Genomic DNA, 55,224 nt, shown 5'->3' with positions numbered 1-55,224 from the left:
CTGCGGGTTCGGGCTGGAAGAGAGCTGGAGAACGATCGCCGCGGGGCGAGCGATCACGGCGAGAACGTCGTCGGCCGCTTCGATCGAAGCGGTCACGCTCGCGTAACCGAGCCCGGCAAGGTCGGCAGCAAGAGAGCGGTCGACGGCCCGGCGGCCATCGTCTACGACGAGCACTTGTTGCAGCGCACCCATAAGCTTCAGCGTTACCCCATGTCGCGCCTCGTGTGAAGAGGCACCCCGGATAACCCGCACGGTCACGATTGGTTCGCCGGCCATGCAGATCAATTCAACATGGAACCGCTCGGCTGAAGGTCTGATGAACTGCACTGCACAGGCCCTGATGAAGGGCGCCGCGGCGCGTGGCTCGCGCGATTACCCGTTGATTTCTCTGATCTTTTCTCCGCCGCAATAAAGGCGGGGATTCCGCCTGCGCTGCGGCAGACGGACCGGATTACGCGGGCGCAAAATTTTCCGGGGACGCAGTGGAGTCGGGCGTCTCGACCGTCTCGATCGCGGTGGCGAGGCCCGCGAACAGCACCGGCGCGTAGGAGGTCTCCCGCCAAGCGCTGTCCGGCGCGTCGGGCCGGCTTCCGCGTTGCAGCGCCCGCACGGAGCACGCTTGGCCGCGGAAGGCGAGACGCCCGTCCGGCCCGTGTCGCAGCGCCATCAGCGTGGCGGGGAGGGAGAGGCGTTCCGGCTTGCCGAGCACGAGAGACAGATCGCCCGAGGTTCCGCGTCGGCCGGAAAGCAGTGCCGTCTCATCGAAGACGATCGTATCGACCACCGTGTCGAGCCGCAGGCTCTGCGGCAGGCCCACGGCGCGGCTGCGGCCGGGGAGACGGGTTGGTGCCCGGTGAACCAGGGCAACCGAGCGCAGATCCGCCGGCATGTCGCGGCCGGCGAGGTTCTTCTCGAGGAAGGCGGGAGCGACGAGATGGGTCGGCCCTGGTCGGCGCAGGGCCGCCGCGAAGGCCGCGCCGTCGAAAAGCGGAAGCGTTTCCAGGCTCGCGCCCGCCACGAGGGCGGCGGCGAGCCCGGTGGCGAGGCCGCGCAGGTCATGCGGGGCGATCAGGCTGAGGATGCGCTCGGCGGGTGCGACCCGCATCGCTACGAGATGCGCGGCGGCCGCCGCCACCACCGATTCACCGCTGCGGTAGACCGGCCGCTCGGGATCGCCGCCGACGAAGCTGATGAGGCCGGCGGATTCGGGCGCCGGTCCGGTGAGCTCTCCGGCGGGGCCGTCGAGAACGAACCGGTCGAGGTTGATCACCCCGTCCGGCACGTCGGGACCGAAGGCGGCGAGGTAGCGCAGGCCGAAATAGCGCGCGGCGACATTGCAGAGACGTTGCGCGGGTGCGGCGGAGCCGAGCCGGGCCTGGGTCAGAACCGCGCTCAGCGCCACGTTCTGCGCCGCGGTGAGCAGATGCTCCTCGTCCCAGGAGACCGGCAGGAGACAGGCGACGTGGCCGGCGGCCTCGACGGCGAGGATCGCCAGCGCGCTCTCGGCCGAGCCCGGCAGGCACAGGCCGATGCGGCTTCCCGGCGGCAGGCGCCAACTGCGCAGGCCGCGGGCGAGGCGCTCGACGATCTCGGCGGCGGCGGCATAGGTCCAGGTGATGGCGGGCCGGTCGCTCCAATCCGGCTTGTCGGCGGGATCGACGACCGCGATCCGGTCGGGATGGCGCCGGGCCGTGGCGTTCAGCAGGCTGGCGAGGCTGACACGCCTCTGCGGGGCGGCGACCTGTGCCCGAGGCGGAGCCTCATCGGGGACCGCGTCCGTCGCCGAGCCCGCGGGCTTGTCGGATGCATCCTTCGAAGCCTGCTGCGAGGCCTCTTGTGAAGCCCCTTGTGCGGCCTCTTGCAACGCGCCCTGCAAGGCGCGTTGCAGGGCCCCTTGCAGAGCGTCCTGCAAGGCCCTCGGCGACGCCTCAGCTTGCGTGATAGCCCGTTGCGCCGACACTCGCGCCCGCCCTCGAAAACCACCCCGTTTGATGAGCGAATAGGGTTAAGCAAAGCTTAACGTTTGGGGGCCGAGGGCGTCTCGCGTAGAGAATCGCAGGCAGGGGAGGCGGCCTTGGCGGGAGGACCCAATTCCTGTTGAGCATGTGACCGCGCGGTCTGTAGGATCGCGCCCAGGTGGGCCGGGGCCGAAGCGATGCTCGAACTTCTGCGGCGGCTGTGGGAGGTCGAGAATCTTTCGCCCCACGGCATCTGTCTGCTCTGGCGCCCGGAGCTGATCTGGACGCACGTCGTCTCCGATAGCCTGATCGCCTTCGCCTATTTCTCGATTCCCGTCGGTTTGGCCTACTTCGTGTCCCACCGCCGGGACGTGGTGTTCGGCTGGATCTTCTGGTCGTTCGCCGTCTTCATCACCGCCTGCGGCGCGACGCATCTCATGGCGATCTGGACGCTCTGGGTGCCGGATTACGGGCTTGAGGCTGCCGTCAAGCTCCTCACGGGCATGGCCTCCATCGGCACGGCGGTGGCGCTCTGGGTCCTGATGCCGAAGGCGCTGACGCTGCCCTCGCCCACCCAGCTCCGTCAGGCCAACGAGGCGCTGGAGGCGCGCATCCGGGAGCGCGACGCGGCGCTCGCCGCCCTGGAAGCCGCCAATGCCGAGCGCCAGCGCGCCGAGGAAGCGCTGCGCCAGAGCCAGAAGATGGAGGCGATCGGCCAGCTCACCGGAGGCGTGGCCCACGACTTCAACAATCTGCTCAACGTGGTGCTGCTCAACCTCGACCGGGTCGAGCGCGGCCTGCCCGCGGAGAGTCCTCTGCGCAAGCGCCTGGGCGATGCGATGAAGGGTGCCGAGCGGGCGGCGACGATGACGCACAAGCTGCTGGCCTTCGCCCGCTGCCAGCCGCTCTCGCCGGTGAGCACCGACGTCAACGCCCAGATCGCCTCCTTCGCCGAATTCCTGCGCGGCACGATCGGCTCGCGGATCCGGATCGAGACCGATCTCGCTCCGGACCTGCCGCGGGTGAACATCGATCCCAACCAGCTCGAGAACGCGATCCTCAACCTCGCGGTCAACGCCCGCGACGCGATGCCGGAGGGTGGGACCCTGACGCTGGCCACCCGGCTGCTGCCGGGGGGCGAGGGGCTCACTGTCGAGGTGTCGGACACCGGATCCGGCATGACGCCGGAGGTCGAGGCTCGGGCCTTCGAGCCGTTCTTCACCACCAAGCCGCTGGGGGAGGGGACCGGCCTGGGGCTCAGCCAGGTGTTCGGCTTCGCGCAGCAATCGGGCGGCAACGCCACCTTCGTGCGCGGCGACCGGCCCGGCACGACGGTGCACCTGTCCTTCCCGGCACAGGGGTCGGCCGCGAACCGCCCGGCACCGACGCGGCCGGTTCCGGTCGTTGAACCCGGCGTCCCGCCGCCGCTGCTGCCGCCGGTGGTGGTCGCGGGCTAGAGCGCTTTCCGACGAAGTGGGTGCCGGTTCGTCGAAAGAAAGCGCGACAGGGCACGGCGCTAGGGCATCGTCCTGAGACGGGTCGCCGTCTTTCGGAAAAGACGATGCAGAAAAATAACATAGAGCATCGTCCTCAATCCGATATCCGGGACGATGCTCTAAGGATTTCTTCGCGGTCTTCGCTACCTTCTGCAGGTTCGAGGCGCGGTGGCCTTCAAGGCAACGAGAGGGAGGGAGAGGCGAGGGATGATCGACAAGCGGACGGTGCTCGTCGTCGAGGACGAAGAGATGCTGCTCAACGCCGTGACCATGGAGTTCGAGGATGCCGGCTTTGCCGTGCTCAGCGCGGGCACCGCGGAGGAGGCCTATGGCCTGCTCCAAGGGGCCGCGCGGGTCGATCTCCTCTTCACCGACATCCGCCTTCCGGGCCAGCTCGACGGCTGGGACCTCGCCGAGCGCGCCCGCCTGCTCCATCCGGCCCTGCCGGTGATCTACGTGACCGGCTACAGCAGCGAGCAGCCCCGGCAGGTGAGCGAGAGCGTGCTGGTGATGAAACCCTATCGCATGACGGCGATCATGAGCGCCGCGCAGCAATTGGGCGTGGGGTGAGCCGGCCGGCTCCTATGGATCCCGGATTCCGCTGCGCGGCCCCGGGATGACGGAAAGCGGCATCGAAGCGATCAAGCGGACGCCGGATCATACCAAATCCGATTGATCCCTTCGGGATGGCGGATTTAGCCGTCGCTCAAGCGCCGCGCGGGCTTACTGATACGATCCCCGCTCTGATCAAGCGGAGATCGTATCACTCCTCCCGCGCCTTCTCTCTCAAGACGAACTTCTGCACCTTGCCCGTTGAGGTCTTCGGCAACTCGCCGAACACGATGTGGCGCGGCAGCTTGTAGGGCGCGAGCCGCTCGCGGCACCACGCGACCAGCTCCTCGGAGGTCGCCTCCCGGCCCTCCTTCAGCTCGATGAAGGCGCACGGGGTCTCGCCCCATTTCGCGTCGGGCTTGGCCACCACGGCGGCGGCGGCGACCGAGGGGTGCTTGAACAGGGCGTCCTCGACCTCGATCGAGGAGATGTTCTCGCCGCCGGAGATGATGATGTCCTTCGAGCGGTCCTTCAATTGAATGTAGCCGTCGGGGTGCTTCACCCCGAGATCGCCGGAGCGGAACCAGCCGCCCTTGAAGGCGGCCTGCGTCGAGGCCGGGTTTTTCAGGTAGCCGCGCATCACCACGTTGCCGCGGAACATCACCTCGCCGAGGCTCGTCCCGTCGGCGGGCAGCGATTCCATCGTCTCGGGGTCGCGCACGTCGAGCCCTTCCAGAACGGGGTAGCGCACGCCCTGGCGCGCCTTCTTCTTCGCGCGCTCATCGGGGGCGAGCGCGTCCCAATCCTCGTGCCACGCATTCACGACCGCCGGGCCGTAGGTCTCGGTCAGGCCGTAGAGATGGGTGACGTCGAAGCCGGCCTCGCCCATGGCGGCGAGCACCGCTTCGGGCGGCGGCGCGGCGGCGGTGAGGAAGTGGACGCGCTGGGGGAGGGGACGCTTCTGCGCATCGGGGGCGTTGAGCAGCGTCGACATCACGATCGGCGCGCCCGACAGGTGGGTGACGCCGTGCTCGGCCAGCGCCGCGTACATCGCGGGCGCCCGCACCTGGCGCAGGCAGACATGGGTGCCGGCCACGATCGAGAGCGTCCAGGGGAAGCACCAGCCGTTGCAGTGGAACATCGGCAGGGTCCAGAGATAGACCGCGTGCTGCGGCAACCCGGCAGTGATGACGTTGCCGAGCGAGAGCAGGGCCGCGCCGCGGTGGTGATAGACCACGCCCTTCGGGTCGCCCGTGGTGCCGGAGGTGTAGTTCAGCGAGATCGCGTCCCACTCGTCGCCCGGCATCGCCCAGTCGTAATCGGGATCGCCCTCCGCCAGGAGCGCTTCGTAGCCGGTCTCGCCGAGGGGCGTGCCCTCGCCGGTGAATTCCGGATCGTCGTAGTCGATGACCAGCGGCGAAACCCCGGCCCGGTCGAGCGCCTCGCGGCCGATCCGCGCGAATTCGCGGTCGACGATGAACACCTTGGCCTCGCCGTGGTCGAGGCAGAAGGCGAGCGCCGCCGCGTCGAGGCGCGTGTTGAGGGTGTTGAGCACGGCCCCCGTCATCGGCACGCCGTAGTGGCACTCGATCATCGCCGGGGTGTTGGCCAGCAGCACGGCGACGGTGTCGCCGCGGCCGATGCCGCGGGCCGCCAGGGCCCCGGCGAGGCGGCGACAGCGGGCGTAGAGCTCGGCGTAAGGACGGCGCAGGGACCCATGGATCACCGCGACCTGGTCCGGGAAGGTGCGGGCGGCGCGATCGAGATAGGTCAGCGGCGTGAGCGGCTGATAATTGGCGGGGTTTCGATCGAGATCCCGATCGTAGATCGTCGCACGCGTCATCGGCCTCGCCTCCCTGTTCGGGGGAGATTATCCGAGCTGCGCAGGCGAAACGACAGTGATCAGGCGAAACCACAGAGAAAAGGCCCCACGGGCAGATGCCCGGGAGCCTTGTCGGATCAGGTTCGAGAGGGGGAGGGCGAGAGCGGCCGAAAAGGGCCGATCAACGCTCCCGGCCGCTGAGGAGCTTCTCCAGGGCGGCGAGCCCGCTGCGCTCGGCAGCCTCTTCCGTGGTCTGCACCCGATCGGCGCGCTGAAACAGCTTGCCGTTCCGGCGGATGGCCCAGGTGAAGTGCCCGGCGGGGCGCTCGCAGGCTTCGATTTCGAGGGTGTAGGGATTTGCGCTGTTGTTTGCCATGAGTGGGATATAGGGACGCCCTCCCGGTCCGGCTACCCACCCGGTGCATGGTTGCGTTGCTTTTCGCGGGCGAGCCCGCCGCCGCGGCGCGTCAGGCCCTCGCATTTGACAATCCGAAGCGGATCATCGACACGGCGCCCGGCCGGGGCGCGGGCCGTCCTCCGGCCCTTTTCATCCGCGCCCGAGCCGCCGATGCCCGTTCCTCCCCACCAGAGCCGGACCGCACCGAGATGGGGCGCGAGATGGGGCGGATGCCGCCCATGATCGATCTCGGCGTCGCGCCGGCCGCGTCGGCGCAGGCGGAGGGGATCCCGCCGCTGGCCGCCTTGCTGGCCAGCCTCCTGAACCGTGTGGATCGGGCGCTGTCCTTCGGGGCGGCGAGCCATGTCCGGGCCTGCCTCCTGCTTCTGCTCATCGGGCTCGCGAGCTTCCTGCCGGGCTTCGCCTCGCTCCAGCCGATGGACCGGGACGAGCCGCGTTTCGCCCAGGCTTCCAAGCAGATGCTGGAGACGGGCGACCTCGTCGATATCCGCTTCCAGGCCGAGGCGCGCCACAAGAAGCCGGTCGGGATCTACTGGGCCCAGGCCGCCACTGTAGCCGCCGGCGAGGCGCTCGGCATCCCGCGGGCGCGCACGCAGATCGGCCTCTACCGCATTCCCTCCCTCCTCGGCGCGCTGGCGGCGATCCTGCTGACCTACTGGGCTGCTCTGGCCCTGCTCGACCGGCGCCGGGCGCTGCTGGCGGCGGCGCTGTTTTCCGCCTGCATCATGCTCTCGGCCGAAGCGCGGCTGGCCAAGACCGACGCGCTGCTCACCGCCTGCTCGGTCGCCGCCTTCGGCGCGCTCGCCCGCGCCTGGCTCGGCCGCGCTCGGCTGGAGCGCCGCCGCGGCCCGGCCTCGCTCGGCACGGCGCTCGTCTTCTGGCTCGGGATCGCCCTCGGCGTGCTCGTGAAGGGGCCGATGGTGCCGCTGTTTGCCGGGCTCGCCGCTCTCGTCCTTTCCCTGCGCGAGGGCTCCGCCCGCTGGCTCCTCGATCTCCGGCCGCGGCTGGGTCTCCTCATCACACTAGTCGTGGTGGCGCCCTGGTTCCTGGCGATCGCCTGGAAGAGCGGCGGCGCCTTCTTCGGCGAGGCGGTGGGGCGCGACATGCTCGGCAAGGTCGGCTCCGGTGCCGAGAAGCATTGGGGACCACCCGGCGCCTACGCGCTCGCCTTCTTCGCCACCTTCTGGCCCGGCGCGGCCTTCGCCGCCCTCGCCATCCCCTTCGCCTGGGCGCGGCGGGGCGAGGAGGCGGTGGCGCTGCTCCTGGCCTGGATCGTGCCGATGTGGCTGGTCTTCGAGGCGGTGCCGACCAAGCTGCCGCACTACGTCCTGCCGCTGATGCCGGCGGTGGCGATCCTCACCGTGCTGGCGCTGTCGCGCGGCGCGCTCGACCCGCGCCGTCCGGGCGCGCGCTGGGTGGCGGGTCTCGTCGTGCTGATCCCGGTCGGGCTGACGCTGGGTCTGAGCCTCGCCGCATGGCGCCTCGATCACGTGCTGCCGCTAGCTGCCCTGCCGCTTCTGCTCGCCGCCTGCGTCCTGGTGGCGCTCGCCTGGGCCGCCTTCGCGCAAGGCGGCCGGCAAGTGGCCGAACAACAGGCGGGGCAGCGGGCCGGGGAGGGCGCTCTGGCCCTCGGCATCGCCGCTTCGGTGGTGCTGTCGGCCGCCGTGTTCGGCCTGACCCAACCGGTGCTGCAGAGTCTCAAGGTTTCGCCGCGTCTCGCCGCGATCCGTGACGCCCTGCCCTGCGAGGCTCCGCGCGTGGCGAGCCTGGGGCTCCGCGAGCCGAGCCTCGTCTTCACCATCGGCACGGATCTGGCCATGCTGAATTCCGGCGCGGAGGCCGCCGCCTTCCTGCGTGAGGGCGGCTGCCGCCTCGTGCTGGTTGAGGATCGGTTCGCAGCGGAATTCGCCGCCGCGGAAGGCGGGCAGCCGCCGAGCCCCGCCGGCCGGGTCACGGGCTTCAACATCAACGGCGGCAAGCCGGTCGGAATCTCCGCCTACGCCGCGCTGCCGGGCGCCAGACCATGAGCATGACGAGCGAGTCCGCCGATCCTGATGTTCGGCCGCCGCGCCTCAGCGTGGTGGTGCCGGTGAAGAACGAGGCCGGCAATATCGAGGCGCTGGTGGCCGAGATCGGCCATGCCTGCCACAACCTCGCGCCGTTCGAGGTCATCTACGTCGATGACGGCTCGACCGACGAGACCCTCGCCACCCTCCAGGGATTGCGGGGCAAGCATCCCTGGCTCCGGGTGGTGCGCCACGACCGCAGCGGCGGCCAGAGCGGGGCGGTGCGCAGCGGCGTGCTGCGCGCCCGTGCGCCCGTCATCGCCACCCTCGACGGCGACGGCCAGAACGATCCGTCCTTCATCCCCGTGCTCTTCGCCGCCCTCGACCAGGGCGGCGCGGGTGTCGGCCTCGCCCAGGGCCAGCGGATCGGCCGCAAGGGTGCCTGGAAGCAGTTCCAGTCGAAGATCGCCAACGGCGTGCGCGGAACGATCCTGAAGGACGCCACCCGCGACACCGGCTGCGGCCTCAAGGTGTTCCGCCGCGAGGTCTACCTCGCGCTGCCCTATTTCGATGCGCTCCATCGCTTCATGCCGGCGCTCGTCACCCGCGAGGGGTTCGGGGTGGTCCACCGCGACGTGGTGGACCGGCCGCGCTTCACCGGCCGCTCGAATTACGGGATGTTCGACCGGCTCTGGGTCGGCATCCTCGATCTGGCCGGCGTGTGGTGGCTGATCCGGCGGCGGCGCCCGGCCCCGCGGGCCGAGGATGTGCCCGAGGACGTGCCGCACAGCGAGACCCGGTGACCCCATGCTGATCCAGCTCGCCGAGGACCTCCCGGCCTATTTCTACGACGTCTTCGTCACCCGCTTCGATTTCTGGCTGGTGTTCGGCATCGGGGCGCAGCTCGTGTTCGGCTCGCGCTTCATCCTGCAATGGATCGCCAGCGAGCGCGCGGGCAAGAGCGTGATGCCGCTCTCGTTCTGGTTCCTGTCGATCCTCGGCGGGCTGATGACCCTGGTCTACGGCTTCGTGCGCCGGGAGCCGGTGATCATCATCGGCCAGGGCCTCTCGACCGTCATCTACCTGCGCAACCTCGCCCTGATCTTCCGCGAGCGGCGCCGCGCCGGCCGGGCCTGAGACGAGCCCGGCGGCATGTTCCAGAGCGCGACGGGCGATCCCGAGAGCATCGCCCACATCATCCAGGTGGCGCTCGCCCCGGCCTTCCTGCTCTCGGCGCTGGCGACCCTGCTCAACGTGTTCTCGACCCGGCTGGGCCGCGTCGCCGACAAGGTCGATGCGCTCTCGGCCAGCCTGCCCGGCGCGGACGCCGAGGCGCGGGCGACGCTGGCCCTGCGCCTCGCCTACCTGCGCCGCCGCTCGCTCCTGCTCGACGGCGCCGTGGTGCTGGCGAGCCTCGGCGGTGTGATGACGGGGGCGGCCGTGCTGACGCTGTTCGTCGGCGCGCTGCGCGACGCCTCCGCGGCCTCCGTGCTGTTCGCCTGCTTCGGCCTCGCGCTCGTCTGCACCATCCTGGCGATCCTGGCCTTCCTCGCCGAGATTCTCCTGGCCGGCCGGGGCATACGCCTGGAGGTCGAGCGCAAGCAGGACGTGCCGAGATAATCAGGGTTTCGAAAGGGCGAGCCCTTTCGCGGGTCCGGGACAGAGCCCCGGAGAGTCGGTGAGGCTGTAATCCTCCGCCCGCATCCGCTCGGTGCCGCGCACGTAATCACCCACGGTGCCGGGCCAGAGCGTGCGGTTGCGCCCCGACCGGTCGAGATACCAGCTGCCGCAGCCGCCTTCGGTCCAGATGCTGCCCTCCATCCGGGCATCGACCTCGGCGCGGAAGCGCGCTTGCGCCTCGGGCCGCACCTCCATTACGCCGCCGGGGTGCTCACGCAGCCGCTGCAGCGCGTCGAGGACGTGGGCGACCTGCGCCTCGACCATCAGCAGGACCGAGTTGTGGCCGAGTCCGGTATTGGGGCCGAGCAGCAGAAAGAAATTCGGAAAGCCCGCGACCGAGACGCCCCGGAATGCGTCGGCGCCGTCCTTCCACGCCTGCAGCAGGCTCACGCCGTCGCGCCCGATCACTTCGGTGCGCAGGAGGCTGCCGCCGGGAGAGAAGCCGGTGGCGAAGATCAGCACGTCGAGCGGATGCTCGGTCCCGTCCGCGGTGACGACGCCGTGGGGCAGCACCGCGCGGATCGGGGCGGTGACAAGGCTCGCATGGGGCCGGGCCAGGGCCGGGTAATAGTCGTCGGAGAGGAGCACACGCTTGCAGCCGAGGCGGTAATCGGGCGTGAGCCGCTCGCGCAGGTCCGGGTCGGCGATCGAAGCGGCGAGGTGCCGGCGTGCTCCCGCTTCGGCGAGTGCGGTGATGGTCGAGACGCGGGTGAAGCCGAGAAGCGCCGCGGCCTCCCGGCGCCAGAACAGCGAGGCGCGGTAGAGCCGGCGCAGGGGCGCGAACCGCATCAGGCGACGGCGCCCGCCTCCGACCGGGCGATCGCCGCGGGACAGGATCCAGGGGGCCGAGCGCTGGAACTGGGTGAGGTGGGCGACCTGGTCGACGATCTCCGGCACGAACTGCACCGCGCTCGCCCCCGTGCCGATGACGCCGACGCGCTTCCCCCGCAGGTCGCAGGCATGGTCCCAGCTCGCGGAATGGAAGGCGGTGCCGGCGAAACTGTCCAGGCCGGGCAGGCGGGGCAGGGCCGGGTGGTGCAGGGCGCCCATCGCGCCCACCAGCACGCGGGCGCAGAAGTCGCCCCTGTCGGTCTCGACCCGCCACAGGCCCGCGGCCGCATCGAAGACGGCACGCTCGACGCGGGTCTCCAGGCGCAGGAACGGCGCGAGGCCGTGCGCGGCGACGAGCCCCTCCAGATAGCTCTGAATCTCGGGCTGGGGCGCGAACAGGCGGCTCCAGTCGGATTTCGGGGCGAAGGAAAGGGAGTAGAGTTGCGAGGGCACGTCGCAGGCCGCGCCTGGATAGGTGTTCTCCCGCCACGTCCCGCCGACGCCCGCGGCCTTCTCCAGCACGACGAGGCGGTCGAACCCGGCCTGCCGCGCGCGGATCGCCATGGCGAGCCCGGAGAAGCCGGCGCCGACGATGACGAGGTCGAGAGGGGCCTCGCTCACGCGGCGGACCCCGTCTCGGACTGGGCGTCCGCCCGGAGGGCACGGTGCAGGAATGCTGCCGCCCCGTCGAGGGAGCGGCGCGCCTCGGGCAGGAAGCTCTCGGCGAGCTGCCAGGCATGCGCCACCACGGGGAAGACGGTGAGTTCGACCGGTACGCCGGCGGCCCTAGCCTTCTCGGTCAGCCGCACGGAATCATCGCGCAGGATCTCGCGGGCGCCGACATGGATCAGGAGCGGCGGGAAGCCGGAAAAGTCGGCCTGGATCGGTGAGGCGCGCGGGTCGGCGGGATCGGCTCCGGCGAGGTAGGCCGGCACGAGCCGCATCAGCGATTCCGGGCGGAACATCGCGTCGCGCCGCCCATTCGTGCGGAACGAGGCGCTGCGGCCGATCAGGTCGGTGGCCGGCGAGAACAGGGCGGCGGCCGAGGGCGGGGTCAGGCCGAGGCGGCGCGCCTCGATGATCGTCGTGAGTGCCAGGGTGCCGCCCGCGGAATCTCCGGCCACGACTGCCGGCCCAGCCGGCGCGAGCGCGGCCCAGACGGCCGCGCAATCCTCGACGGCGGCGGGGAAGGGGTGCTCCGGCGCCAACCGGTAATCCGGCGTGAACACCCGGAAGCCGGCCCTGGCGAAATGCCCGGTGACCGGACGGTAGACTTGCGCCGAGCAGGCGATGAAGCCGCCGCCGTGGAGATAGAGCAGGGTGGGGCGCTCGCCGCTGGTTCCTTCCACCTGCGCCCACTCGCCGGGCACGCCGCCGACCGTGCCGGGGGTGAAGGCGACGCCGGCAGGCGTCGGGAATCGGGCGCCCTCGAAGGCGCGGCGGATCGCGTAGATGTCGAGGGTCCGGCCGAGCCGCCGCTTCACCGCGAGGCGGATGGCGAGATCGTAGAGGTGGGCGCGCAGGCTCGCCATGGTCGTTCGTCTCGCAATCACGTGTCTCGGAGGGCGCGGCGGATCAGCGACCAGTAGCGCACCGGCATCAGGCGCTGGATCAGGACGGCGCGGCGGGCATCGGAACCGATCACCACGCGGGGCGCCCGCGTCTCGATCCCGCGCAGGATCGCCGCCGCCGCCGTCTCCGGGCGCAGGGTCAGCAGGCGCTCGAAGGCGGCCAGTCCGGCGGCGGCCTCGCCCGGATCCAGGGCGCGGGGCCTGCGGGCGTTGCGGGCGATGGCGGTGGCGACGCCGCCCGGATGCACCAGGGTGACGCCGAGCCCGGTCCCCTCGCATTCGTGGCGCAGGGCCTCGGTGAAGCCGCGCACGGCGAACTTGCTCGCCGCGTAGGCCGCCTGCCCCGCCGGCGCGATGATGCCGAACAGGCTCGACAGGTTGACGATCTGCGCCTGGGGTGCGGCCCGCAGCAGCGGCAGGCAGGCATGGGTCAGCCGCATCACCGCGTGCAGGTTCACCTCCATCAGCCAGTCGATATCGGCCGGGTCGGTCTCCTCGAACCGCCCGCCCAGCGCCACCCCGGCATTGTTGATGAGAAGCTGCAGCCCGCCGTGACGGGCCCGGACCGCCTCCGGCAGGGCCAGCAGCGCCGCGCGGTCGGTCAGGTCGAGCACGTGTTCACTGACCGCGACACCGGCGGCGCGGGCGGACTGCGCCGTCCGGGCCAAACCCTCCGCGTCCCGGTCGGCGAGCGCCAGGGCGCAGCCGCGCTCGGCCAGCGCGAGGCTCAGAGCCGCGCCGATCCCACTCGCCGCCCCCGTGACGAGGGCGGTGCGGCCCCGCAGAACGAAGCGCTGTCCCATCGCGTCTCAAGCCTCCGGGGGGAGGGGGCGCGTGCCGGTGGCCTCGGCCATGGTCTCGATCGCGGCCAGCTTGGCGTGGAACGCCGACCAGTCGTCGGCCTCCGCGATCGGCGCCCAGAGCGCCTCGACCTCGTCGATCAGCATCGTGCAGGGTTTTTCGCGGGCGAAGTAGGGGTGCTCGAGGTTGGCCCCGGCGGCGGGGCGCATCGCCTGGAACGCGGCATGGACCGGGCGGAAGGCGTCGCCGGCATAGTGCTCGCCCGCCGGGCTTCGGGCGGCGCGGGGCTCGCTCGCCAAGCCGCCGCGCCAGTCGAAGAAGACCTGCTCGAACGGGGCGCGGCTGGTCTCGAGAAAGGCCCAGAACGCGCCGACCAGCCGGTGGACCGCCCCCTCGCCCTCTCCCTGCGCGGGCGTCACCCCGAGCCGGGCCAGGATCGCCTCGGCGAACGCATCCTGAAGCGCTGGGCCGAAGCTCTTGAGGCCCGCCTCCAGCCGCTCCTTCGGCACGAGGCCGAGCAGGCAATCGGCCAGCCGGCTCAGGTTCCAGAACAGGGCCTCGGGCTGGCGACCGAAGCTGTAGAGGCCCCACTCGTCGAAATAGGCGGCGGTAAAAGCCGGATCGTGCGCGGGCGCGAAGCGCCAGGGGCCGTAATCGAAGCTCTCGCCGGTGACGTTGATGTTGTCGGTGTTGAGCACCCCGTGGACGAAGCCCGCGGCCATCCACTGCGCGCCCATCCGCGCCACCCGCGCGACCATCGCCTCGAAGAACTGGGCCGCGCGCTCGGCCGGCTCGGCCTCCTGGATGGCGGGATAGTAGGTCTCGACGACGTGATCGACGAGGCGGCCGATGGCCTCCGGCTGTTCGAGAAACAGGAAGCGTTGGAAGGTGCCGATGCGCAGGTGTGAGTGCGACAGCCGCACCAGCACCGCCGATCGCGCCGGGGAGGGCTCGTCGCCCCGCTCCAGCGCCTCGCCGGTCTCGATCAGGCTGAACGATTTCGAGGTCTCGACGCCGAGCGCCTCCAGCATGGCGGTGGCGAGCACCTCGCGCACGCCGCCCTTCAGGGTGAGCCGCCCGTCCGCCCCGCGCGACCAGGGCGTCGTGCCGCTGCCCTTGGTGCCGAGATCGAGCAGCCGGCGATCGCGCCGATCGTGGAGTTGCGCGAACAGGAAGCCGCGCCCGTCGCCGAGATCCGGATTGTAGGAGCGGAACTGGTGGCCGTGATAGCGCAGGGCCAGCGGCTGCTCGAACGAGCCGGGAAGGGGGGTGAACCGCGCGAAATGCGCGATCCAGGCCTCGTCCGACAGGTCATCGAGCCCGACGCGGCGCGCCCAGGCCTGATTGCGGTAGCGCAGGATCGCCGAGGGGAAATCGGCGGGCGCCACGACGTCGAAGAAGTCGGGTCCGAGATCGGCGTGGCGGCGCGAGGGTCTGAAATCGGACAGGGGTTCGGCTCCGGTGCGGCGGGAGGAGTCGGGCAGGCGAGGAGGAACGTCAAGCCGACGAAAGGGTGAACCCGGTGTGATCGCTTGAAGCGATCGCACCGGTTTTTTGCTGGCCTCAGTCACCGGTGCCCGCCTCCGCGGGCTCAGGCTTTCGCTCTGCTCGACGCCTCGGCCAAAAGCCGAGGCTCGCGCCGCGAAGCCGCTCAAGCGGCTTCGCGCAGCAACCCTCAGGGTGAACCCGACGGCGGGGAGGGGGGATCCCTCCGCCGAATGGCTGCCGTGCCCTCCCCTGGCTATTCCGCGACCTGCGCGGCATGGCATCGGACCGGTACGAGCCCCGAGCACGGATTTCCTGCGTGACCCAAGGCACTCCCGGCGCCCGCGCCTCCGCCGCGGCCTACCCGATCCTGACACTGACCACCCTGCTCTGGGCGGGCAACACGGTGGCCGGCAAGTGGGCGGTCGGCGAGGTCTCGCCGCAGGTGCTCACCACCCTGCGCTGGGCCTTCGCCTTCGCGGTGCTGGCGGTGGTGGCGCGCCGCGCCATCCTGGCGGACCGTGACCGGCTGATGCAGCGCTGGCCCTACCTGTTCCTGATGGGGGCCTTTGGCTTCACCATCTTCGCGAGCCTGTTCTACGCCGCCGGCACCTACACCACCGCCGTCAACGTCGCGCTGATCCAGGGGGCGGTTCCCGTCTTCGTCATGGCGCTGAACTTCGCCGTGCGCCGCGTGCCTGTGCGGGCCGGGCAGGTGTTGGGCGCCGCCGTCACCCTGGTGGGCGTCGCGGTGGCGACCACCCACGGCGATCTCGCGGTGCTGGCCCATCTCGGCCTCAATCGCGGCGACGGGCTGATGCTCGCGGCAAGCCTCGTCTATGCCGGCTACACCGTGGCGCTGGCCGGGCGGCCTCCGGTGTCGGGCCTCGCCTTCTTCACCGCGCTGGCGCTCGCCGCCTTCCTCACCTCGCTGCCGCCGCTGGCCGCGGAATGGGCGCTCGGCCGCGCGATCTGGCCCACCACCGCGACGGCCTGGGCCATCGTCGCCTTCGTCGCGCTCGGTCCCTCGCTGCTGGCGCAGCTCTCCTTCATCCGCGGCGTCGAACTGATCGGCCCGAACCGGGCCGGGCTGTTCGTGAACCTCGTGCCGGTCTTCGGCGCGGGGCTCGCCGTGCTTCTGGCGGGCGAGCCCTTCGGCGGGGCCGAGACGCTGGCGCTCCTCCTCGTGCTCGGCGGCATCCTCATCGCCGAGATCGCCGGGCGGCGCGCGGCGCGGGCCAGGACCGGCTGAAGGCGGGCAAAGTCAGCGACGGTCTCGGGGAAGGGGAGGGCGCGGCCCCGTCCCGCGCGGGGCTGGTGACAGGGGAGGCGGGACCGAAGGAGGCGACCGGAAGCGATGTCATCCCCGGCCGATCGAAGGACGGGCGGGAGAAACCGGCACCGAAAAACCGGCACCGCGGTGACCGGGACACAGAATGGGCCTCAAAACCCGTTAGAGTTCCTTCGAATCACCGTCGTGGATCTTTCCCATCGCAATGTCGTCCCCCCTCGCCCCAGCCGCTGGACGGCCGCCCGCGCCCTCGTGGCTCGGCGACGCCGCCGCCCTGGGGGCGACGGGGGTCGCGGTCGCCCTGCGCCATGCCCTGGACGACGTGCTGCCGCCGGGCTTCCCGTTCCTGACCTTCTTCCCGGCGGTGATCCTGACGACGTTCTTCTTCGGCCTGCGGCCGGGGATCGTCTGCGCGGTGCTCTCGGGGCTCGCCGCGTGGTACTTCTTCATCGGCGAGGCCGGCACCTTCCTACTTGATGCGCAGACGGGGCTGGCGCTCGGCTTCTATGCCTTCATCGTCGCCGTCGACATCGCCCTCATCCACCTGATGCGCGTCGCGGGCGATCGTCTGAGCGCGGAGCGGGCGGTCAGCGCGCAGCTCTACGAGCAGCAGCGCACCATGTTCCAGGAGCTGCAGCACCGGGTCGCCAACAACATGCAGTTCGTGGCGGCCCTTCTCGCCCTGCAGCGGCGCAAGGTCGTCGAGAACCCGCAGGAAGCCGTCGGCGTCTTCGACGAGGCGCAGACCCGGCTGGAGACGATCGCGCGCATCCATCGCCGCCTCTACGACCCCGCCCTGGCCGACCAGCCCGTGGGCCCGTACTTCCAGGAGCTCTGCGCCGACCTGCTCGGCGCCACGGGCGCGCGCAACATCGTCTGCCTCGTCGACGTGCCGCCGGTGCGCCTCGACCTCGCCCGCCTCACCACCCTGTCGCTGCTCGTGGTGGAAGTGGTGACGAATGCCCTGAAGCACGCCTTTCAGGGGAGCGGGCGCGGCACCATCACCATCCGGCTCGAAACTCTCGACGGGGGACAGGCGGCCCTCAGCATCGCCGACGACGGGCCGGGCATTCCCGCGAGCTTCGACCCGGCGGCGAGCCGCAGCCTCGGCTTCCGGATCGTCCAGGGGTTGGCCGCGCAGCTCGACGGCACGCTGTCCTACGCCAACGAGGGCGGCACGGTCGTCCGTCTCGTCTTCGCCACCGGACCTGCGCCCGCTGCGGCCTGACGGGACTGCGTCGGGCGGTGCCGGCCGGGGCAGGGCGCCTCCGTGGCGTGTGACGTCATACCGTTTCCGGTCGATCGCTTCGGGTTTGGCTCCGCGCCGTCGTGAGCGTCCGCGAAACGATTGAGCCGCTGCCGACCGTCCGGCGATCCGGTCGCCCGACAAGCCTGCTCCAGCTGCATCCAAGCTGTTCGCATAAGATATATTATGGAACCTGAGGGCGCGTGTAGGCCGCCTTTTCGGTATTCATTAACCATAAATGCCAGGGATTTTTCGGTTTTCCGCCCCTGGCTGCCGATCCGGTTGAGTGGCCGCGGCGCGGGACCAGCCGCGCGCCGAATAGGCTGGGCTCTCTGTCGCGGAACGCGGAGGGGATCCCTCGCAATCGTCACAATCGTCGGGCAACAGCGAGACGATCGGGAAACAGAACCGGCTGTCAGACACCTCGCCATGTCGTTCCGCACGCTTCCTGGACTGATCCTCGCCACCGCCCTCGCCGGCCCGTTCGGCCTGTCCGGCGCCTGCGCGCAGCCCGATGCGCCGCCGATCTCGGCTTCGGTCGCCGCCTCGCAGAAGCCGGCCTCCTCTGAGCGCCTGCCGACGAAGCTCGTCCGGCTCGCCTCCCTGCTCGGACGGGACGGCGAGGTGCGGATCGTGGCCTTCGGCTCCTCCTCGACGGAAGGGGCGGGCGCCTCGTCGCCGGCCATGGCCTACCCTGCCCTGCTGGAGCGCGACCTCGAGGAGCGCCTCCAGATCGGCGCGTCGAGCCCGCGTTCGATCACCGTGATCAACCGCGGCAAGGGCGGCGACACCTCCGAGGCGATGGCGCGGCGCCTGGAGCGCGACGTGCTGGCCGAGCGTCCGGATCTCGTGGTCTGGCAGACCGGCAGCAATGATCCGCTCGCCGGGGTGCCGCTGGAGCGCTTCGTCCAACTGACCCGTGCGGGCATCCTGGCGATCCGGGCGACGGGTGCCGACGTGGTGCTGATGGACCAGCAATGGTGCCAGAAGCTCACGGGCGTGGAAGGCGCCGAGCGCTACGGCGAGGCGCTTCACGCGCTCGCTGCCGAACTCGGCGTGCCGATGATCCGCCGCCGCGCCCTGATGCAGTCCTGGGTCACGCACGGGCTGATGACCCCGGCCCAGATGATCGGCCCCGACGGCCTGCACATGACCGATGCCGGGTATCGCCAACTCGCCAAGGCGGCCGCGGCCCAGATCCTCGTCGGCGCCGGCCTGATCCAGCCCTCGCTCGCCCGGAACTGACCCCGGAACCGACCGGGGCAGGGATGTCGTTTCGCTTGGAAAGCCCCCTCCCCGCCTTGCCGGTCCGTCCCATGAAGCAGACCGAACTGACCGAGGCGACGCTCGCCGCCTTCCTCGACGCCTTCTACGCCCGGGTGCGCCGCGATTCCCTGATCGGGCCCGTCTTCGCGGAAAGAATTCCGGACGAGGCCTGGCCGCGCCACCTCGCCACGATCCGCGATTTCTGGTCCTCGGTGCTGCTGAAGACCGGCCGCTACAAGGGCAACCCGTTCGGCCGCCATCTCGGTATCGAAGGGATTGCGCCGGCCCATTTCGCGCGCTGGCTTGGCCTGTTCGAGGAAACGGCGCGAGAGGTCTTCGAGCCGGCAATCGCGGCGGAGATCGTCGAGCGGGCGCATCGCATCGGCGACAGCCTCAAGGCCGGCCTGTTCTTCCGGCCCGAGATGCGCGGCGTTCGCGCCTGATCCCTCAGAGATCGACGGTCGCGCTCAGCCCGTCATGGGCCGGCACCACGTTCGCCGGCAGCTTCCTCGCCAAGGTCGCGTAGTCGAGATCGGTGTGGAGGTTGGTCAGGATGGCCCGGCGCGGGGCCACCTCCTCGATCAGCGCCAGTGCATCCGAGACCGAGTAGTGCGACGGGTGAGGGGTCTCGCGCAGGGCATCGATGATGAGCAGGTCGAGATCGTGCAGGCGCGCCTTGGCCGCCTCGGGCATCACGCTGACGTCCGGCGCGTAGGCGGCGGGGCCGAAGCGGAAGCCGTGGGCGATCTCGTTGCCGTGCTCCATGCGGAAGGCCTCCGCCTCGATCGGCCCACCCGCGCCGTCGATGGCGAGGCGCTCGCCCGCCTGCATCTCGTGCAGGTCGAGGATCGGCGGGTAGAGGCTGCCCGGCGGCGTCTCGAAGGCGTAGCCGAAGCGCTTGATCAGCATCGCGCGGGTGAGGGGATCGGCATGGACCGGGATGCGCCGGTGCATGTGGATGACGAGAGGCCGGACGTCGTCGATGCCGTGAGTGTGGTCGGCATGCGCATGGGTGTAGAGCAGGGCGTCGAGGCGGGTGACGCCGGCATCGATGAGCTGCTCGCGCAGGTCTGGCGAGGTGTCGACCAGCACCGTGGTGGCCCCCTCCCCTTCGTTTTCTTGCCCGTCTCCTGGTCGCCGCTCGACCAGCAGCGAGCAGCGGCGGCGGCGGTTGCGCGGATCGGTCGGATCGCAGGCGCCCCAGCCGTAGCCGACCCGCGGCACGCCACCGGACGAGCCGCAACCGAGGATGCGCAGGCTCAAGACCGGCATGCGCCCTCCCCCCTCGTCATACGCGGACGCCCTCGATCGCCGCGGCCTTCGAGAACAGCCGGTAGAAGTTGGCTGTCGTGCGCGCGGAAAAATCCTCGAAGGGCAGGTCGAGCGCCTTGGCCAGCACCCGCGCGGTGTCGGCGGTGTAGGCCGGCTCGCAGCGCCGGCCCCGGTGCGGCTCGGGCGCGAGGAACGGCGCGTCGGTCTCGACCAGGATGCGGTCGAGGGGCACGTTGCGGGCGATGTCGCGCAGCGCGTCCGAGCGGCGGAAGGTGACGATGCCGGAGAAGGAGACCGACAGGCCGAGTTCGACCCCGACCTCAGCCAGCCGGGCGCCGGACGAGAAGCAGTGCAGCACCGCCTTGAACGGCTCTCTCGCCATCTCGTCGGTGAGCACGGCCTCCATATGGGCGTCGGCATCGCGGGAATGGATCACCAGCGGCAGGCCGGAGAGGCGTGCGGCCTCGATATGGGCGCGCAGCACCCGCTCCTGCACCGCCTCCGGCGCGGCGTCCTCGTAATGGTAGTCGAGCCCGGCCTCGCCGATGCCAACGCAACGCGGAGCCCCGGCGAGCGCGGCGATCGTCTCGGCCGGCACGTCCGGCTCCTCGGCGGCGCCGTGCGGGTGGGTGCCCACCGTGTACCAGACCGCCGCGTGCGCCTCGGCGAGCGCGCGGTAGCTGTCGGCCTTGGCGACCCGCGTCGAGATCGTGAGGAGGCGCGTCACGCCGGCTTCCGCCGCGCGGGCGATCACGCCGGGGATGTCCTGCGCGAAGTCCGGGAAGTCGAGGTGGCAGTGGCTGTCGACCAGCATCGTCGCTTTTGATGGATCTTTTGGAGGAAGGAGCGACGGCCCTGTCAGGCCATCGCCTCCGGCTTCTCGAACCGCGGAAAAATCGGCGCCGGGGCGGGCAGCGGCGTGCCGCCCCGCAGGCGGTGCTCTTCTCCGGTGAAGGCGAAGCTGCGTCGATCCACCGGCACGGCGAGGAGATCGAGCAGAGCCGCGCCCGCCGTCGGCACGAAGGGCTGCACCATCAGGCCGACCCGGCGCAGGGTCTCGACCGTGACGTAGAGCACCGTATTCATGCGCGCCGGATCGCTCTTGCGCAGCTTCCACGGCTCCTCGGAGGCGAAGTAGCGGTTGGCCTCGCCGACCACGGCCCAGATCTCGGCCAGGATCGCGTGGAGCGCCAGATTCTGCATCAGCCCCCGCGTCTTGTCCGGCAGCGCGGCGGCGGCCGCGAGCAGGCGCTCGTCGGCCTCGGTGAACGTACCCGGCTCGGGCACCATGCCCTCACAGTTCTTCGCAATCATCGAGAGCGAGCGCTGGGCGAGGTTGCCGAGATCATTGGCGAGGTCCGCATTGATGCGGTTGATGATCACTTCGTGGTCGTAATTGCCGTCGCCGCCGAAGGGAGCCTCGCGCAGGAGGAAATAGCGTACGGGGTCGACGCCGTAGGTGCCGACGAGATCGAGCGGATCGACCACGTTGCCCAGCGACTTCGAAATCTTCTCGCCGCGACTCAGAAAAAAGCCGTGGCCGAAGATCCGCTTCGGCAGCGGCAGCCCGGCTGACATCAGGAAGGCCGGCCAGTACACCGCGTGGAAGCGGACGATGTCCTTGCCGATGATGTGCAGGCTCGCCGGCCAGAACCGGGCGTTGGGCGCCGCCGGGTCGGGAAAGCCCGTCACCGTCAGGTAGTTGGTGAGCGCATCGACCCAGACATACATGACGTGGCCGGGATGATCCGGCACCGGCACGCCCCAGTCGAAGGTGGTGCGGCTCATCGACAGATCCTTGAGGCCGGAGCGCACGAAGCTCGCGACCTCGTTCATCCGCGTCTCGGGACCGAGGAAGTCCGGCTGCTCCGCGTAGAGCTTGAGCAGGGGCTCCTGATACTTCGAGAGACGGAAGAGGTAGTTCTCCTCCTCCATCCACTCGACGGGCGTGTCCGTCTTGATCGAGCGGCGGCCGCCGTCGGGACCCAGAACGGTCTCGGCCTCGTCGTAATAGGCCTCGTCGCGCACGGAGTACCAGCCGGCATACTTGGCCAGATAGATGTCGCCTTTGGCCTCCATGCGCCGCCACAGCTCCTGCGCGGCGGCGTAGTGGTCGGCTTCCGTGGTGCGGATGAAGCGGTCGTAGGTGCAGTCGAGCCGGTCGGCCACCGCCTTGAAGCGCCCGGCCATGTCGTCGACGAAGGCGCGCGGCGTCACGCCGGCTTTGGCGGCCGTCTGCTGGATCTTGAGGCCGTGCTCGTCGGTGCCGGTGGTGAACAGCACGTCGCGCCCGTCGAGGCGGTGGAAGCGGGCGATGGCGTCGGTGGCGATCACCTCGTAGGCGTGGCCGATATGCGGCGCGCCGTTGGGGTAGGAGATCGCCGTGGTGATGAGGAAGGGCTCGTTCGCCTTCTCGCTCGCGCTCACGTCAGAGGATGTCCCGGATACGAAGGGTCGGTCAGACTGAAGAGCCTTGTGGCGCGAAACCATGCCGCGACGCAACCGGACCCCACGCCTCGAGGGCACGACACCACTTACCCGCCGCGGCCAGTTCCAGACGCGAGAAAGCCCCGCCGGGGACCCGGCGGGGCTTTCTCGATCGTGATGGATCCGTGGAAGGCGCTCAGGCGGCGCGCCGGACGGCGAGGGGGGAGAGGTTCTCGTTGCCGACCTTGACCGCACCGCGCTGGGCGGTGGGCGCCGCACCGCCGATGGCGGCGAATTCACCGGCGGAAGCCGTGCCGGCCTTCGGGCCGAGGCGGTTGGCCACCAGGGTGACCAGGGCAATGTTGACGGCGCCAGCAGCGACGGCAGCGAGGAGAGCCAGAGAGATCATGGGAAGCGTCCTGTCCGGTGTGTCTGCGGTGTGTTGCGTTGCAGCGTATGTGCCACCGCGGCGCACCTTTTGGTATACCAGACACCAAATGCCAGATATTCGCTGAATGCATGGATCGCGGCTGAGCAGGAGCGAGCCCCGACGTCATTGCATTATGATGCACATTAATCTGCAAAATGATCTATTTTGCATGGACACGGGATCAGGCCTCAGTTTAATCCTCGCTGCCATTGAGGCGGCCGAATAGTGCGGCTTGAGCGTGATTCAGAAGCGTCGAGCGGTCATCGCCGGCGTCTTCGGGGAATGTCTGCATGTCCATCGCCAGAATTCGCGAGACCGACGAGCAGTGGGTCGAGCTTCCGGAGCCGGACCTTGAGCGGTACCTGCTGCACACACGTGGCCAGGCCGCCAACGATAATCGCCGCTTATCGGCCGAAACCTTTCGCACCGTTCAGCTCGGTGCGTGCGTGGCGCTGATTGGGGCCGCCACGCTCATTGGTGCCCTGATCTGAGCGACGCCTCGGATCGTCGGCTCGCAGCCCATCGCTGACAACGAAAAAAGGCGCCTTTCGGCGCCTTCTTCGTCTCAGTGGATCGAGGACCGATTTCAGGCAGCCCGTTTCAGGCAGCCTTGCGACGGCCTTTGCCCTTAGCTTCTCCGTCGCCCCCCTCGTCGGCGCCGTCCGAGCCCTCGGCATTGAGACTCTCGGCGATCTGCGTGAGCAACTGGTCGGTCTTCTTCTCCTCCTGCAGGGTCTCATCGAGTAGTTTGGCAGCGTCGGCGTAGCCGAGCTGGCTCGCCCAGGTCTTCAGCGTGCCGTAACGGGCGATCTCGTAGTGCTCCACTGCCTGCGCGCAGGCGGCCAGCACGGCATCGGCCGCCGGGCTGTCCTCGAAGTCCTCCAGATCCTCCTCCATCTCGGAGGTGAGGCCCTGCATCGCCTCGCAGGTCTTGGCGCGCGCCGGCTTGCCGATGATCTCGAAGATCTGTTGCAGCCGCTCGACCTGATTGGCGCTTTCCTCGGCGTGGGTTTCGAAGGCTTGGCGCAGCTCCTCGTGCTCGGCCGCCTTGGTCGCTTTCTTCAGCGCACGTACGGACTGCTTTTCCGCATAATAAACATCCTTCAGCGTCTCGTAGAACGCGTCGTGCAAGGTCTTTTGCTTGTTGGCCATAGTAAGATATCTCCGTTTTTCTGAAAGAGTGGGCCGCGGGAGCAGGCTCACCGACAGCCGGTCCTGCAAAAACGCGAAGCTCGGCGCCTGGGTCCGAAAATGATCGGGGGAAAGACTGCAAAATTCCGGGAACCTTTGGCGCTCCCGATCACGCCGCGAACGGCTCAATCCTCCACAACCGCCACCTGTCCGGCGATGCCGTCCGTCTTGCCGCTGAGGCCCGGCACTTCATCGAGTTGGCGCAGGCTGGTGAAGCGGCCCCGTTCCTCACGGTAGCGCACGATCTCGAAGCCGTGGCCCTTCAGCGCCGGCACCTCATCCAGTTCCTCGGCGGTCGCGGTGTTGAGATCGAGCATGGCGGTTTCCTGTTCGGCCGGGACGGAACGTCGGCGGTCTGGGCCGGTTCCGCGTCTCCGCCTCCCCGAACGGCAGGTCTGCCGCGCAGCCTGTGGCCGAACGGCAGCAGGCGCCGAGGAACGCCGCCGCCACACCAAAACCGCCCAAGTTTTCGGTACGGGTCGAGTCCGTAAGCCGGCGGGGATCCGTCGCGCCCGCCGGAGTTGGACCACGCACCGTCATGCTCGCACGCCTCGCCAGGATGCTGTCCAGGCCCGCACGGACGGCGCCGCTGGTCGCCGCACATCCGTCGACCGGCCTCGCACCGAGCATCGCCCCTGAGGCCGTCTCCGCCCCGGCCGGTCGCCGCGCGGCCGCCGGCTTGGCCAACATCCAGATCCTGCGCGGGGTCGCGGCGGCGGTGGTGCTCGTCCATCACGCGGCGGTCTACGCCCAGCTCCTGCGCGGCGCGGACCGTCTGTTCCCGACCTTCGACGCGATGATGGGGTTGTGGGGCGTCGCCGTCTTCTTTGCGATCTCGGGCTGCCTCATGGCGGGTCTCGTGGTGCGCGACCGCCCCCTGGTGTTTCTGGCGCACCGGATCTCGCGGATCTTCCCGACCTATCTCGCGGTCGTGGCGCTGTTCGCCGCTGTGTTCGCAGCCCTCGGCCTGAATTTCGGCGGTCTCGCGCTGCTGTCCCTGTCGCTCGCGCCTGCCGGCCCGCGCAGCTATGCGCTCAACGTCGAGTGGACGCTTGTCTACGAGACGAGCTTCTATGTCGGCCTGTTCCTGCTCGCGCGTGCGGGCCTTGCCCGCCGGATCGTGCCGCTGGCCGTCCTCTGGCTGGCTCTGCTGGCGGCGGCCTCCCTGCTGCTGCCGGCGGCCTCGCGCGACCTGGTCCTGCCGCCGGCCTACCTGCTTCCCGTGGTGGCCGCCTGCGTGCCCTTCGCCGGCGGCCTGCTGCTGCCCCGGCTGATCGCCTCCGGACGGATGACACCCGTGGCCGGGTTGCTGGCGCTGCCGCTGTTCGCCGCCTGCCTCTTCGTTGAGCGCGATGCGGCGCGCTGGCTCGGCGGGATCGCGGCTGTGCTGCTCGTGGGGGCCGCGGCCTCGGCCCGTCAGGCAAGGGGCGAGGGCGCCGTGACGCGGGCGGCGCTCGCCCTCGGGGATGCGAGCTACCTGCTCTACCTCATCCACGTCCCGGTGCTGACGCTGACCGCCTCGGCGGTGCCCGCCCACTGGTCCGGGTTCGCCTACGGACTCACCGCCGTCATGGCCGCGCTCGGGCTCGCCGCGCTGCTCGGGCCCTTCGATCTCGCGCTCTACCGCGCCCTGCGCCGCCGCATCGACGCGGCCACGCCCGCCACCCTCAAAAGCTGGCTCGCTGCCTACCTGCTGATATTTGCCGGTTGTGCCGCCTGGGGCAGCGCCGAGACCGCCCGCAACGATTGGCACGAGCGGCGGGCGCGCGCGGCGCTGGCCGCCCTGCCCACTGAGGCCTGGACCGACCTCAGGGCGGCCAAAGCGGCGATCGAGGGCCGCGGCCTCGCGCTTCCCCCATCGATGCAGGGCGCGCTGGAGGGTATCGAGCCGGCCTCGCCGGTCGATTTCGTGGTCTCGGCCTACGCCTACGATCCGGCGCGGCCGAAGCAGACCTACCTGCTGGCCGTCTACTGCTCCGGCCGCCTGATCGGCCTCGACCGGCCGCGCCGATGGCGCAAGGACCTCGCCGCTGTGACCGGTTCGACGCGGCCGGGCCGGATCGGCTTCCTGATGCAGATCCCCACCGCCGCCTGCGCGGCGGACCCGGCTCCGCTCGTGCTCGCCATCGATACGGAGGGGCGGATGGCCGTGCTGGGGCGCTGAACGCGTCTCATGCCGAATCCGGAACTCCGGGGGAGGGCGGATTCGGTCTCCGCTCAAGCCCGTGCGGCGGCGGCCAACTCGCGGAAGGCCGCGAGCACCAGCGGCCGGCGGTCGAGGTTGTAGATCGCCGCCTCGCGGGTGGAGGACGCGATCCGCTCGGCTGCCTCGACGAGCCCGAGCAGGCGGGCCGGGCCCTCGCCCTGGCGCCGGTCGAGTTCGGCCGCGACGTGGCGCTGGATCGTGTCGAGGGCGGTCGCGAGCAGCCCCTCGGCGTCGCGGCCGGCCAGCGTCTCGGCGAGCTTGAGGACGCGCCGCCCGTCGGGCTCGGGCAGGCCGGCCAGCAGCGCCGACACCTCCGCCTCGACCGCGGCGGTGGCCGGATCGAGCAGGGCCACGGCGCGGGCGACCGAGCCCTCGCACAGTGCCGCCGCTCGCCCCAGGGCCGCCGCGTCGGGCTGGGCGAAGGGCGGCGGGAAGCTCTCGATCACCGTGCGCACGTCGGACGCCGCGAGGGCGCGCAGGGAGAGCGCCCGGCAGCGGGAGCGGATCGTCGGCAGCAGGCGGCCGGGCGCGTGCGAGACGATGAGGAAGATCGCCCGCGGCGGCGGCTCCTCGATCATCTTGAGGAGCGCGTTGGCGCTGTTGGCGTTGAGATCCTCGGCGCTGTCGACGATGCAGACGCGCCAGCCCCCCTCCCCGCCCGCGGTCGAGCCGAACAGGGCGAGCGCCTCACGGGCGGCATCGACCGAGATGCGGGTCGGCAGGGTCTTGGCGCCGGGGGCCTGGACCCGGCGGAGCGCGACGAGGTTCGGATGCGACAGGGCCGCCACCTGGCGCGCGGCCGGATGATCCTCCGGCACGTCGAGGGATTCGGAGGCCGGGAGCGAGCGCGGGTCGGCGACGAGCCGGCGCGCGACGCGGTAGGCCAGCGTTGCCTTGCCGATGCCCACGGGGCCGCCGATCAGCCAAGCGTGGTGGAGCCGGCCCGCGGCCAGAGCGCTGGCGAAGGCGGCCTCCGCCGCGGCATGGCCGAGGAGGCGAGTCTGCTCGCGCGGGCGCGGAATGTGGGCGAGATCGCCCGCCTCGGCCTCGGTGCGGGCAGCGTCGCGGGCGGAACTAGGCCGCATGGTCGTGGCCCTCCCCCGCGGCCGCGAGGAGGTCCGGCCGCCACGTGGAGACGGCCTCGCGGATGATCGCCTCGACCGCGTCGGGGCCGAGATCGGCATCGATGAGGCGGCAGCGCTCCGGTTCGATTTCAGCGATGGCGCGGAAGGCCGCCCGCAGCCGCTCGTGGAAGCGCAGGCCCTCCGCCTCGAAGCGGTCGGCGGCGGTGCCCTCCCCGCGCCGCTGCGCCCGCGCGAGCCCGGTTTCGGGCGGCAGATCGAGGATCAGGGTGAGGTCGGGGCGCAGGCCCTCCAGCGTCACCCGCTCCAGGCTGGCGATCAGCCCCGGCTCCAGGCCGCCGGCCGCGCCCTGGTAGGCGCGGGTCGAGTCGGAGAAGCGGTCGCACAGCACGATCGCGCCGCGGGCGAGCGCAGGGCGGATCAGCCCCTCGATATGATCGATGCGGGCAGCGGCGAACATCAGCGCCTCGGCGAACGGCCCGTAGGGCTTGGCCGCGCCGCGCAGCAGCGCCGCACGCAGCTCCTCCGCCCGCTTCGTGCCGCCGGGCTCGCGGGTGGTCACGACCTCGCGCCCGCTCGCCTGCCTCAGGGCTTCGGCAAGGCGTGCGATCTGGGTGGACTTACCCGCCCCCTCCCCGCCCTCGAAGGTGATGAAGACGCCCCGCGGCGCATCGCTCGACATGGGGCGGGGCTAGCACAGTGAAGGGCCGCGCGCGACCATCGCTACAACGCCGCGCCCTTCCGTCCCGTCAGCCAGGAGGCGGCCAGCACCACGAGGCCGACCATGGCGATCATGAGGGTCGAGGCGGCGTTGATCTCCGGATTCACCCCGAGCCGGACCTGGCTGTAGATCCGCATCGGCAGGGTGGTGGCGCCGGGCCCCGAGACGAAGCTCGCGATGACAAGGTCGTCGAGCGACAGGGTGAAGGCGAGCAGGAACCCGGCGGCGACGGACGGCGCGATCAGCGGCAGGGTGACACTGAGAAAGACGCGGGCCGGCCCGGCGCCGAGATCGGCGGCGGCCTCCTCCAGCGAGCGGTCGAGACCTTTCAGGCGTGCGCCGACCACCACCGCAACGAAGCCGGTGGCGAAGGTCGCGTGGGCGATGACCAGAGTCGCGATGCCTCGGTCGAGGCCGATGCCGACGAAGAGCAACAGCAGCGACAGGCCGGTGATGACTTCCGGCATCACCATTGGCGCGTAGAGGAGGCCCGTATAGGCGCCGCGCCCGAAGAAGCGCCCGTGCCGGTCGAGCGCCAGCGCGGCGCAGGTGCCGAGCACGCCGGCGATGCTGGCCGAGAGGACGGCGACCTTGAGCGAGACGAGCGCGGCGGCGATCAGCGGCCCGTCGCGGAACAGCACACCGTACCACTGGGTCGAGAACCCGCCCCAGACCGTGACGAGCTTCGACGCATTGAACGAGTAGACGATCAGGACGAGAATCGGCGCGTAGAGGAAGGTCAGCGCCAGGGCGAGCGCCGTGCGGGCGAAGAGGCTCATCGGCCGGCCCCCTCCGCCGCTTCCTCCCGGCGCAGCTCCGCCTCGCGGAACAGCACCACGGGCCCGACCACGAGGATCAGCAGCAGCACGGCCACGGCGGAAGCGAGCGGCCAGTCGCGGTTGGAGAAGAACTCGCTCCACAGCACGCGCCCGAGCATCAGCGTGTCCGAGCCGCCGAGCAGGTCGGGGATGATGAACTCGCCGACCATCGGGATGAAGCAGAGCAGCGCCCCGGCGGCGAGGCCGGGCAGGCTCAGCGGCAGCGTCACGGTGAAGAAGGCCCGTGCCCGCGATGCGCCGAGATCGGCCGCGGCCTCGGTCAGCGCTGGGTCGAGCCGGCTCATCACCGCGTAGAGCGGCAGCACCATGAAGGGCAGGTAGGCGTAAGCGAGGCCGATCAGCACGCCGAAGGGGCCGTCGAGGATCGGCAGCGGCGCGGCGATCAGGCCGAGCTTGAGCAGGCCCGCGTTGAGCAGCCCCTCGGGCTTGAGGATCGCGATCCAGGCGTAGACCCGGATGAGAAAGCTCGTCCAGAACGGCACGATGACGAGCGCCACCAGGACCGGCTGCCAGCGCGCCGAGGCGCGGGCCATGGCGTAGGCCGTCGGCGTGCCGATCAGAACGAGGATCGCGGTGGCGAGCGCGGCGTAGCCGAGCGAGGAGAGGGCGGCGTCGCGGTAGAGTGCGTCGGCCGCGATCATCCCGTAGTTCTGGAAGTCCAGCGCCTCGAAGAACTCGCGCCAGCCCTCCAGGCCGCCATCCCATTCGAGCACCGGCAGGTAGGGTGGCTGCGCGGTGGCCGGCGAGGAGAAGCTGATCTTCAGCGTCACCGCGAAGGGCACAAGGAAGAACAGGGCCAGCCACAGCAGCGGCAGGCCCCGAACGAGACCCCGGCCGATCTTACGCTGCAGGGACGCCGACCGATGGCCGGCCTCCCCGCGTTCGGCGGACGCCCGCCGCCCCGCATTTGCGGGGTCAACCGGCGATGCGCGGTCATCGCCGGTTGGTGGTTGTTGCGGCGACAGGCCGCTCATGCCGGCAGGATCCGCGCGGCGTCGGCGGGCACAGCGACGGCGACGGTCTCGCCGACGGCCGGAATCGGGCCGGCGGTCGGCAGGGCGGCGGAGGCGCGCAGGGTCGAGCCGTTGGCCATCTCGACCCGGTAGCGGATGCGGTCACCGAGGAACGTCGCCTCGGTCAACCTGCCGGGGAGCCCCTCCCCCTTGCCCTCTCCCTGCCCGCTCACGACCAGCCGCTCGGGACGGACCGCGATTACGACCGGGTTGCCCGCCTCGCCCTCGCCGCTCGCGCGCAGGAAGCCCAGGGCGGTCTCGACGCTACGCACGCCGCCCGGTTCCGCGCGCCCGAGGCGGCCATCGATCAGGTTCACGTCGCCGAGCAAGCCCGCGACGTAGCGGCTCGCCGGGCGCTCGTAGAGCTCGCGCGGCGGCCCCACCTGCACGAGGCGCCCGCGCTCCATCACGCCGATCCGGTCGGCGAGCGCCATCGCCTCCTCGGCGTCATGGGTGACGACGACGAAGCTCGTGCCGAGCCGCCGCTGGATCGCCCGCAATTCCCCTTGCGTCTCCTCGCGCAGCGCCCGGTCCAGCGCCCCGAGCGGCTCGTCGAGGAGCAGCAGGCGCGGCTCACGGGCCAACGCGCGGGCGAGCGCCACGCGCTGGCGCTGTCCGCCGGAAAGCTTGTCGGGGCGGCGCGCCTCGAACCCTTCGAGGCGCACGAGCCGGAGCAGCGCCTTCACCCGCTCGGCGCTCTCGGCCCGGCCGAGGCCCAGGCCCTTGAGGCCGTAGGCGAGGTTGGCCGCCACGCTCATATGCGGGAACAGCGCGTAGGACTGGAACATCATGTTGACTGGCCGCCGATGCGGCGGCAGCGCAGTCAGGTCGGTCTCGCCGAGCCGGATCGTGCCGGAATCGGGGGGCTCGAATCCGGCCACCATCCGCAGCAGGGTGCTCTTGCCGCAACCGGACGGGCCGAGCAGGCAGAAGAACTCACCGCCCGCGAGATCGAGGGAGACGGCATCGACGGCCATGTGCGCGCCGAAGCGCTTGGTGACTCGCTCCAGGCGGAGCCTCTGTTCCGGATGGGAGGTGCTGGCGTGCAAGATGGATCTTCGGACCGGCGTCCCGCGTGATCGCGGCGACTTGTCTGTTGCGGAAGGTGACTCGAAACAACGCTCCTGCGGGGACGCGTCACGCGTCCTCGCGCAGCGCCTCCTGCACCCGCGCCTCCAGCAGGTCGGGGCGGCGGATGACGAGGGCGCCGCGGGTTCGGTCGATCAGGCCTTCGCCCGCCATTACCGTGAACTCGCGGGTCACCTGCTCCCGGCGGCAGCCGATGCGGGCGGCGAGCACGTGGTGGTAGGGCGGCGGCGTCACCACCCGCTCGCCGTCCTGTCCCGCCCGCGGCACCGAGAGGCGCAGCAGTTCGGCGTAGAGTCGGTGGCGCAGGTCGAGCAGTGCGTGCTCCATCAGCCGGGTGTTCAGCTCGCGCACGCGCTTGGCGAGCAGGCGGAACAGCCGGTCGGCGATGGCTTCAGAGGCGAACACGATCTGGCGGAAGACCGGGGCGGGCACCACGCAGACCTCGCCGCGGGTGAGCGCCGTGACGTTGGCCGAGCGGCCGATGCCGTCCAGCGCCGCCAACTCGCCGAAGAAAGCGCCGGTGCGCATCTCGCCGAGAATGACCTCCTTGCCGGATTGGGACCGGTTGAGGATGCGCACTTCGCCCATGGCGAGGAAGTACACGTCGGTCGAGATGTCGTCGTAATCGACGAGCGTCTCGTTCTCGTCGAAGCGCCGCCAATGGCAGCGCGTCTCGAATGGGGAGAGATCGACACCCGGTTCCTTGAAGAACGGGATGCTCGCCAACCGGCCTGTCGCCACGCCTCTTGTACCTTAGTCTACGCGCGTAGACTGAATGGTGAGGCTCCCGCCGGGGCGGGTCAAGTCGCCGTTCGCCTCGACCGGACGATTGAGGTGGACGGCGCGGTGCCTCGTCCTCTTCCGTGGGCCGCACGGGGGGCAAAACCCGGTCCCGGAGCGCGCTCGGGGCGCGCCCGCTGATTCGGGCCCTCCACAGGCTGTAATGGCGCTAAAAGGCTAAACTGATAGGCACTTAGCCGAAGAACGAATAGCCAGACCCAATTGGCTTCCATGAAGTTGTCCGCCGTGCAACAGGTTTTTTGCACTGTGAGAAGTCATTTTCTGCGTGATTTCAGGAAGAATTAACCGTAACCTTTTGATGCGGATCTGAGGCAATCGCGGAGTTAACCGATGTTGGAAGGTTACCGTGACTTATTTCTGCAGGACGCTTTCAAGGTAGGACTGATTTCATCTTCAGAGAGCCGTAGTGATATTGGATGCCTCGTTTGGGACGAGACACCCGATGGCGTCGATGTCGAGGTCGGTGCAGATGTCATCGTTCCTGATTCCGTGCGCTTATCCATTGCCTGTCTGAAGATCGATTGTCGCTGCGCCGTGGTCGAGCGCGAAGGCTGCCGCCTTTATCTTGCATTCGTTCGCTGAGGCGGCGGCCCTGCCGACTTCCGGTCCGCTCGGCATTTGCAAGACCGCGCGATCCATAGGATGCGTGGCGCGACGATTCACGAGCGTGTGAGCCCCCGCACCCATCCGGTTCGGGAACGAGGCTAGCTTCGCCGCTCTCGAAGCGGACGGGCGGTCGATGGACGATGGACTTTTCCTGAGTGCGGTGCTGATCGCGCTGGCGCTCGCCCTGTCCGGTCCGGCGGCCCTGCTGCTGGCGCTCCGGCAGCGGCATCGGATCCAGGTTCTGGAGCGGCGCCTCGCTCTCGTGGAGGCGCGTCCGATCGCCGGCCCAACGCCGATCCCGGCCGTAGCGCCAACGCCGAGCAAAGCGCCCGCTGCGCCGCCGGAGCCGCGCGATGTCCGGCCGCCGGAGCCGTCGTCCGAACCCACGCCGCCGCGCAGCACCGTTCCGGCCGTGGCGCTGGGGCAGCCGGGAACTGCCCCCTCCCCTTCCCGCGCTCCTGATCGCTCCTCCGCGCCGTCCATCGAGGAGCGCTTCGGCACCCGCTGGACCGTCTGGGTCGGCGGCCTCGCCCTCGCCTTCGGCGCGGTTCTGCTGGTGCGCTACTCGGCCGAGCGCGGCCTGTTCGGGCCGGGCGTGCGGATCGTCGGCGGGTTCGCCCTCGCCTTCGGTCTCGTCGGGCTGGGCGAGGTCCTGAGACGGCGCCTGCGCGGCGCCGCGCCGATCCCCCCGACCTGGCCCGACGTGCCGGCCATGGTCACCGCCGCCGGCACGGTCGGCCTGTTCGGCGCGGTCTATGCGGCGCACGCGCTCTACGGCTTCGTCGGGCCGGGCCTCGCCTTCGCCGGGCTCGCGGCAACGGGCCTTGCCGCCATGTTCGCCGCCCTGCTGCACGGGCCAGCGCTCGCCGGGATCGGCCTCGTCGGGGCGCTGGCCACGCCGCTCCTCGTCGGCGGCGGGGGCACGAGCCTGTGGCCGCTTGCCCTCTACCTGCCGGTGGTGGCGGGCAGCGCCTACGCGTTCGCCTGGCTGAAGGGTTGGCGCGCGCTGGCGGTGGCGGCCGGCATCGGCGCGGCGGCCTGGGCCCTGTTCCTCACGCTCCTGCCCGGTCAGAGCGTGGCCGTGCACGCTCACCTCGTGCTGCAGCAGGCGCTGGCCGTACTGGTCTTCGCCGTCCTGCCGGGCCGCGGCGTGCCCGATGCGCAGGCACGGCTCGATCGCTTCGCCGCCCTCGCCCTCGCGCTCGCAGGCGGCGTGGCGCTGGCGGTGCTCGGCCTGACGGCTACCGACGGCGGTCCGGGCTGGGCCGGCGCGGCCCTGGCCGCGAGCGTGCTGCCTGCGCTCGCAGGCCTCGTGGCCGCGCCCGCCGCCGCCGGCAGCGTCGTTGCGGCCCTGACGCTCGCGGGCGCCCTCATGCTCTGGCCGCAGACGGCGTACCCGTCGGGCACCTCCTTTCTCCTCTGGTACGGAGCCGAGAATCCCGGCCTGCTGATCGCGCTGGCCGCGGCCGGATCGCTCACGATCGCCGCTCTCGGCGCGCTGCGGCTCCTGGGCGGCAGCCGCCTGCCCTACGCCACGGCGCTGACCTTCGCCGCCGGCGCGGCGGCGGCCCCGCTCGCCGCGCTCGCGATCGTCTATTGGCGGATCGCGGGTGGGACGGTGGCGCCGGGTTTCGCCGCCGCGGCGGGTGCCCTGGCCGCGGGGTTCTGCGGCCTTGCCGCCCTGTGCCGGCGCCAGGACGACCAGACCCCCTCCCCGGCCCTGGCGCTCGGGCTCGGCGCCTTCGCCGCAGCGGCGGTGGCGAGCCTGTGCCTCGGCCTCGTCTTCGCCCTGTCGGGCGGCTCGCTGACACCGGCCCTGGCCGGGGCGGCCCTCGCCACCGGCCTGATTGCCCGGCGCCTCGACATCCCGGCGCTGCGCTGGTGCGTGGCCGGGCTCGCCGCCCTCGTCGCTGCCCGGCTCGCCTGGGATCCGGCCCTCATCGGGGCGGATCTGTCGCGCACGCCGATCCTCAACGGGCTCGTGACCGCCTACGGCCTGCCGGCCCTGTGCTTCGGCCTCGCTGCCTGGGTGATCTGTCGGCCGGGGCGGCCGGCCGACATCCCGGAACAGGTGGCGCAGGCCCTGAGCCTGCTCCTCTCGGGTCTGTTCGTCTTCCTGGAGATCCGCCACGCGCTCCATGGCGGCGACCTCACCGCCCCCGGCACGAGCGTGCTGGAGCAGGGCCTGACGACGCTGACCGCCCTCGGTTTCTCCGGGGTGCTGACGCGGTTTTCCGGCCCCTCGCCCTCGCCGGTGATCCGCTTCGGCGGCCTCGCCTTCGCTTGTCTCGCCCTGCTGCAGGGCGCGCTCGGCCTCGGGCTCGCCGCCAACCCCCTCCTGACCGACGAGCCGGTCGCGGGCGGGCTCGTCCTGAACGACGCCGTGCTCGCCTACGCGCTTCCGGCGGCGGCTTCCTTCGCGCTGGCGCGGGTGGCGCAAGGCGTGCGGCCCGTGTGGTTCGTGCGGATGGCGGGCGGTCTCGGGTTGGCGCTCAGCTTCCTCGCCCTGTGCCTCGCCGTGCGGCACGGCTTCCAGGGCGAGCGGCTCGGGCTCGACCGCGCGACCGGGCAGGCCGAGTGGTACACCTACTCGGCAGCCTGGCTCGGCCTCGGCCTGATCGCCCTCGGCTACGGCATCCTGCGCGGCTCGGCCACCGCACGGCTGGCCTCCGCCGTGCTCGTGGGGCTGGCGACGCTGAAGGTATTCCTGCTCGACCTTTCGGGGCTGGAGGGGCCGCTGCGGGCCCTGTCCTTCCTCGGGCTCGGCGCCTGCCTGATCGCCATCGGCCTCGTCTACCAGCGCCTCGTCTTCGCCCCCGCTCCCCCGCTCGTGCCGCCGCCCGCCGCGCCGGAGACGTGAAACGGTCCCGTTCCGGCACGTCGCCCGTTTCCGGCATTGACCGTCGGCTAACCGGTCGCGGTCATTCTACGGGGGAGCCACGTTGCGTATCGGCTCGGTCGTGCGAACGACACCCCCCGCCGTCCCGGTTCGGACGGCGGGGACGCCGGCCCCGGCCGCGCCCCGGATCCGCCGAAGGCGGCAGGCAAGGCCTCGGATCCCCCGTCAGACCGGTTCGTTGATCGCCCCGGGTTCGTCGTCCTTTCGGCTTCGCCTCGCGATGACGGACGGAAGAGCGAGCGGCCGTCTTAGGGGCGTCCGGAACCGGCCCGCGCTCGGCCGCGGGTCAGCGTGCCTCACAAAACTCTCGATCACCGGCCGTTCTCGCTCTGGGGACGACAGCGCAGTGGGAGTTTTGTGAGAGCCGCTAAGCCGGCCGGTCACGCGGCGGGGCGTCGCGGATCGGAACAGGGTCGAGGGATGGCTTCTTGCTGGAGGAACCGTCGCCCCCGCGCGGCCGCGCCCGACGGGCTGCCGTGCCTGAGGGCACCCTGGACCCACCGCGAAGGATTCGCGCATGCCCCATCGTTCGACCCGTCTCCGCATCCCGGCCGTCCTGCTCGCCGCTGTGACCGGCCTTACCCTGCCGGCCGTCGCACAGGCGCAGGGGAAACCGCTGCCGCCGCCGGACAGCGACGCGATGCCGCCGGTCGAACTGACCGTCGAGATGCGCGATGGACATCCCGTCTGCCAGCCGGCGGAACTGCGTCTGCCGGCCGATACGAACGTGGCGCTCAACGTGGTGAGCCGGGCCGATCAGCCGGTGACGATCACCATGCCGGGCCAGTTCGAGAACGGCCGCGTGCTCCACGCCGACGGCGACCTCGTCCACGTGGCGAGCGAGAAGGGCTACACGGTCAAGCGGGACGGGCGCGGGCAGTTGCGGCTTCGCACGGTCTCGGCCGGCGAGCAGACCTTCGCCTGCACCGGCGCCAACAGCCGGAGCAACCCGTTCGAGGGCAAGGTCATCCTGACCCCGCCCTCAGGCTGAGGCCCCTTCCCGTCCGATTGCATCGAGCCGGTGGCGCGCCGCCGGCAAGAGCCCCGGCGACTTCGGCTGGCGATCAGGCTTGGCAGGCCCCATCCCCCATCCTGTAAAGGAGGGGACGATTCCGTGCCCCACCGTTTCGGCCGGGCACGGGTTCGGACCAGAGGATGCGGGACAGAGGGCGCATGGCGAAGCCGGGGGACGAAGACGAGCAGGCCATCGACCGCCTGACCCTGTACATGCTGAAGGAGACCTATTGCGCGGCCGCGGGCGCCCTGATGCGGATGAACCCGCAGGCCGCCGACGCGCTGTTCCAGGCTTTCGAGCGGCAGATCGCCGATGCGCTCCAGCGCATGCACGCCCACCGTTCGGAAGGGCCGGACTCGACCGCCATCGCCATGGCGGTCGGCGACCGGATCGCCGACATCCTCGATCAGGCCCACCGCCGCCAGTTCGAGCCGGCGACCGCGCCGGGACCCGAGGACCGCAGCCTCAAGGCCGTGCGGGAATCGGGCCTCTCCGCCGAGGCGGTCGAGATCCTGGCTGACCTTCAACGCCGCTTCCCCGCGCCGTGAACCGTCGCCGCAAGGACCGTGAGGAGAGCGGCGACGGGGCGAGAACGGAGCGGACGCCTACTCCGCCGGCACCACCCGCGGGGTCAAGGGCGCCGGCTCGTTCTCGAACGGGCGCTCGGGGTGCATGGTGAAGGCGAGGCCCGCGCCGAGCAGAAGCAGCCCGATCGAGCCGGCGAACGGCAGGATCCAGTTGCCGGTCAGATCCACGATCAGGCCGAAGGTGAGCGGCGAGACGATTGCGGCAAAGGCCGAGCCGAAATTCATCAGCCCGCTCGCCGTGCCGGCATATTGGGGCGCAATGTCCATCGGCACCGACCAGATCGGCCCGATCACCAGTTCAAGGAAGAAGAAGCCGCCGCTGAGCAGCAGCGCCACCAGGGTCAGTTCCTTGGTGAAGAACACACCCGCGAGGCAGGCGGCGGCGCCGAGCATGCCGAGGCAGATCACGTTGCGGCGCGCCTTCTGCAGATCGCCGGTCTTCTTCAGGATACGGTCGGAGACGACGCCGCCGAGCGTGTCTCCGACGACGCCCGCGAAGAACACGCCCGAGGCGAACAGGGCCGAGTTCTTGATGTCGAGGCCGTAGCCGTCCTTGAAGAACGAGGGCAGCCAGTTGAGGTAGAGCCACAGCGACCAGCCGTAGCAGAAGTAGGTCAGCGTCACGGGCGCCATGCGCGGGATCAGCCGGCGCCACGGCACCGGCGGTTTGGCGGCGGGCTTGGCGGTCCGGTCATGGATCGCGAGCCGCTCCAGATCCTCGTTCGTGATGGCCTTATGCTCGCGCGGGTCGTCCCGATAGTAGAACACCCAGACCAGCACCCAGGCGAAGCTCACGATGCCGAGCACGACGAAGGCGCCGCGCCAGCCCACATAGGCCATCATCAGGACGACGAGCGGTGGCGTGATCGCGTTGCCGAAACGGGCGAACGAGTGGGTGATGCCCTGCGCGAAGCCGCGCTGGTCCTTGGCGACCCAGGACTGCATCGCCCGCGTCGCGGTGGGGAAGGTAGCGCCCTCGCCGAAGCCCAGCGCGAAGCGGGCGAGGAACAGCGAGACCACGCCGCCGACAAATCCGGTCGCCACCGTCGCCGCCGCCCAGATCAGGCCGCAGATGAACAGCGTGCGCCGCGCCCCCCACTTGTCGGCCATGGCGCCGCCGATGATCTGGAACACCGCGTAGGGGTAGGCGAAGGCCGAGAAGACGAGGCCGAGTTCGGTGTTGGTGAGGCCGAGTTCACCCTTGATCGCCGGGCCGGCGGTGCCGACGTTGACCCGATCGACATAGGTGATGAAGTACATCAGGCAGAGCAGGAACAGCACCATGCCCGGCGCCGTCACGCGGCGTGGGATCGTGATCATCGGGAATCTCCTCCGATTTTTTTATGGGCAAACGCGCCCCGAGCCCGCGTCTGGCGCGCGGCTCCCCGAGGCGCGGAGGCGATCGACGGAATCAGCCGTCGAGGCCGGAGCGCAGGCGCGCCATTGCGGCGAGCACGCCGCCGCTCTTGTGGGGCACGCCGGCTGCCGCGAGTCCCATCTCGACGCCGGACAGGGCGCCCATCAGGGTCAGGTCGTTGGTCTCGCCGAGATGGCCGATGCGGAAGATCTTGTCGGCGAGCTTCGATAGCCCGGCGCCGAGCGACATGTCGAACTTTTCGAGCACCAGGGCGCGGAAGGCGTCCGCGCCCTTGCCGTCGGGCATCATCACCGCGGTGAGCACCGGCGAGTACTCGTCCGGGTTCTGGCACAGCACTTCGAGGCCCCAGGCCTCGACTGCGGCGCGGGTCGCGGCGGCGAGCCGTTGGTGGCGGGCGAAGACGTTGTCGAGGCCTTCCTCCAGCATCATCGCGACCGCCTCGCGCAGTCCGTAGAGTAGGTTGGTGGCGGGCGTGTAGGGGAAGTAGCCGTTGGCGTTGGGCTTCAGCATCTCTTCCCAGTCCCAGTAGGAGCGGGGGAGGTTGTTGGATTGTCCGGCCGCCCGCGCCTTGTCCGAGATCGCGGTGAAGCCGAGGCCCGGCGGCAGCATCAGCCCTTTCTGCGAGCCGCTGACGGTGACATCGACGCCCCACTCGTCGTGGCGGTAATCGACCGAGCCGAGCGAGGAGATGGTGTCGACCAAGAGCAGCGCCGGGTGCCCGGCGGCGTCGATCGCCCTGCGGATCGCCGGAATGCGACTCGTCACGCCGGTGGAGGTCTCGTTGTGGACCACCATCACCGCCTTGAAGGTGTGGCCGCGGTCCTCCACGAGCTTGGCCTCGACCAGGGCCGGATCGACGCCGTGGCGCCAGTCACCGGGCACGAACTCGACCTCGATGCCCCAGCGCGCCGCCATCTGCCGCCACAGGGTGGCGAAGTGGCCGGTCTCGAACATCAGCACCCGGTCGCCCGACGAGAGCGTGTTGACGATCGTGGCCTCCCAGGCTCCCGTGCCGGAGCCCGGATAGATCACCACCGGCCCCCGGGTGCGGAAGATGGTGCGGCAGCCCTCCAGCACCTCGCGGCCGAGCGCGCCGAATTCCGGCCCGCGATGGTCGATCACCTGCCGGTCCATGGCGCGCAGCACGCGCTCCGGCACCGGGCTCGGCCCCGGAATATGCAGGAAGTGTCGTCCGGTGCGGCTCGTCATGGTTCCTCCCGTCGGGCCGGATGCCGGGCGCTTCAGGTCGCGCCCGATCGTTTCATCCGCTCCAATTTGCATTCATTTTAGGCTGAGACAAGAAGTATCATGCCTTCAATCCTCCCATCGACGTCGGCCGAGCCCGCTGCTACGAATTCGCCATGACTTCCGCCACGACATTCGCCGCAGCCGAATCGGAGGGGGCGGACGGCCCGATCTCCCTCCCCGCCGCGCTTTCGGTCGCGGCGCCCGCCAAGCTGTCCGCGAGGCCTCGGGAAAACCTCGTGCATTCCCTCCACGACGAGGTGCTGGCGCGGCTGCGCGACTTCATCGTCGAGGGCAATCTCGATCCCGGCGCGCGGGTGCCCGAGCGGCTGCTCTGCGATCGCTTCGGCATCTCCCGAACGCCTTTGCGGGAGGCCTTGAAGGTGCTCGCCTCGGAAGGGCTGATCGATCTCCTGCCGAATCGCGGCGCGCGCGTGCGCCGGATCGGCGAGCGCGAGATCGTCGAGCTGTTCGATGTGATGGGCGGCCTGGAGGCTTTGGCCGGCCGGCTCGCCTGCGAGCGCATCACGGACGAGGCCTATGCCGAGATCGAGCGGCTCCACCACGAGATGTATGGCTGTTACCTGCGGCGCGACCTGCACGGCTACTTCGCCTGCAACCAGGCGATCCACGACCGCATCGTGCAGGCCGCCGACAACGCGCCCCTGAGTGCCACCTACACGAGCTTCGCGGGGCGGCTGCGGCGGGCGCGCTACTCTGCCAATCTCGACGCCAACCGCGACCGCTGGGGCGAGGCGATGCGCGAGCACGAGGAGATCCTCGACGCCCTGCGCCGGCGCGCCGGAGCGGAGCTCAGCGACATCCTGTTCCGCCACCTGCGCAACAAGCGGAAGGCTGCCGCCGACCGCGAGGCCGCGGCGCCCGTCCCCAGCGAAATCGCGGCCGGCGAGAGCGCCTGACAGGTGATTTTCCAGCATTTTTGAATGCATTTTGCGCGACTTAATGGTCCTGTATGCCTCGTTTTGCCGCCAATTTGAGCCTGCTGTTCACGGAGGTGCCGCTGCTCGACCGGTTCGCGGCGGCCCGCGCGGCCGGGTTCGCAGCGGTGGAGATGCAGTTTCCCTATGCCGAGACGAAGGAGGTCTTGGCCGCGCGTCGCGCCGAGGCCGACCTGCCGCTCGTTCTGCACAACCTGCCCGCCGGTGACTGGGCCGCAGGTGAGCGCGGAATCGCCATCTTTCCTGAGCGGAGCGCGGAGTTTCGCGAAGGCGTCGCACGGGCAATCGACTACGCCGGGGCGCTCGGCTGCCGGCAGATCAACTGCCTTGCCGGCCTCGCGCCGCCGGATGCCGAGCGAGCGCGCCTGCGCGCGACGCTCGTCGAAAACCTCGCCTATGCCGCCGACGCGCTCGGACGGGCCGGCATCCGCCTGCTGGTCGAGCCGATCAACGACCGCGACATGCCGGGCTTCTTCCTCAACCGGCTCGCCGACGCCGCGGCGGTGATCGAGGCGGCGGAGTCTCAAAACCTCTTCATCCAAGCCGACCTCTACCACATGGCGCGGATGGGCGAGGATCTGGTGGACAGTCTCACCGCCCACCGCGCCCGGATCGCCCATGTCCAGATCGCCGACGCCCCCGGCCGCCACGAGCCGGGCACCGGCGGCATCGACTTTGCCGCCGCCTTCGCGACCCTCGACCGGCTCGGCTACGACGGCTTCATCGGCTGCGAATACCTGCCGACCGCCAACACCGAAGCCGGTCTCGGCTGGATGCGGTCCTACCCCTGAGTGTCCGGGATCCCAAAAGGATCATCCCTTTGGCGGGGTATCGGGGCAGCGCCCCGATATCTTTCCAGGGCTCTGCCCTGGACCCGCGAAAGGACTCGTCCTTTCGAAACCTGGGTTCAGAAGATCGGCATGCCGCCCGCGACGGTGATGAGCGCGCCGGAAGTGTAGCTGCTCTCCTCGGCCGCCAGCATGACGTAGGCCGAGGCGAGTTCCGCCGGCTGGCCGGGGCGGTTGAACGGCACTTGGCTGCCGAAGGTCTTCACCGCATCCTCGCTCATCCCAGCGGGGATGAACGGGGTCCAGATCGGGCCGGGCAGCACGCCGTTCAAGCGGATGCCGGTCTCGGCGAGGAGCTGGGCGAGGCCGAGCACCATGTTGCTGAGCGCGCCCTTGGTGGCGCTGTAGGCGAACAGCGTCGGCACCGGGTGCTTGGAATTGACCGAGGAGGTGAAGATCACCGAGGCGCCGGGCTTGAGATGCGCCAGCGCCGCCTTGGTGGCGTAGAACGGGCCGAAAATGTTGGTCTGGAAGTGCTGTTCGAAGATCGCGTCGTCGATGTCGGCAACATTCTGGTTCGGCTGCTGGAAGGCAGCGTTGTTCACCAGGATGTCGAGCCGGCCGAATTCCTTGGCGGTGCGCTCGACGATCTCGCGAGCGTAGGCAGCGTCCTTGATGTCGCCGGGCAGCAGCAGGGCGCGCCGGCCCGCCCGCTCGATCCAGGCTCCGACCGTCTCCGCATCCTTCTGCTCCTCGGGCAGGTAGGAGATCGCCACATCCGCACCCTCGCGGGCATAGGCGATGGCCACCGCCCGGCCGATGCCGCTGTCGCCGCCCGTCACCAGGGCGGCCTTGCCGGTGAGTTTGCCCGAACCCTTGTAGCTCTCCTCGCCGTGATCGGGCTCCGGAGCCATCTTGCCCGTTCGGCCTGGGAAGCTCTGGGGTTGCGTGTCGAAGGGTGGGCGCGGGTACTTGGTCAGCGGATCGGTCATCACGGCTCCTGTTCGGGGATTGCCGCGACAACCGGATGCGGGGGCCACCGTTCCGTGGCGGCGACCCTGGGCCGCGGTCAGCCCGCCAGCACGAGGGCCGTGTCGAGCACGCGGGCGACGTGGATCGCATCGCGGCCGAGACCGTCATGGATCTGGTGGCGGCAAGAGGTGCCGTCCGCCACCACGAGGTCGTCGGCGCCTGCCTTGCGCAGCGCCGGGAACAGCGACAGCTCGGCCATGGCGAAGGAGACGTCGATCGTGTCCTTCCCATAGCCGAAGGCGCCGGCCATGCCGCAACAGCTCGACTCGATGACGCGGACATCGAGCCCCGGCACCGCGCGCAGCACCGTCTCGACGGCACCCATCGCCCCGAAAGACTTCTGGTGGCAGTGGCCGTGCAGATGGGCGACCCGGCCGTTCTGGTCGGCGAGCGGCAGGGTGATGCGGCCGGCGGCGAGGTCGGCGGCGAGCAGTTCCTCGAACAGGAAGGCTTTGCCTGCCAGCTCGCTGGCCTCCTCCCGCGGCAGCAATGACAGAAACTCGTCGCGGAAGGTCAGGAGGCAGGAGGGCTCCAGGCCGATGACGCGGGCGCCGGCCCGCACGAAGGGCAGCAGCGTGTCGAGCGTGCGGCGCGCCTCCGCGCGCGCCCGGTCGGTCTGGCCGGAGGCGAGGTAGGTGCGGCCGCAGCAGAGCGGGCGACGGCCTTGATGGGCGACCACGCGGTGCAGCCGGTAACCGGCGGCCCGCAGCACCCGCTCGGCGGCCTCCAGATTCTCGCGCTCGAAGGCGCGGTTGAAGGTGTCGCCGAAAAGGATCAGGTCGCGATGATCGCCCGCCACGTCCTCCAGATGGGCGACCTCACCGGTCTCCCGCCAGGGCCGGCGCCATTCGGGCAGCGAGCGGCGGGCGGAAAAGCCGGCCCAGGTCTCACCGAAGCGGGCCAGCGCCGGATAGCGGTTACGCAGGTTCAAGAGCGGCGCCAGCGCCGCCGCCACGCCGGCATAGCGCGGCATCTCGGCCACCAGCCGCTCCTTGAGCGGCAGGCCGTGCCGGGCGTGGTAATGGTGCAGGAACTCGACCTTCATTTTGGCCATGTCGACGCCGGTCGGGCATTCCCGGCGGCAGGCCTTGCACGAGACGCACAGGTCCATCGTGCGCTTCATCTCAGGGCTGAGGAACGCGTCCGGCCCGAGCTGTCCTGAGATCGCGAGGCGCAGGGAGTTGGCCCGTCCGCGGGTGAGGTGCTGCTCGTCGCGGGTGGCGCGGTAGGAGGGGCACATCGCGCCCCCGGCGAGCTTCCGGCAGGTCCCGTTGTTGTTGCACATCTCGACCGCCGGGCCGAAGCCGCCCCAATCCGACCAGTCCAGCGCGGTCTCTCGCGGGGCGGTCACCGCGTAGTCAGTGCCGAAGCGCATCAGCGTGCGGTCGTCCATCTTGAGCGGGCGGACGATCTTGTTCGGGTTCAGGCGGTTGTCGGGGTCGAAGCCGTCCTTCACCGTCTCGAAGGCGCGTGTGAGCTTGGCGCCGAACAACGGCTCGACGAACTCGGAGCGCGAGATGCCGTCGCCGTGCTCGCCCGAACAGGAGCCCTTGTGGCGGCGCACCAGCTCCGCCGTCTCCTCGGCGATGGCGCGCATCTTTTTCACGTCGCCGCCCTGCTTCATGTCGAGGATCGGGCGTACGTGCAGGCAGCCGACGGAGGCGTGGGCGTACCACGTGCCGCGGGTGCCGTGCCGCGTGAACACCTCGGTGACGGCGTCGGTGTAGTCGGCGAGATGATCGAGGGGGACGGCGCAATCCTCGATGAAGGAGACGGGTTTCGCGTCTCCCTTCATCGACATCATGATGTTGAGGCAGGCCTCGCGCACCTCCCACACCGCCTTCTGGCGGTTCGGCTCGACCACCTCGACCACGGCGTCGGGAAAGCCGTGATCGGCCATGCACTGGTCGAGGCGCTTCAGGTCGCGCTTCAGGGCAGCGAGATCGTCGCCGGCGAACTCGGCGAGCAGCAGACAGTTCGGCTGCCCCCGGGTGATGTCGGCCAGCGTGGTGCGGAACAGCGGGATGTCGGCGCCGAGCACGAGCACGTTGTTGTCGACGAGCTCGACCGCCACGGGGTCGAGGGCGACGATGTGCTGCGTCGTCTCCATCGCCGCGCGGAACGAGGGGAAATGGCACACGCCCATGGCGCGATGGGCCGGCAGGCGCGAGAGCTTGAGCGTGACCGAGGTGGTGGCAGCGAGCGTCCCCTCCGAGCCGACGAGGAGATGGGCGAGGTTCGGGCGCGGCTCGATCAGGGAATCGAGGTTGTAGCCGCCGACCCGCCGCTGAACCCGCGGGTACATCTTCTCGATCTCGTCGCGGTGCGCGTCGGCGAGGGCGAGCATCCGGCGCGCCAGATCGTCGGCGCGGGCGCCGCCGGTGACCGCGCTCGTCGCGTTGCCGGTGAGCCCGAAGCCGAAGGCGGCGCCGTCGTGGAACAGCGCCTCCAGGGCCAGCACGTTGTCGCTCATCTTGCCGTAGCGCAGCGAGCGGGCGCCGCAGGAATTGTTGCCGGCCATGCCGCCGATGGTGCAGCGGGTCGCGGTCGAGGGCTCGACGGGGAAGAACCAGCCGTCCGCCTTCAGCCGGGCGTTGAGGCGCTCCAGCACGTGGCCGGGCTCGACCGTGACGGTGCCGCCTTCCGCGTCGTAGGCCAGCACGCCGTTGAAGTGACGCGAGCAATCGACCACGAGGCCGGACCCGATCGGCTGGCCGTTCTGGGAGGTGCCGCCGCCGCGCATGATGACGGGCAGGTCGAACTGGGCCGCCACCTTCAGGGTCGCGGCGATGTCGGCGGCGCTCTTGGGGAAGACGACGCCCGCCGGCATGATCTGGTAGATCGAGGCGTCGGTGGCGTAGCGGCCGCGGGTGAAGGCGTCGAAGCGGGCCTCGCCCTGCAAGACTTCCGCGAGCTTGCGCGGCAACCCGGCCGCGTTGCGAGCCTTCGCCCGCGCGCTCGGCGCCTGCACCTCGGAAGCGGCCTCGGCCGGTTTCGCGCTCGCGCCCAAGTTGAACCTCCCCTCGCCTCGCCCTGGATGACCCTGAGACGTTTTTGAATTCATAATTCTCGGGCGGGGTCGGGTCAAACGCGACGAGGTCGCGGGGCCTAAGGCAAGGCGGCCGCCGATGGGATCGGCGGCCGCTTCTCTCGCGCGGACATGTCGGGAGCCGTCTACAGGGCGATCCGCTGCGGGATCGCTTCCGATGCACCGTGCCGGTCCGCCAGGACGGGCTCCGGCAGCACGATGGGACGCTCGGATGAGGCGCTCGGGGGCCGGACCTCGAATCCACGGCGCAGCAGGATCGGGTGCGCATCCGGCGCCGGCACCACGGGGGCCGGCCGCATGGCGGCAGGCCGTAGGCTGCGCTCCATGAAGCTCTTCACCAGCGGCACGATGTCCTGGCGGAAGCGCGAGCCGTTGAAGATGCCGTAATGCCCGGCGCCCGGCTGCATGTGGTAGGACTTGGCCGCCTCGGGCAGGTTCACCGTGAGGTCGAGTGCGGCCCTGGTCTGGCCAAGCCCGGTGATGTCGTCCTTCTCGCCCTCCACCGCCATTAGGTGGCAGCGGCGGATCGCGCCGAGATCTACCGGCTCGCCGTGATGGCGCAGGGTGCCGCGGGGCAGGTCGTGACGGATGAAGACCCGCTCGATCGTCTCGAGGTAGAACTCGGCGGTCAGGTCCATCACTGCGAGATATTCGTCGTAGAAGGCCCGGTGGCGGGCGGCGGAATCGCCGTCGCCGCGCACGAGATGGTCGAACATCGCGTGGTGGGCATCGGCGTGCCGCTCCAGGTTCATCCCCATGAAGCCGGCAAGCTGCAGGAAGCCCGGATAGACGGCGCGGCCCATGCCGGGATAGCCCGGCGGCACGGTGTGGATGCAGTGCCGCTCGAACCACGCGAAACCCTTTTCCTGGGCCAGTGCGTTGACGGCGGTGGGCGAGCGGCTGGTATCGACGGGCCCGCCCATCAGCACGGCCGAACGGGGCACGAGCGGATGATCCTCCGCCTCCATCCGGGCGATGGCGGCCAGCACCGGCACGGAGGGCTGGCACACGGCCGCGACGTGGAGATCCGGTCCGAGCTCCGTGAACAGGGCGATGCAGGTATCGATGTAGTCATCGAGACCAAACCGGCCGGCGCTCGCCGGCACCTGACGGGCATCGATCCAGTCGGTGATGAAGACCTGATGGCTGTCGAGGAAGACCTCGACAGTGCCGCGCAGCAGCGTGGCGTAGTGGCCCGACATCGGCGAGACGATCAAAAGCTTCGGCTTGGCCTCCAGCTCCGCGGACGGCTCGCCGAAGGCGATGACGCGGCAGAACGGGCGCTCCCAGACGATCCGCTCCGGCACGCCGAGCCCGAAGGCGGGCTTGGCGTAGACGCGGGTGGCGCGCTCGAACATCTCGCAGCCGGCAGCGACGGAGCGGCTCTGAGGGGCGTAGAAGAAGGGATTGAAGGGATTCTCGCAGGCCAACCGGGTGGCTTCCGCCGCCAGGCGCATCGGTGCGAGCATGAGATGGCCAGCCTCGTAAAGAGGGTACAGCATGCGAGCGCTTCCCTGGAGCAGCTCGCTTGATCCAAGCTGTCCTTTTCTTCCGTTGGTGGAGAGTGCAACTCGCCGACCTGAGAAAAGGTTTCGTTTCTACAAGATCCCCCCTGTTGACGACTCTGCCCGAGCTTGAGAATCGGAAAGAAAAGAGGGGAGTACGGCCACTTTCCTCGACCGCCATCAATTGCCTGGGATGGCCATGCCCATGACATGGCCCGGCGCGGGCGCTCAGGCGGCACTGCTAGCCATGCGGGACGATCCGTCCTGGCCAGCGATCCGCATGTTGGCGGATCGCCTTATCGGACCCGATTCGGTCGATCCCTTCGGGAGGGCGGACATGGACCTTGCTCGAGACCCGCGCGGTCTCGCCCGACGATGCGGCCTCAGGGGTTGGCCTGCGTCACGAACTTCGTCACGAGATAGGCCTCGATCGCCTCCGAGCCGCCCTCGCTGCCGTAGCCGGAATCCTTGACGCCGCCGAATGGCGTCTCGGGGAGCGCGATGCCGTGATGGTTGATCGAAATCATGCCGGCTTCGATCCTCTCGGCCACTCGGTTGGCCCGGGCGGCCGAGCGGGTATAGGCATAGGCTGCAAGCCCGTAGGGCAGGCGGTTGGCCTCAGCGAAGGCCTCCTCGTCCCCCGAGAAACGCCGGATCGCCGCGAGAGGCCCGAACGGCTCCTCGTTCATGATCCGGGCGTCAAGCGGCACGTCGGCGAAGACGGTGGGCTCGAAGAAGTGGCCGCGATTTCCGATGCGGCTGCCGCCCGTGAGAAGCCGCGCGCCCTTGGCCTCGGCGTCAGAGACGAAGGCCTCCATTGCCTCGACCCGGCGGCCGTGGACGAGAGGGCCCATCTGCGTGTCGGGGTCGAGTCCGTCGCCGACCTTGAGCGCTTTCGAGGCCGCGACGAATCCGTCGACGAAGCGGTCGTACACCCGCTCCTGCACAAGGAAGCGGGTCGGGGCGACGCAGACTTGGCCCGCATTGCGGTACTTGTTGGCGGACAGCACCCGCACGGCGGTGTCGATATCGGCGTCGTCGAACACGATCGCCGGGGCGTGGCCGCCGAGTTCCATCGTCGCCCGCTTCATGTGCTGGCCGGCCAGAGCCGCGAGATGCTTGCCGACCGTGGTCGAGCCGGTGAAGGTGATCTTGCGGATCGCCGGATGCGGGATGAGGGCGCCGGAGATCTCGGCCGGATCGCCGTAGACGAGGGCGAGCGCCTCGCCGGGCACGCCCGCATCGAGGAAGGCGCGCACCAGTTCGGCGCAGGAGGCCGGGGTGTCCTCGGGACCCTTGAGAATGACCGGGCAGCCGGTGCAGAGCGCCGCCGAAAGCTTTCGCACGGCCTGATTGATCGGGAAGTTCCACGGCGTGAAGGCCGCCACCGGCCCGACCGGTTCACGGGTGACGATCTGAAGCACGCCTTCGGCCCGCGCAGGGATGACCCGGCCGTAGGCTCGCCGGCCCTCTTCCGCGAACCACTCGATGATGTCGGCGGCGATACCCGTCTCGACGCGCGCCTCGGCGAGCGGCTTGCCCTGCTCAAGCGTCATGGTGCGAGCGATCGCCTCAGCGCGCTCACGCATCAGGGCGGCGGCGCGGCGCAGAACCTTGGACCGATCGAAGGCGGAGACCCGCCGCCAAGCGGCGAAGCCGCGCTCGACCGCCTCCAGCGCCTCGTCGAGATCGGCTTGGCTGGCGACCGCGACCCGGCCGATCGGCTCGCCGGTGGCCGGGTTGAGGATGGAGAGGGTCTCGCCGCCGCTGCCGGAGCGCCAGCGGCCGGCGATGTGAAGCGAAACGTCGAGGTCCATGAGCCATCTCCGCGGGAAGGGACGGCCTTCATATAGAGGGCGTCCCGTCCGAAAGGGACGCCCGCGCGGCAATGCGCAGGGACGAACCGGCACCGGGGTGGCGGACGATCCCGAATCGAGACGGTCCAGGGCGGGATCGGAGGGAGCCTTCCTCCCGACCCGATCCCCCGTCTCCGGCGGCGCCGGCCCGGCGGGCTCCGCATGTCCCTGGATGGGACGATCGGGCCGGCCGAGCCCTTGCATGGATGCGCGAGCGACCTCGGCGTGTCTCAGGGCCATCCGGCATCCGAGGGCGCGCGCTCAACGCGAGGGGCCGATTGCGGCTGACCTTGCCCCCTGGTCTGCCCTCATTCTGAAGCTAGGGTCCGTCGAGCAGGAGACGGACGATGAAGAAGAGCCGGTTCAACGAAGAGCAGATGATCGGCATCCTGAAGGAGCAGCAGGCTGGGCTGCCGGTCGCTGAGATCTGTCGCCGTCATGGCATCAGCGACGCGACGTTCTACACGTGGCGCTCACGCTATAGCGGCATGGAGATCTCAGACGCGCGCCGCCTGAAGGCACTCGACGAGGAGAACCGCAAGCTCAAGAGGCTCCTGGCCGAGGCGATGCTCGACGTCGCCACGCTGCGCGAGGCGTTGAGAAAAAACTTCTGACGCCCGGCGCACGGAGAACAGCCGTGCGTTGGGCTATCGAGGAGAAGGGCTACTCGCAGCGTCGTGCCTGAGGGCTGATCGGCCTGGAGCCGAAGACGTACCGCTATGCCTCGACCCGCAGCGATGACGCGGCCGTGCGGGTACGCCTGCGCAGCCTGGCCGGCGAGCGCCGCCGGTTCGGCTACCAGCGCCTGCTCATTCTGCTGCGGCGGGAGGGTCTCACGCTCAATCACAAGAAGCTTTTTCGCCTCTATCGGGAGGAGCGGCTGTCGGTGCGCAAGCGCGGCGGTCGCAAGCGAGCACTGGGCACGCGGGCTCCGGCCGCCGTACCCCAGGAGCCGAACCAGCGCTGGAGCCTCGACTTCATCTCGGACACGCTCGACGACGGACGCCGCTTCCGCATCCTCGTCGTGGTCGATGACTGCACGCGGGAGTGCCTGGCGCTGGTGGTTGACACCTCGCTGTCTGGACAGCGGGTCACGCGCGAACTCGACCGGATCATCGCGGGCCGGGGCAAGCCGCTGATGATCGTCTCGGACAACGGCACCGAGCTGACCTCGCACGCCATCCTGCGCTGGCAGGAGGAGCGTGCGGTCGAGTGGCACTACATCGCCCCCGGCAAACCGCAGCAGAACGGTTTTGTCGAGAGCTTGAACGGGCGCTTGCGCGACGAGTGCCTGAACGAGCATCTCTTCCGGAGCCTGCCGGCGGCCCGGACCCTCATCGAGGCGTGGCGGGTCGACTACAACACCTGCCGCCTTCACACGAGCCTTGGCGGGCGCACCCCGAACGCATTTGCAACCCGGTCCAAACAGGACCAGAACCAGAACGGACTCTGGTTATGAACGGGGGCAAACAGACGGCAAGGTCACCCAGTACCTCGTGCGCTCCCGCGAACTGATCGAGCAGACGCAGGTCAACGTGAACAACATCCGCGTGATCGGCGCGGCGATCCCGCCGGAGAAGCCGACGAACCTGAGCAAGGTCATCGTCCTCGCCCTCGGTACGCTGGTCGGTCTCGCGCTGGGCATCCTCGCGGCGGTCGCCCTCGGCGTCCTGCGCGGCGAGGCGGCGACCGCCGCACGGTCTCCGACCGGATCGGGCGAGGCGGCGCGTGCCTGATACCTCCTCTCGTCCCGGGCGCCGCGCTTCGGGATGGGCCCCGGACACCGTTCCGCGCCCTGCGTCAGGTTTCGCTGCATGACCGCCACGAGTCGTCCCGCCACCGGCCTTCCTGTCGCGAATCCGGCGGTCGCCGGGCTGCGCGCCGCTTCGATCCTGAGCGGGTTTTCCGGCCAGCGGTGGCGCCTCGCCTTCGTCGTCTTCGCGGTGATGATGTGCGTGAACGCGTTCTACGTGGTCTTCCTCGGCAGCAACAACGAGGTTGGCAACACGAAGACGCTGATGCCGTCGAACCGAAACAACCTGCTCTATGTCGGCCTCTGGCTCACTCTCTACGCCCTATCCGTCTGCGTGACCCTGCGCGATGTGCTGCGCAACGGGATCGACCTCTGCCTGATCGCCGTTCTACCGCTCGCCGGATACATCCTGCTCTCTACCTGCTGGGCGACCGATAGCTGGGCCTCGCTGGTTCCCGCGGGGATGCTCGTCCTGAACATCGCCATCGCCGCGGCCCTGGCCTCCATCGTCCATCCGGCGGTGTTCCTGAGCCTGTTTGCCTGGACCAACGTCTTCCTGGTGGCGTCCTCCCTAGTGATGGTGGTGGTGATGCCCGATGCGGTGCGCACCGACATCACCCGGCCGGGCCTGCTGATGTCGGGCGAGCTGTTCGGCGCCTACGGCAGCAAGACCCTGCACGGCATGTCCGCCGCGAGCGCGATGCTGATCCTGCTGTTCCTGCCCGGCGCAAGCCCGCGGGGATTGCGGGTCCCGGCGCTGGGCATCCTCGCGCTCGGGCTGATCCTGGCCAACTCGGCGTCCTCCGTCAGCGCCATCGCGGTGGCGGGCGTGACGCTGCTCGCCGCTCGGCTGCTCCCCGGCTGCGGCCGAGTCATCTTCGCGACGGTAACCGGGTTCGCGATCCTGCTCTCGCTGATCTTGCCCTTCATCGGGGTCGGCGACATCGCCGTCGCACTCGGCCGCAGCCCCGACTTCACCGGTCGCAGCAAATTCTGGCCCTACGCCCTCGAAGTCTTCCGCGACCGGCCGCTGTTCGGCCACGGCTATCTGAGCTTCTTCAACACCGATCCGTTCTCGAAGGCTTGGACCGTGTGGGAGCGCGAGATGTATTTCTTCACGCCCGACTTCTACAACACCTTCCTCGACACCCTGGTCGGCCTCGGTCTCGTCGGAGGCGCGTTCTATCTCGTCCTGCTCTTTTCCTCGTCCTGCATCTTCGCCCATCCGAGTCTGGAGCGCAGCACGGCCTTCCTGCTCTCGGCCCTTCTGATCACCTTCATCCTCAACAGCGCGACCAACTACATTTTCCTGGCGCACAACCGGATGTCGACGATCTTCCAGTTCTACTGTCTGTTCGTTCTCTGCCGCCGGTATAAACCCCGCCGGCCGCAGCCTGCCCTCGCCTGAGCCGAACCGGCCGGCGCTCCACCGATTGGGCGGGCCGATCCGCCGGTGAGCGAGAGGGCGCGGTCAACGGCGAGGATGCCCGCGCTGTGCGCGCATCACGGGGCGATCCGAGCGACGATCGCCACCCCGACGGACGCCTCGGTCCGACGGTATTCCTGCACCGGCGTACCGCTTCCCGGACATCCGTGTGCAATGGTTCTTCTCAGTTCGGATTTCGCCCAACTCCTTCCGATTCTTCAGGAAAGAGGTTGGTGCGACCAAGAGGCCTCAAACCTCCATGGATCGAGTTAATCCCTTATTTTACAATGCATTAGAAACAACGTGTGCCGACATTGTGTGAAAGCGATGTGTGAGTGTCAATCCGGCGGCGCTTCGCGTGCCGTGTGCGTCCGACCACCCTGCCCTCTCACGTACGTTATGACGATGCCCGGCGGTCCCTCCTACCGCTTCTTTCCCAACTCGGCCGCGATGTCCTTGGTCATACGGCCGACCTTTCGGTGCGCTGCGGTGAGTTGGTCCTGGGTGACGCCCCACCGCTTCATCCAGAACTCGACGGCTTTGCGCTCGCTGAGGTCGAGACGGTCCTTGTCGATGAAGCCGCGCTTGTCCTTGAGGCCAGCCATGAATGATCCGGTGAGGTAGTCGTGGGGCGTCGAGATGGATGAGGTGGTTGAAGCTTCCCCTATCTCAAGGCGCGCGCGGAGTCGCGGCCCTCTCCGCGTCCGGTATCGCCAATAAGCATCCCCGCGAAGAAACTTCGAGGCTTCTCCCTGCCTTTCCCTGACGGAAGCCCAGGAGGTTCAAGATGGCAGTCGCGAAGACGGAACGGGAAGCCGCCGGCTCGGTGCCGCCCGGTCGCCCGCTCGGTGAAGGCAGCAAGCCCGAGGAGCAGCCGGATTTGGGACCAACCGGGCCGGCTACGGTAGAGGGCGAGAAGCCCGGCCCTCAGTCCGGTGGGTATGACCGGCAATCGCCGGATCATTCGACGGACAACGCCAAGGGCGGTTACGGCGCGGGCTGAGGAGCCGATGCTCGGCTACACGCGCGGTCGCGCTTACGCGCAGGCGCGTTCAGCGGCACGTAAGCGCCCGCGGAGGGCGGCCCCGGCCCCCATCCCTCGGAGGCCCGAGACGTGGCCTGGAAGGGCGCCCTACGGCCCGTGACGGGCTACCAGCACGCCTTGGGCAGGCGCCGCTTCCATCGCTCTCCGAGGCGTAGCTTCTCGCTCCCAGCTCTGTCCGGCCGACGCCGGCTGACGACGATGGGGGCTGTCTCCGCCGCGGGCTGAGGAGGCTCCGGGGCCGCTTGCTCGACCACCTCAACGGCCACCTCAGCGCCTTCCCGGGCTGGCACCTTCCGGGGCCTGCCGCGGCGACGTGGAGCGCTCTCGGTCGGGGCGATGGGTGACGAGGCCCGGCGAACGCGAGGAAGCTCCTCGGGCTCGACCGCGGCCTCCGGTTCGGGCTCATGCACCTCCGCTATGAGGAGGCTCGGCAGGATGCGGCGATGCTCCGGGGCAGCCTCAGCGAGGGGCTGAAAGGCGGTAGCGGCAGCATCGAGCGAGGGCCACAGGGCCGCCGCTTCGAGCTGTCTCGGCCGCTTGTGCGGCTCTCGGGGCTGCTTGGAGGGAATGGAGACGTAGCGGGCTGTGCCGCTCGACTTGGCTTCGACGGTGAATGTCCGCCGGACGCGGTTACGCAAAGTGTTGATCCTGAGGGAGAGAGCTTGAGTCTCTGTCGAGACACCTTGCCCTCTCCATGCCGAGCCGCGGGATGCTTGTCGAGAGCGCCGAACATCAAAGTCAGGAGCGATGCCTGGATAGCGTCACCGACCTTCACAGTGATGAAGGCATCGCCCACCGGCAGAGCCACGCTCTGACCCTTCACGCTGTGGAGAAGATCAAGCGGCGTGCGCTGACGCAGGTCATGCGTCCCGGTCTTCGCGGGCTTCCAAGGTCGGATTGTCATGAGGGCCATGTGTGAAACCGCTGTGTGAAAGCGCGGTTCTCACCAACCCATTGTAAGGACCAACCTTTTGACTTCAAAACATGAAGTAGGTTGGTGCGGCCAAGAGGACTCGAACCTCCACCCCTCGCGGGACTAGCACCTCAAGCTAGCGCGTCTACCAATTCCGCCATGGCCGCCCTTGCCGCCGTGCCGCTTCGTCAGCGGCCGGTGTCTTGTGTGGGCGGCGCAGCGGATAACAGATGCCCGGGGCAGGCACAAGCGCCGGATTCGCTTCTTCGCATTTTGCTGCCTCGAAAACGTGTCAGAACCCTGCTTCGGCGTCGTCGAGGATCGGCACGGCGCCCTCGCCGATCGTCACGCCGGGGGTGCGCACCACGTCGGCCTTGCGGATCAGCTCGGTCACCTCCACCGAGATCCGGTTGCCGGTCACCACGATCTGCCCACGGGCGATCGGGTGATCGTTGGCGAGGATCTCGACCATGTCGGTCTCTGTGGCTTCCAACTCGATCACTGCGCCGCGACCCATGCGCAGCAGCATGTGCAACGGCATGTGGCTGCGCCCCAGCACGACCTTGAGATCGACCTGCAATTCGTCCAGGACCGCCACGCGCGGATGCTCCCTTTCTCAACGTTCGGAAAACCTTCCGCATGCAAGGGTGAAGTCTTGGTAAACAATTCCTTCACGGCACCCGCATCCCGCCTTTCGATCGCACCCGCGACATTCCTGCCGCGCGTGGGCGCGCCGCCGGTGGTCTGGCGCGTGACCGACAGCCTCATCGGCTACGCCGAGGCCGAGGCCGAGATGGAGGCCCGTGCCACTGCCATCGCACGGGGCGAGGCGGACGAACTGGTCTGGCTCCTGGAGCACCCGCCGCTCTACACGGCCGGCACCTCGGCCAAGACCGCCGACCTCGTGGAGCCGGAGCGTTTTCCCGTCCACCGCACGGGGCGGGGCGGGCAGTACACCTATCACGGGCCGGGCCAGCGCATCGCCTACGTGATGCTCGACCTCAACCGGCGCAAACCCGACCTGCGGGCCTACGTCGCGAGCCTGGAGGCGTGGCTGATCGCGACGCTCGATGCCTACAACGTCCGGGCGGAGCGCCGCGAGGACCGGGTCGGGGTGTGGGTGCGCCGGCCGGACAAGGGGCCGACCGTCGAGGACAAGATCGCGGCGATCGGAATCCGGGTGCGGCGCTGGGTGAGCCTGCACGGCATCAGCCTCAACGTCGAGCCGGATCTCTCCCACTTCTCCGGCATCGTGCCCTGCGGCGTGCGCGAGCACGGTGTCACGAGCCTGGCCGATCTCGGCCGCATCGTCAGCCTGCCCGAAGTGGACATGGCGCTGCGCGCCGCCTTCGAGCCGATCTTCGGCCCGACCCGCGACGAGGCGCCGTAGCCGAAGTGAGGGGTTTCGAAAGGGCAAGCCCTTTCGCGGGTCCAGGGCGGAGCCCTGGTGGAAGGGAGATCGGGGCGCTGCCCCTATACCCCGCCAAAGGGATGATCCCTTTGGATACCCGGGACTCTACGCGTCGGCGGTGGCCGAGGGGATGACAGGGACAGTGGCAGGCATCGCTCTGCGCAGGCGCAGGCCAGCGCGCAGCAGCGGCAGGACGAGACGGGCGAGCCGGATCTGCCCCGGCAATTGCCGCGGCATCAGCGGACGGTAGGCGAGGCGCGGGC

General features: G+C 69.8%; 51 protein-coding genes, 1 tRNA gene and 1 pseudogene (2 of these 53 only partly in view). 23 read left to right on the top strand and 30 right to left on the bottom strand.

Going from position 1 to position 55,224, the window contains the following annotated elements:
• Both MFF24_RS17915 and MFF24_RS17910 read right to left on the bottom strand, forming a co-directional pair.
• Positions 1-192: the 5' portion of a hypothetical protein gene (locus tag MFF24_RS17915; RefSeq protein ID WP_108941870.1), read on the bottom strand. Its footprint begins 150 nt before the window's first position; 192 of the gene's 342 nt are visible here — the first part of the coding sequence; the start codon lies at positions 190-192; its stop codon lies off the left edge, out of view.
• A gap of 259 nt (positions 193-451) precedes the next feature.
• Positions 452-1,960: an AMP-binding protein gene (locus MFF24_RS17910; protein WP_373322713.1), complete on the bottom strand. Its 1,509-nt coding sequence runs from the start codon at positions 1,958-1,960 to the stop codon at positions 452-454.
• 195 nt (positions 1,961-2,155) lie between these two features.
• Here MFF24_RS17910 and MFF24_RS17905 point away from each other — a divergent pair, with 195 nt between their 5' ends.
• On the top strand, positions 2,156-3,415 hold the full coding sequence (locus MFF24_RS17905) for an ATP-binding protein (protein WP_238226082.1): 1,260 nt from the start codon (positions 2,156-2,158) through the stop codon (positions 3,413-3,415).
• 246 nt (positions 3,416-3,661) lie between these two features.
• On the top strand, positions 3,662-4,024 hold the full coding sequence (locus MFF24_RS17900) for a response regulator (protein WP_238226080.1): 363 nt from the start codon (positions 3,662-3,664) through the stop codon (positions 4,022-4,024).
• Between the two features lie 193 nt (positions 4,025-4,217).
• Here MFF24_RS17900 and MFF24_RS17895 read toward each other — a convergent pair whose 3' ends face one another.
• Together MFF24_RS17895 and MFF24_RS17890 are read right to left on the bottom strand one after the other, a co-directional pair.
• On the bottom strand, positions 4,218-5,849 hold the full coding sequence (locus MFF24_RS17895; protein WP_238226078.1) for an acyl-CoA synthetase: 1,632 nt from the start codon (positions 5,847-5,849) through the stop codon (positions 4,218-4,220).
• A 160-nt stretch (positions 5,850-6,009) separates the two neighbouring features.
• Positions 6,010-6,204 (bottom strand): hypothetical protein, encoded by a 195-nt coding sequence (locus MFF24_RS17890; RefSeq protein WP_003599068.1) that lies wholly within the window; start codon positions 6,202-6,204, stop codon positions 6,010-6,012.
• 260 nt (positions 6,205-6,464) lie between these two features.
• Between MFF24_RS17890 and MFF24_RS17885 the strand changes: the two genes are divergently transcribed.
• From MFF24_RS17885 to MFF24_RS17870, 4 genes are read left to right on the top strand one after another with little or no spacing between them, the layout of a single operon-like run.
• On the top strand, positions 6,465-8,273 hold the full coding sequence (locus tag MFF24_RS17885) for an ArnT family glycosyltransferase (protein ID WP_238226103.1): 1,809 nt from the start codon (positions 6,465-6,467) through the stop codon (positions 8,271-8,273).
• Complete coding sequence (locus MFF24_RS17880; RefSeq protein WP_238226076.1) at positions 8,270-9,055, top strand: glycosyltransferase family 2 protein; 786 nt, start codon at positions 8,270-8,272, stop codon at positions 9,053-9,055. Before MFF24_RS17885 ends, MFF24_RS17880 begins: the two co-directional genes overlap by 4 nt.
• 4 nt (positions 9,056-9,059) lie before the next feature.
• Positions 9,060-9,389: a lipid-A-disaccharide synthase N-terminal domain-containing protein gene (locus MFF24_RS17875; protein WP_238226074.1), complete on the top strand. Its 330-nt coding sequence runs from the start codon at positions 9,060-9,062 to the stop codon at positions 9,387-9,389.
• A gap of 15 nt (positions 9,390-9,404) precedes the next feature.
• Complete coding sequence (locus tag MFF24_RS17870; protein WP_238226072.1) at positions 9,405-9,872, top strand: DUF2721 domain-containing protein; 468 nt, start codon at positions 9,405-9,407, stop codon at positions 9,870-9,872.
• On the opposite strand, the gene MFF24_RS17865 is transcribed toward MFF24_RS17870, so the two are convergent.
• Genes MFF24_RS17865 through MFF24_RS17850 form a run of 4 tightly spaced genes read right to left on the bottom strand, consistent with a single transcriptional unit; the run spans position 9,873 to position 14,523 of the window.
• The gene (locus MFF24_RS17865; RefSeq protein ID WP_238226070.1) at positions 9,873-11,384 is read right to left on the bottom strand and encodes a flavin-containing monooxygenase; all 1,512 of its coding nucleotides are present in this window, start codon (positions 11,382-11,384) and stop codon (positions 9,873-9,875) included.
• Complete coding sequence (locus MFF24_RS17860; RefSeq protein ID WP_238226068.1) at positions 11,381-12,295, bottom strand: alpha/beta hydrolase; 915 nt, start codon at positions 12,293-12,295, stop codon at positions 11,381-11,383. Before MFF24_RS17860 ends, MFF24_RS17865 begins: the two co-directional genes overlap by 4 nt.
• Before the next feature lie 17 nt (positions 12,296-12,312).
• Positions 12,313-13,137: an SDR family NAD(P)-dependent oxidoreductase gene (locus tag MFF24_RS17855; protein WP_238226066.1), complete on the bottom strand. Its 825-nt coding sequence runs from the start codon at positions 13,135-13,137 to the stop codon at positions 12,313-12,315.
• 6 nt (positions 13,138-13,143) lie between these two features.
• A complete protein-coding gene (locus MFF24_RS17850) occupies positions 13,144-14,523 on the bottom strand; it encodes a protein adenylyltransferase SelO (RefSeq protein WP_283214520.1) in 1,380 nt (459 codons plus the stop codon).
• A 416-nt stretch (positions 14,524-14,939) separates the two neighbouring features.
• Here MFF24_RS17850 and MFF24_RS17845 point away from each other — a divergent pair, with 416 nt between their 5' ends.
• The 4 genes from MFF24_RS17845 (at position 14,940) to MFF24_RS17830 (ending at position 18,866) form a co-directional block, all read left to right on the top strand.
• Positions 14,940-15,872 (top strand): DMT family transporter, encoded by a 933-nt coding sequence (locus tag MFF24_RS17845; protein WP_238226064.1) that lies wholly within the window; start codon positions 14,940-14,942, stop codon positions 15,870-15,872.
• A 244-nt stretch (positions 15,873-16,116) separates the two neighbouring features.
• Positions 16,117-17,139 (top strand): sensor histidine kinase, encoded by a 1,023-nt coding sequence (locus MFF24_RS17840; protein ID WP_108941883.1) that lies wholly within the window; start codon positions 16,117-16,119, stop codon positions 17,137-17,139.
• Positions 17,140-17,586: 447 nt separating this feature from the next.
• On the top strand, positions 17,587-18,402 hold the full coding sequence (locus MFF24_RS17835) for an SGNH/GDSL hydrolase family protein (RefSeq protein ID WP_238226062.1): 816 nt from the start codon (positions 17,587-17,589) through the stop codon (positions 18,400-18,402).
• Positions 18,403-18,473: 71 nt separating this feature from the next.
• Positions 18,474-18,866, top strand: a complete 393-nt coding sequence (locus MFF24_RS17830) for a group III truncated hemoglobin (protein WP_108941885.1) — start codon at positions 18,474-18,476, stop codon at positions 18,864-18,866.
• Positions 18,867-18,870: 4 nt separating this feature from the next.
• On the opposite strand, the gene MFF24_RS17825 is transcribed toward MFF24_RS17830, so the two are convergent.
• The 4 genes from MFF24_RS17825 to MFF24_RS17810 all read right to left on the bottom strand — a co-directional run bounded on the left by MFF24_RS17825 (position 18,871) and on the right by MFF24_RS17810 (position 22,531).
• A complete protein-coding gene (locus MFF24_RS17825; protein ID WP_238226059.1) occupies positions 18,871-19,695 on the bottom strand; it encodes an MBL fold metallo-hydrolase in 825 nt (274 codons plus the stop codon).
• A gap of 16 nt (positions 19,696-19,711) precedes the next feature.
• Positions 19,712-20,509, bottom strand: coding sequence for a TatD family hydrolase (locus tag MFF24_RS17820; protein WP_238226057.1), 798 nt, complete (start codon positions 20,507-20,509; stop codon positions 19,712-19,714).
• Positions 20,510-20,553: 44 nt separating this feature from the next.
• On the bottom strand, positions 20,554-22,122 hold the full coding sequence (metG, locus tag MFF24_RS17815; RefSeq protein WP_238226055.1) for a methionine--tRNA ligase: 1,569 nt from the start codon (positions 22,120-22,122) through the stop codon (positions 20,554-20,556).
• Between the two features lie 196 nt (positions 22,123-22,318).
• Complete coding sequence (locus tag MFF24_RS17810) at positions 22,319-22,531, bottom strand: hypothetical protein (protein WP_108941889.1); 213 nt, start codon at positions 22,529-22,531, stop codon at positions 22,319-22,321.
• Positions 22,532-22,842: 311 nt separating this feature from the next.
• Between MFF24_RS17810 and MFF24_RS17805 the strand changes: the two genes are divergently transcribed.
• On the top strand, positions 22,843-23,043 hold the full coding sequence (locus tag MFF24_RS17805; protein WP_108941890.1) for a hypothetical protein: 201 nt from the start codon (positions 22,843-22,845) through the stop codon (positions 23,041-23,043).
• A gap of 109 nt (positions 23,044-23,152) precedes the next feature.
• Here MFF24_RS17805 and MFF24_RS17800 read toward each other — a convergent pair whose 3' ends face one another.
• Together MFF24_RS17800 and MFF24_RS17795 are read right to left on the bottom strand one after the other, a co-directional pair.
• The gene (locus MFF24_RS17800) at positions 23,153-23,704 is read right to left on the bottom strand and encodes a YciE/YciF ferroxidase family protein (protein WP_166061523.1); all 552 of its coding nucleotides are present in this window, start codon (positions 23,702-23,704) and stop codon (positions 23,153-23,155) included.
• A 164-nt stretch (positions 23,705-23,868) separates the two neighbouring features.
• Positions 23,869-24,060, bottom strand: coding sequence for a helix-hairpin-helix domain-containing protein (locus MFF24_RS17795; protein ID WP_108941892.1), 192 nt, complete (start codon positions 24,058-24,060; stop codon positions 23,869-23,871).
• Positions 24,061-24,281: 221 nt separating this feature from the next.
• On the opposite strand from MFF24_RS17795, the gene MFF24_RS17790 reads away from it, so the two are divergent.
• On the top strand, positions 24,282-25,907 hold the full coding sequence (locus MFF24_RS17790; RefSeq protein WP_238226053.1) for an acyltransferase family protein: 1,626 nt from the start codon (positions 24,282-24,284) through the stop codon (positions 25,905-25,907).
• 53 nt (positions 25,908-25,960) lie between these two features.
• Here the strand turns inward: MFF24_RS17790 and MFF24_RS17785 are convergent, their stop codons facing one another.
• The 6 genes from MFF24_RS17785 to MFF24_RS17760 form a co-directional block, all read right to left on the bottom strand.
• A complete protein-coding gene (locus tag MFF24_RS17785) occupies positions 25,961-27,034 on the bottom strand; it encodes a DNA polymerase III subunit delta' (protein ID WP_238226052.1) in 1,074 nt (357 codons plus the stop codon).
• Positions 27,024-27,713 carry a dTMP kinase gene (gene tmk, locus MFF24_RS17780; RefSeq protein WP_238226050.1) on the bottom strand — a complete coding sequence of 230 codons (690 nt, stop codon included), beginning with the start codon at positions 27,711-27,713 and terminating at the stop codon, positions 27,024-27,026. Before tmk ends, MFF24_RS17785 begins: the two co-directional genes overlap by 11 nt.
• A 41-nt stretch (positions 27,714-27,754) precedes the next feature.
• Positions 27,755-28,531 carry an ABC transporter permease subunit gene (locus MFF24_RS17775; protein ID WP_133089097.1) on the bottom strand — a complete coding sequence of 259 codons (777 nt, stop codon included), beginning with the start codon at positions 28,529-28,531 and terminating at the stop codon, positions 27,755-27,757.
• Positions 28,528-29,565, bottom strand: a complete 1,038-nt coding sequence (locus MFF24_RS17770) for an ABC transporter permease (RefSeq protein WP_238226048.1) — start codon at positions 29,563-29,565, stop codon at positions 28,528-28,530. The genes MFF24_RS17775 and MFF24_RS17770 overlap by 4 nt, the downstream gene beginning before the upstream one ends.
• On the bottom strand, positions 29,562-30,653 hold the full coding sequence (locus MFF24_RS17765) for an ABC transporter ATP-binding protein (protein ID WP_238226046.1): 1,092 nt from the start codon (positions 30,651-30,653) through the stop codon (positions 29,562-29,564). Before MFF24_RS17765 ends, MFF24_RS17770 begins: the two co-directional genes overlap by 4 nt.
• Positions 30,654-30,741: 88 nt before the next feature.
• Positions 30,742-31,434 (bottom strand): Crp/Fnr family transcriptional regulator, encoded by a 693-nt coding sequence (locus MFF24_RS17760; protein WP_012456405.1) that lies wholly within the window; start codon positions 31,432-31,434, stop codon positions 30,742-30,744.
• Between the two features lie 390 nt (positions 31,435-31,824).
• Here MFF24_RS17760 and MFF24_RS17755 point away from each other — a divergent pair, with 390 nt between their 5' ends.
• The 4 genes from MFF24_RS17755 (at position 31,825) to MFF24_RS17740 (ending at position 36,562) form a co-directional block, all read left to right on the top strand.
• Positions 31,825-32,076: a hypothetical protein gene (locus tag MFF24_RS17755; protein WP_162940619.1), complete on the top strand. Its 252-nt coding sequence runs from the start codon at positions 31,825-31,827 to the stop codon at positions 32,074-32,076.
• A gap of 157 nt (positions 32,077-32,233) precedes the next feature.
• Complete coding sequence (locus MFF24_RS17750) at positions 32,234-34,960, top strand: DUF2339 domain-containing protein (protein WP_238226043.1); 2,727 nt, start codon at positions 32,234-32,236, stop codon at positions 34,958-34,960.
• 556 nt (positions 34,961-35,516) lie between these two features.
• On the top strand, positions 35,517-35,990 hold the full coding sequence (locus MFF24_RS17745; protein ID WP_238226041.1) for an alanine and proline-rich secreted protein Apa: 474 nt from the start codon (positions 35,517-35,519) through the stop codon (positions 35,988-35,990).
• 182 nt (positions 35,991-36,172) lie between these two features.
• Entirely contained in the window at positions 36,173-36,562 is a 390-nt protein-coding gene (locus MFF24_RS17740) for a hypothetical protein (protein WP_238226039.1), read from the top strand.
• A gap of 57 nt (positions 36,563-36,619) precedes the next feature.
• Here MFF24_RS17740 and MFF24_RS17735 read toward each other — a convergent pair whose 3' ends face one another.
• Both MFF24_RS17735 and MFF24_RS17730 read right to left on the bottom strand, forming a co-directional pair.
• Positions 36,620-37,921: an MFS transporter gene (locus tag MFF24_RS17735; RefSeq protein WP_108941900.1), complete on the bottom strand. Its 1,302-nt coding sequence runs from the start codon at positions 37,919-37,921 to the stop codon at positions 36,620-36,622.
• Between the two features lie 91 nt (positions 37,922-38,012).
• Positions 38,013-39,188, bottom strand: a complete 1,176-nt coding sequence (locus tag MFF24_RS17730; protein WP_238226037.1) for a pyridoxal-phosphate-dependent aminotransferase family protein — start codon at positions 39,186-39,188, stop codon at positions 38,013-38,015.
• A 152-nt stretch (positions 39,189-39,340) separates the two neighbouring features.
• On the opposite strand from MFF24_RS17730, the gene MFF24_RS17725 reads away from it, so the two are divergent.
• Both MFF24_RS17725 and hyi read left to right on the top strand, forming a co-directional pair.
• Positions 39,341-40,144 (top strand): GntR family transcriptional regulator, encoded by an 804-nt coding sequence (locus MFF24_RS17725; RefSeq protein ID WP_133089091.1) that lies wholly within the window; start codon positions 39,341-39,343, stop codon positions 40,142-40,144.
• A 53-nt stretch (positions 40,145-40,197) separates the two neighbouring features.
• Positions 40,198-40,974 (top strand): hydroxypyruvate isomerase, encoded by a 777-nt coding sequence (hyi, locus tag MFF24_RS17720; protein ID WP_238226035.1) that lies wholly within the window; start codon positions 40,198-40,200, stop codon positions 40,972-40,974.
• A 116-nt stretch (positions 40,975-41,090) separates the two neighbouring features.
• On the opposite strand, the gene MFF24_RS17715 is transcribed toward hyi, so the two are convergent.
• From MFF24_RS17715 to MFF24_RS17700, 4 genes are all read right to left on the bottom strand, one after another.
• Entirely contained in the window at positions 41,091-41,963 is an 873-nt protein-coding gene (locus MFF24_RS17715; RefSeq protein WP_238226033.1) for an SDR family oxidoreductase, read from the bottom strand.
• Positions 41,964-42,040: 77 nt separating this feature from the next.
• Positions 42,041-45,013, bottom strand: coding sequence for an FAD-binding and (Fe-S)-binding domain-containing protein (locus tag MFF24_RS17710; RefSeq protein ID WP_238226031.1), 2,973 nt, complete (start codon positions 45,011-45,013; stop codon positions 42,041-42,043).
• A gap of 164 nt (positions 45,014-45,177) precedes the next feature.
• Positions 45,178-46,554 carry a polyhydroxyalkanoate depolymerase gene (locus MFF24_RS17705; RefSeq protein ID WP_238226029.1) on the bottom strand — a complete coding sequence of 459 codons (1,377 nt, stop codon included), beginning with the start codon at positions 46,552-46,554 and terminating at the stop codon, positions 45,178-45,180.
• A 386-nt stretch (positions 46,555-46,940) separates the two neighbouring features.
• Positions 46,941-48,374, bottom strand: coding sequence for an NAD-dependent succinate-semialdehyde dehydrogenase (locus MFF24_RS17700; protein ID WP_238226027.1), 1,434 nt, complete (start codon positions 48,372-48,374; stop codon positions 46,941-46,943).
• A 386-nt stretch (positions 48,375-48,760) separates the two neighbouring features.
• Here MFF24_RS17700 and MFF24_RS17695 point away from each other — a divergent pair.
• The 3 genes and pseudogenes from MFF24_RS17695 to MFF24_RS17685 all read left to right on the top strand — a co-directional run bounded on the left by MFF24_RS17695 (position 48,761) and on the right by MFF24_RS17685 (position 51,574).
• Positions 48,761-49,872: pseudogene (locus MFF24_RS17695) on the top strand (IS3 family transposase).
• Between the two features lie 37 nt (positions 49,873-49,909).
• Complete coding sequence (locus MFF24_RS17690; RefSeq protein ID WP_238226025.1) at positions 49,910-50,149, top strand: GNVR domain-containing protein; 240 nt, start codon at positions 49,910-49,912, stop codon at positions 50,147-50,149.
• Between the two features lie 78 nt (positions 50,150-50,227).
• On the top strand, positions 50,228-51,574 hold the full coding sequence (locus MFF24_RS17685) for an O-antigen ligase family protein (protein WP_238226023.1): 1,347 nt from the start codon (positions 50,228-50,230) through the stop codon (positions 51,572-51,574).
• 440 nt (positions 51,575-52,014) lie between these two features.
• Here the strand turns inward: MFF24_RS17685 and MFF24_RS17680 are convergent, their stop codons facing one another.
• Complete coding sequence (locus MFF24_RS17680; protein ID WP_003600567.1) at positions 52,015-52,197, bottom strand: DUF3606 domain-containing protein; 183 nt, start codon at positions 52,195-52,197, stop codon at positions 52,015-52,017.
• Positions 52,198-52,379: 182 nt separating this feature from the next.
• Between MFF24_RS17680 and MFF24_RS17675 the strand changes: the two genes are divergently transcribed.
• On the top strand, positions 52,380-52,595 hold the full coding sequence (locus MFF24_RS17675) for a hypothetical protein (RefSeq protein WP_238226020.1): 216 nt from the start codon (positions 52,380-52,382) through the stop codon (positions 52,593-52,595).
• A 1,037-nt stretch (positions 52,596-53,632) separates the two neighbouring features.
• Here MFF24_RS17675 and MFF24_RS17670 read toward each other — a convergent pair.
• A tRNA-Leu gene (locus MFF24_RS17670) sits at positions 53,633-53,717 on the bottom strand.
• A gap of 125 nt (positions 53,718-53,842) precedes the next feature.
• On the bottom strand, positions 53,843-54,148 hold the full coding sequence (locus MFF24_RS17665) for a FliM/FliN family flagellar motor switch protein (protein ID WP_108941912.1): 306 nt from the start codon (positions 54,146-54,148) through the stop codon (positions 53,843-53,845).
• 57 nt (positions 54,149-54,205) lie between these two features.
• Here MFF24_RS17665 and lipB point away from each other — a divergent pair, with 57 nt between their 5' ends.
• The gene (gene lipB / locus MFF24_RS17660) at positions 54,206-54,940 is read left to right on the top strand and encodes a lipoyl(octanoyl) transferase LipB (protein WP_108941913.1); all 735 of its coding nucleotides are present in this window, start codon (positions 54,206-54,208) and stop codon (positions 54,938-54,940) included.
• 126 nt (positions 54,941-55,066) lie between these two features.
• Here the strand turns inward: lipB and MFF24_RS17655 are convergent, their stop codons facing one another.
• On the bottom strand, positions 55,067-55,224 hold the 3' portion of the coding sequence (locus MFF24_RS17655) for a glycosyltransferase family 2 protein (protein WP_373322711.1). The gene runs 1,048 nt beyond the window's last position; the window shows 158 of its 1,206 coding nt (coding positions 1,049-1,206); the start codon falls outside the window, past its right edge; it ends in the stop codon at positions 55,067-55,069.

Source organism: Methylorubrum aminovorans, from assembly GCF_022179725.1.
GTDB lineage: Bacteria > Pseudomonadota > Alphaproteobacteria > Rhizobiales > Beijerinckiaceae > Methylobacterium > Methylobacterium aminovorans.
The sequence above is the reverse complement of the archived record's forward strand: the minus strand, read 5'-3'. Positions and strand labels throughout refer to the sequence as shown.

What these genes read in the sequence shown, in the direction of transcription:
- MFF24_RS17905 (WP_238226082.1), top strand. Translation starts at nt 2,156, where the DNA reads ATGCTCGAACTTCTGCGGCGGCTGTGGGAGGTCGAGAATCTTTCGCCC.
- MFF24_RS17900 (WP_238226080.1), top strand. Translation starts at nt 3,662, where the DNA reads ATGATCGACAAGCGGACGGTGCTCGTCGTCGAGGACGAAGAGATGCTG.
- MFF24_RS17895 (WP_238226078.1), bottom strand. Translation starts at nt 5,849, where the DNA reads ATGACGCGTGCGACGATCTACGATCGGGATCTCGATCGAAACCCCGCC.
- MFF24_RS17890 (WP_003599068.1), bottom strand. Translation starts at nt 6,204, where the DNA reads ATGGCAAACAACAGCGCAAATCCCTACACCCTCGAAATCGAAGCCTGC.
- MFF24_RS17885 (WP_238226103.1), top strand. Translation starts at nt 6,465, where the DNA reads ATGATCGATCTCGGCGTCGCGCCGGCCGCGTCGGCGCAGGCGGAGGGG.
- MFF24_RS17880 (WP_238226076.1), top strand. Translation starts at nt 8,270, where the DNA reads ATGAGCATGACGAGCGAGTCCGCCGATCCTGATGTTCGGCCGCCGCGC.
- MFF24_RS17875 (WP_238226074.1), top strand. Translation starts at nt 9,060, where the DNA reads ATGCTGATCCAGCTCGCCGAGGACCTCCCGGCCTATTTCTACGACGTC.
- MFF24_RS17870 (WP_238226072.1), top strand. Translation starts at nt 9,405, where the DNA reads ATGTTCCAGAGCGCGACGGGCGATCCCGAGAGCATCGCCCACATCATC.
- MFF24_RS17860 (WP_238226068.1), bottom strand. Translation starts at nt 12,295, where the DNA reads ATGGCGAGCCTGCGCGCCCACCTCTACGATCTCGCCATCCGCCTCGCG.
- MFF24_RS17855 (WP_238226066.1), bottom strand. Translation starts at nt 13,137, where the DNA reads ATGGGACAGCGCTTCGTTCTGCGGGGCCGCACCGCCCTCGTCACGGGG.
- MFF24_RS17840 (WP_108941883.1), top strand. Translation starts at nt 16,117, where the DNA reads ATGTCGTCCCCCCTCGCCCCAGCCGCTGGACGGCCGCCCGCGCCCTCG.
- MFF24_RS17835 (WP_238226062.1), top strand. Translation starts at nt 17,587, where the DNA reads ATGTCGTTCCGCACGCTTCCTGGACTGATCCTCGCCACCGCCCTCGCC.
- MFF24_RS17830 (WP_108941885.1), top strand. Translation starts at nt 18,474, where the DNA reads ATGAAGCAGACCGAACTGACCGAGGCGACGCTCGCCGCCTTCCTCGAC.
- MFF24_RS17825 (WP_238226059.1), bottom strand. Translation starts at nt 19,695, where the DNA reads ATGCCGGTCTTGAGCCTGCGCATCCTCGGTTGCGGCTCGTCCGGTGGC.
- MFF24_RS17820 (WP_238226057.1), bottom strand. Translation starts at nt 20,509, where the DNA reads ATGCTGGTCGACAGCCACTGCCACCTCGACTTCCCGGACTTCGCGCAG.
- MFF24_RS17810 (WP_108941889.1), bottom strand. Translation starts at nt 22,531, where the DNA reads ATGATCTCTCTGGCTCTCCTCGCTGCCGTCGCTGCTGGCGCCGTCAAC.
- MFF24_RS17805 (WP_108941890.1), top strand. Translation starts at nt 22,843, where the DNA reads ATGTCCATCGCCAGAATTCGCGAGACCGACGAGCAGTGGGTCGAGCTT.
- MFF24_RS17800 (WP_166061523.1), bottom strand. Translation starts at nt 23,704, where the DNA reads ATGGCCAACAAGCAAAAGACCTTGCACGACGCGTTCTACGAGACGCTG.
- MFF24_RS17795 (WP_108941892.1), bottom strand. Translation starts at nt 24,060, where the DNA reads ATGCTCGATCTCAACACCGCGACCGCCGAGGAACTGGATGAGGTGCCG.
- MFF24_RS17790 (WP_238226053.1), top strand. Translation starts at nt 24,282, where the DNA reads ATGCTCGCACGCCTCGCCAGGATGCTGTCCAGGCCCGCACGGACGGCG.
- MFF24_RS17785 (WP_238226052.1), bottom strand. Translation starts at nt 27,034, where the DNA reads ATGCGGCCTAGTTCCGCCCGCGACGCTGCCCGCACCGAGGCCGAGGCG.
- tmk (WP_238226050.1), bottom strand. Translation starts at nt 27,713, where the DNA reads ATGTCGAGCGATGCGCCGCGGGGCGTCTTCATCACCTTCGAGGGCGGG.
- MFF24_RS17775 (WP_133089097.1), bottom strand. Translation starts at nt 28,531, where the DNA reads ATGAGCCTCTTCGCCCGCACGGCGCTCGCCCTGGCGCTGACCTTCCTC.
- MFF24_RS17770 (WP_238226048.1), bottom strand. Translation starts at nt 29,565, where the DNA reads ATGAGCGGCCTGTCGCCGCAACAACCACCAACCGGCGATGACCGCGCA.
- MFF24_RS17755 (WP_162940619.1), top strand. Translation starts at nt 31,825, where the DNA reads ATGTTGGAAGGTTACCGTGACTTATTTCTGCAGGACGCTTTCAAGGTA.
- MFF24_RS17750 (WP_238226043.1), top strand. Translation starts at nt 32,234, where the DNA reads ATGGACGATGGACTTTTCCTGAGTGCGGTGCTGATCGCGCTGGCGCTC.
- MFF24_RS17745 (WP_238226041.1), top strand. Translation starts at nt 35,517, where the DNA reads ATGCCCCATCGTTCGACCCGTCTCCGCATCCCGGCCGTCCTGCTCGCC.
- MFF24_RS17740 (WP_238226039.1), top strand. Translation starts at nt 36,173, where the DNA reads ATGGCGAAGCCGGGGGACGAAGACGAGCAGGCCATCGACCGCCTGACC.
- MFF24_RS17735 (WP_108941900.1), bottom strand. Translation starts at nt 37,921, where the DNA reads ATGATCACGATCCCACGCCGCGTGACGGCGCCGGGCATGGTGCTGTTC.
- MFF24_RS17730 (WP_238226037.1), bottom strand. Translation starts at nt 39,188, where the DNA reads ATGACGAGCCGCACCGGACGACACTTCCTGCATATTCCGGGGCCGAGC.
- MFF24_RS17725 (WP_133089091.1), top strand. Translation starts at nt 39,341, where the DNA reads ATGACTTCCGCCACGACATTCGCCGCAGCCGAATCGGAGGGGGCGGAC.
- hyi (WP_238226035.1), top strand. Translation starts at nt 40,198, where the DNA reads ATGCCTCGTTTTGCCGCCAATTTGAGCCTGCTGTTCACGGAGGTGCCG.
- MFF24_RS17715 (WP_238226033.1), bottom strand. Translation starts at nt 41,963, where the DNA reads ATGACCGATCCGCTGACCAAGTACCCGCGCCCACCCTTCGACACGCAA.
- MFF24_RS17705 (WP_238226029.1), bottom strand. Translation starts at nt 46,554, where the DNA reads ATGCTGTACCCTCTTTACGAGGCTGGCCATCTCATGCTCGCACCGATG.
- MFF24_RS17700 (WP_238226027.1), bottom strand. Translation starts at nt 48,374, where the DNA reads ATGGACCTCGACGTTTCGCTTCACATCGCCGGCCGCTGGCGCTCCGGC.
- MFF24_RS17685 (WP_238226023.1), top strand. Translation starts at nt 50,228, where the DNA reads ATGACCGCCACGAGTCGTCCCGCCACCGGCCTTCCTGTCGCGAATCCG.
- MFF24_RS17680 (WP_003600567.1), bottom strand. Translation starts at nt 52,197, where the DNA reads ATGGCTGGCCTCAAGGACAAGCGCGGCTTCATCGACAAGGACCGTCTC.
- MFF24_RS17675 (WP_238226020.1), top strand. Translation starts at nt 52,380, where the DNA reads ATGGCAGTCGCGAAGACGGAACGGGAAGCCGCCGGCTCGGTGCCGCCC.